Raw genomic sequence first — 56929 nt, forward strand, 5'->3', positions numbered from 1 at the left:
ACCTCAGCCTGGGCATGAAAACGCCCCAAGAGGTACATGAAAAAGCCAGCCCCCATAAGGCGCTGGCTTCAACAAAAACCGTCAACGTATTTTAGGACGGGTCATCTGACAAAAGTGTAACCGCTGGGCAGGAGTCTGGCTAATTCCGGCCTCATTCACCGTGTCATGCGTAAAGATCCAGCTCACCTTTCCAGGAAAGGTTGAGCTCACCGGATTCCGGCATACCTGCGTCACTGTCGGCTTCGTTTCCTGCCAGGGACTGCCCGGACCGGTCACTGGCGGATTCGTCACCTTCTCCCTGCTGGTCGGACGCTTCCCGACCGGGCGAGTCGGACACGTCAAACCCTTCCAGAGTCAGGCCCTGCTCACTCAGCATATCCCGCAGCCGATGACCGTGCAGTTCCAGTTGCTCCCGCACCGCTGGTGTCGTCGCATGCACGGTTACCGCCGCCTGGTCATTCTGCACCTGTACCCGTACATCCAGTGGGCCCATATCCGGAGGCGTTATATGGATCTCCGCCACCGACATCTGGCTGGCGGTCAGCCATGCCAGCTTGCCCATGACTTTCTCGCCCCATTCATCGGCTCCAACGGGTACGTCGACACTGGTGCTATAGTTCCGCATCAACGCCTGGGCGTCGGCGCCACGAAGGCTTGCGGCCTGGTTCAGCGACTGGGAAAACTCCGGTGCGGAAAGACGGGAGGCCACCTGAGCCGTCAGGGTATCGGCGGCCTTGCCGGTCGTGGTGTCTGTCAGGGTCTGGAGGTTGCTGCCCTGCAGCCCGGCCGTCAGCTCGCGGCCCTGCTTGCCGTTTTCCTGCCCGGCCTCCAGCATGGCGGCAAACAGCGCGCCGGTGGTCGGCAGGCCACCGGGTTTCTGGCCGGTCCCGGTCAGGGACGCCATCGCCTGGGCTGCAGAACGGGCGGCGCCCTGAGGGGCCAACAGTTTCTGATCCGGGGATTGTCCCTGCAACGCCATACCCGGGATGCCAGCTTCGTCTCCGGTATCCACAGCGTCCACCAGCTCGAAAACAGCCGTCTGATCTGCGTTGTCATCAGGCTTTTTTGCCGGTTCGGTCTGCCTGGCGGCATGGGTCCCGGTAGCTTCTTCAGCCCGTCCGGACGCCTCCCGGGGTTGGGCAGCCTGATCGGTATCAGTGCGGCGTTCGTTTGCCGCCGGGGTGGTCCCTTCCGCCCGGCGGTCATCGAGGCCAGCCTTTGCCGGCTTGTCGTCCTGGCGAGCCGTTTTCTGCTGATGCGCTTCCTGCTGGCGAGCTTCCTGGCGCTTCTGCTGGACGTCACGCTCCTGGGCTCGTCGTTGCTCCAGGCGCTTCTCCTGCTGGCGGACCACCTCGTCATACCGACTGGGGCCATTATCGGGCCGGCCCTGACCAGCGCCCTCCAGGGCCTTGTCGGCACTGGGGCGGTCGATACCCGATTCGGGATTGAGTAGTTGGGTTAGCACCATTCCGGACATGGCAACCTCTTGCCGCTGATTCACTGTAGGCGCCCCTCGGGGCGTGTTCATCAGCTTTACTGCAAAACCGGTGCCAGCCGCTTGTCGCGTTTGGTTAATTCATTATCAGCGAATTAACCAAGCGGAAAACTAGACGTGAAGGGATTCTTCCATCAGTCGACGAACCGTGGCGAACTCGGCCTCCAGTTGCGGCAACAATTCCCTGGCATCATCCAGGCGTCCTTCGCGCCCTGCCTGTTCGGCAGACAGGCACAGATCGCCAAGGCGGGAAGCACCGATATTGATACTACTACCCTTGAAACTGTGTGCCGTCTTGGCGAAGGAATCCTGATCATTGCCAGAAAGGGCCTGATGAAGTGCCTCAATACGTTCGCTGGAATCGGTGATGTAGGTCTGTATGAGGATATCGAACTCATCCTCCATCACATCCCGCAGTTCTGCCAGAGCTTCTTCATCAAGGTGTGGCTTGTCGTTCATAACCAACCTCTTGGGAGCCAACGATACATCAGGCTCTTGATGTATTTGCGTACCTATAATCTGGGCGTATCGATAAAATACAACCCGCTGTCCGGAGATCACTTCGAAAAGCCGGCGACCTTTTCACTCCCGACGTCAACAGACTCCCAATCATATACTACTTCGGCACAATTTCCCTGCTTGTTGTATGTCAGATCACTGGACAGCTGCCTTATCAGCGGTATTCCCCGGCCGGCGAGCTGGCTTCGCGAACCCGATGCCAGAGGTGGTCCAACCGACTGGCCGGCGTCGAACCCCTTACCGGAATCCTGGCAGCGTAAAAGCAGCCGTCCACCGGATGAAAGCACGCAGTGCTCAAGCTCAAAACGTATGTACTGGTCGTCGCCCACTTCCTCCAGGCGTTTCTGCCGTTCCGCGTAATAGCGGTTGAAGCCCTCCGGCCCGTCTTTCCATGACGACGGCAGCTCAAGCACCCCATGCTCCAGGGCGTTGGTATAGAGTTCTGACAGTATGGTATAGATTGGTCCGCTGTGCTGGCGCAGGCCGGCAACCGCCATGCAGATATGCAGAAGCAGCGGCAATGGACTGAACCCTGCCAGGGTGGCGCCGTCCACCTGGTAACTGCAACGCCAGGAGGTGGGCCCGGTCAACGCTGAATGACCGGCAGTGAGTGGGCGGCTTGCCACCGGGTCGTCTTCCGTTATTCCCAGAGCCAGTACCGTCAGATCGTCGGTGTCCTCGCTACGGCCACTGAATGACCGCACCCGCTCAACCAGAAAGTCGACCGGCGAACTGTCCCGGGGGCAACTCTCCAGAGCCCGGGCAAGTCCCTCCTCACCAAACCACTCACCCTCGGGGTTGCACGCTTCGAGAACGCCGTCGGTCAGCAACAGCAATTGATCGCCGGGCCAGACCGGGTATTCCGCCATGGGGGTGGCAAAACGTTCCGGCGCCAGCACACCCAGGGGCAGACTGGTTGACGCCAGGGCCTGCCGGGTGCCGTCATTACGCAGAATGAAACCGTCCGGCAGGCCACCGTTCCAGACACGGACATGACCCTCACGAAAATCCACCTCCACGAAACAGGCACAGCAGAACATCCCGGTGGGCAGAATTCGGACCAGTTTCTGGTTCAGCTCCCGCAGCACGTCCGGACCACTGAAACCCTTGCTGGTCATGCCATAGAAAATCTCGGCGACAGGCAGGGCGCCAATGGCCGCAGGCAGACCATGGCCGGTGAAATCCCCGACCAACAGGTGCATGCCCCCGGCCGGTCTTGGGCACGCAAACAGGATGTCACCATTGAACACCGACAGGGGCGAGGCGTGATAACGAATACTGGCTGCATCCAGGCAGCCGGTGTGGGCAATATTGTCGAACACCCGACGGGCCGTCACCTGCTCCGCCAGCAGCTGTTCGTTACGCTCGCGTATCAGGTCTCGCTGCCGGGTCAGCGTCTCGTGCATGCGCCGCATGCGATCGAAGGCGCCCAGCTTGGCCTGGATAATAACCGGGTTATAGGGTTTGGGCAGGAAGTCGTCGCCACCGGACTCCAGGCACTGCGCCAGAGCATCGGAGTCGGACAGGGAGGTCAGGAATATCACCGGCACCAGTCGCTCACCGGCCAGCGCCTTGATACGCCGGGCTGCCTCAACCCCATCAAGCCGGGGCATCATGACATCCAGCAATGCCATGTCGGGCTGCCATGACTCATAGAGTTCCAGTGCCTCCTGACCATCCCCGGCTGCCTGAACGTCGTGCCCCTGCCTGGTCAGGATTGCCTGGAGTATCAGCCGGTCGGTGTTGCTGTCATCGGCAATCAGCAATCGCAGGGGCCTGGGTTTTGCGGAATCCGTCACGGGCAATCCTCTCACGGTTGTGGCAGAACCTGTAAGCACTAGGCGGCCAGCTCAACGTATGGAGAACAGCTGCTCGAAATTGGAAATGGTCAGGATACGGCGGACGTCGCTGTTGCAGTTTTCGATGCGGATGCTGGCGTTATCGCCACCGGCAAAATCCCGCAGCAGCAGCAACATGCCCAGGGCGGAACTGTCCAGATAGGTGGTATCGGACATGTCTACCACCCAGTGCCGCACGCCCTCGGAATTTGTCTCATAGGCGTCACGGAATGCCTGATGCGTACTGAAGTCGAAACGGCCTTCGATAGCGATGATCCGCGTTTGCCCATCGTCACTGCGTCGGGTATTCACCGGCATAGATTTCCTCCACACAATAAGGGCCGGGAGAGTTTCGCCCCTTCAGGATAGTCAATGGATGCGGATTTGTATTGCAGCAGAATGACGACGGAGAACAACCGCTAGCATCGGCGCCTGGAGCACACTCCCGCAGTCACGGACGACGGCGGGAAAACTGGCGCATGGCGGCTTCATCGGCCTGTTTCTGTTCCGCCTGATCCCGGTCCCTCTGTTCCTGGGCGCGGCAGGTCTCGATGTACTTCTCCATACCCCGACGGCGCTCCCAGGCTTGTTGCCATTGCTGCCTGGCCTGCTCCAGACGCTCGGCAGCCCGGGCAACCCGCGTTTGCTGATCGCCGATCAGCGTGTTGAGACGGGCGATGAAATTCTGCCACCCCTGCAGCCGGGTAACGGGCACAGTCCCCTGCTGCTGGCTGCGCATCTGCTGATGATATTCCTGCTGATAACGCTGTAACTCCTCCAGCCGGTCCTGCTCCGTCTGCCACTGGGTGCGAACCTCGTTCATGACATCCAGGGCCTGCTGCTCCTTGCGTTCCTCGAGGGAGAGTACCACCTGCAGCCGTTGTGAACGCACTGTCATTGACTACTCCCGGTGCGGGACTTGTCTGCCCCTTGCCTGGGTACCTGCTCCGGCATCAGCGCAAGCAACTGGTCCACCGAATCACGGAAGGGCGAGGCCTCGTTCAGCCCCTGCTGCAGAAAGTCCCGCATACGATCGATGTGACGGATGGCAAAATCGGTTTCCGGATCCGAGCCCTTCACATAGGCACCCACGCTGATCAGGTCCCGCGCCTGCTGGTAACGGGAATAGACCTGCTTGAAACGCTGGGCCCGGGCAAAGTGATCCTTCTCGGTGACATGGGGCATGACCCGGCTGACCGATGCTTCCACATCAATGGCCGGGTAGTGCCCCTCTTCCGCCAGCCGGCGGGACAGCACAATATGCCCGTCGAGGATGGCACGGGCGGAGTCCGCCACCGGATCCTGCTGGTCATCCCCCTCCGTCAGCACCGTGTAGAACGCGGTAATGGACCCACCGCCGGGCTTGCCGTTACCCGTGCGCTCCACCAGTTGTGGCAGCTTGGCGAAGACAGAAGGCGGGTAGCCCTTGGTGGCGGGGGGCTCCCCTACCGCCAGGGCAATTTCCCGTTGCGCCTGGGCATAGCGGGTCAAGGAATCCATCAACAACAGCACGCGTTTGCCCTGGTCGCGGTAGTATTCCGCAATCCGGGTGGTGAGCATGGCCGCCCGCAGCCGCATCAGCGGCGAGTCGTCAGCCGGCGACGCCACCACAACAGAACGAGCCAGGCCCTCGTCGCCGAGGATGTCCTCGATGAATTCCTTCACCTCGCGGCCCCGTTCGCCAATCAGGCCGACCACGGTAATGTCGGCGTCGGTGAAGCGGGTCATCATGCCCAGCAACACACTCTTGCCCACCCCGCTGCCGGCAAACAGCCCCAGGCGCTGGCCCTGGCCGACTGTCAGCAAGGCATTGATGGAACGAATGCCCACATCCATGGACGTACGGACCGGCGCCCGGTTGAGAGGGTTGATGATATCGCCCGTCAGGGGGACCCGGGCTTCCACATCCAGGGAGCCCTTCTCGTCGAGAGGTTCACCATTGCCGTTGACTACCCGGCCAAGCAGCCCGTTGCCTACCGGCACCCGGCTGGCGGCAGAGAGGGGCAGCACACGCGCACCAGGGCGCAACCCGTCGATGGCGGACAGGGGCATGAGATAAACCCGATCATCCTCGAAACCCACCACCTCGGCTTCCACGGTGGCGCTGTCCTGGCCCTGGATCAGGCAGCGGTCGCCCACTACCATCGGGCAGCCAACGCACTCCAGGGTCAGGCCAACCATTCGGGTAAGGCGCCCGGACAGTTCCGGCTGCGGTTGCCGCGGTACATTGGTGGTGAGTTGCTGAAGTCGTTCAGCCAGGCTGCGGGTCATCGTCCGATTCTCCCGGTTCGTCCAGCACATCACGGTGGAAATCGGAGAGGTCGCCCATCACCGATTCAAGCTCCTCACTCTCGCCGGGCGAGGCCGCCCCGAACTGCTGTTCCAGCATTGACTGCACGGCCTTCTGGAATCGCTTCTCCACGGTGTAGTCCACCAGTGAATGCCGGGTTTCCACCTTGCAGCCGCCCGCCAGGATGCTGTCGTCCTCGGTAACAGTCGCCTCCGCTTCCAGCCGGGCAGCCGCTTCCCGGACCCACTCGGCGTCGGAGGGATGAATACGGATACGCACGTTTTCGCGGGTGGGTGGCAGACTGTTCACCGCATCGGTCACCACACGGGCGATCTGTGAGGAATCCACGGTCAGTTCGCGATAGATAACGGCACGGGCGAGCACCGTGGCCAGGTTGACCAACGCCGACTCCAGCTCATCCTGGTGCCGCTCGATGGGGGCCAGCAACTCGCCCATGACCGATTCCAGCTGTGTCAGTTTTTCGTCGACCTGTGAACGGGTCTCAGATTCCGCCTGCTCGCGGCCTTCCCGCTCACCGGTTTGCCGGCCTTCCTCGTAACCACGTTCGCGGCCTTCCTCAAGACCCTGTTTCAGACCTTCTTCGTGGCCCGCCTGCCGCCCTTCCTGGAGGCCTTCTTCCCAGGCGGACTGGCGAATGGCCTCAATATCGGCAGCCGTCAGCGGCTTGACGTCGCGTTCCTCCTCCCGGGGCACCTCGTTGCCCCCCTCGTCCAGCAGGGGCAATTCCCAGCGCTCCCAGGCGCTGAGCTCTTCCGGGGGGATACGGTCACGTCGACGAGAATCGCTCATCACATCATTTCTTCGCCGGCACCGCCGAGGGTAATTTCACCCGCCTCGGCCATGCGGCGGGCAATGGTGATGATATCCTTCTGGGCGGCTTCCACTTCGCTGACCCGCACCGGGCCCTTGGCCTCGAGGTCATCCTGCAGCAACTCGGCGGCACGCTTGGACATATTCTTGAAAATCTTGTCCTTGACGCCGTCATCGGCACCTTTCAGTGCCACCACCAGCACCTCCGAGGACACCTCACGCAACAGCGCCTGAATGCCCCGGTCATCAATTTCAGTGAGGTTGTCGAACACGAACATCAGGTCTTCAATGGTGGACGCCAGGTCCGGATCCATATCCTTGATGGAGTCCATCAGGCCACCCTCGATGGATCGATCCATGAAGTTCATGATGTCCGCCGCCCGTTTGACCCCCCCGATACGGCTGGTCTGTGCGGCTGAGCCGCCGGAGAACTGTTTCTCGAGGATGTCGTTGAGCTCCTGCAGGGCCTGGGGCTGAATGCTTTCCAGGGTCGACACCCTCATCATCACGTCCAGGCGTACCTTGTCGTCCAGGGTGGCGAGAATCTCGGCGGCCTGGTCCGGGTCGAGGTACGAGATAACGATGGCCTGTATCTGTGGGTGTTCGTAACGAATGATATCGCCCACGGCCCGGGGCTCCATCCACTTGAGGGTGTCCAGGCCGGTGGTGTTGCCACCAATCAGGATACGGTCGATCAGGCTTGCCGCCTTGTCGTCCCCCAGGGCCTGGGTCAGCATGGTGCGGATGTAATCGTCGTTGCCCACGCCCAGGCCGGTCTGGGTGCCCACGGCGTCCACGAATTCGTTCATTACGAAGGAGACTTCCTCCTTGCTGACATCCTTCATCTGGGCCATGGCAACGCCCACCCGCTGAACTTCCTTGGGCCCCATATGCTTGAGGATCTCCGCCGCATCAGACTCCCCCAGGGACATCAGCAGGATAGCCGCCTGCTCGACCCGGGGAATCTTGCGGCGAAGCTGCTTGCCATCACCGTCTTGCCGGTTTTCTTCACTCATCGATATTCACCCACTGGCGCATTACCTGAGCAACCCGGGCGGGGTCTTCGGCAATCAGCCCTTTCAATGCGTTCAGATGCCTATCATAGCTGTCTGTGGCGCCGGGCAACAGCAACTCGTCCTGCCCGCCCATGGCATCGGCCAGGGCCTTGTCGCCGCCCATGCCGCCCAGGTCGTCGTAGGAACCGCGCACGCCATCCTCATCCATGCCGGAATCCCGACGGCCACCACCGGAGATGCTCTTCAGTACCGGCCGCAACAGCCCCAGCACCAACGCCAGGATGACAATACCGGCAAGCACCTGCTTCATCAGGTTCCAGAACCAGGGTTGTTCCCAGAAGCCCGGCGCCTCGAACTGAACTTCCTCTTCCGGTGCAAAGGCTGTATTCATCACGGTAACACTATCACCCCTGGCTGCCGAATAACCGACAGCGTCACGCACCAGCATATTGAGGCGTTGCAGTTCCTGCTCCGGCCAGGGCTCGAAGGAAACCTCACCGGTCTCCGGGTTCACCACCCGCTTGTCGTCCACCGCCACAGCAACGGTCAGTCTCTTCACATCGCCCTGGGCCTGACGGATATAGCTGACAGTGCGGTCAATCTCGTAGTTGCGGGTACTTTCGCGGCGGATATCCACCGGCTGGGCGGGAGCTTCACCGTCTTCACCCTCGCCGGCGCCTGCCTGTTCCGGCACCACGGCCTCGCCCGGAGGCTGGTTGGACAGGGCGCCGGGGATGCCACCCTGGGCACCGAAGGCGCGCTGCTCGGACATCTCCCGCTCGCTGCGAACCGACTGCTGCTCGGGGTTGAAGAGTTCTTCCGCCTGCTCCACCGACGAGAAATCCAGGTCGGCACTCACTTCCGCGCGGAACCGGCTGTCACCGACAATCGGACTGATCATGGACGCGACACGCTTGGTGAGCCGTTCTTCCACCTGTGAGGTGTACTGATACTGTTCCTGCATATCCTGACGTTCGCTGTCATCGTCCCGGCCGGTCAGCAGGTTGCCATTCTGATCGACCACGGTGACCTTTTCACGATTCATCTCCGGCACACTGCCAGCCACCAGATTGACGATGGCGTTGATCTGCTCCTGCTCGATACGACGCCCGGCAAACAGGTTCAGGAACACAGAAGCACTGGGCTCCCGCGCGTCCCGAACAAACACGGACCGTTCCGGGATCGCCAGATGCACGCGGGCTGATTTCACACTGCGCATGCTGCTGATGGTCCGCGCCAGCTCGCCTTCCAGGCCACGACGGAAGCTGATGGTTTCCATGAACTGCGACGTTCCCAAACCCTGGTCCTGGTCCAGCAGCTCATAGCCCATGGTTTCCTTGTCGGTGACACCCTCGGCGGCCAGCTTCAGGCGCGCGTTATAGACGTCATCGGAAGCCACCAGCAACGCGCCGGATCGGGGATCCATGCGATACTGGATGCCACTCTGGTCAAGAATGCTGGAAACATCCTGCGGGTTGTAGCTCGACAAGTCGCCAAGAACCGGCTGGTAGTTGGGCTCCTGGGCCCACAACACCACGGCAACGCCCAGGGCCACGCTGGCCGCCAGACCGACCATCAGCCCGATCTGGCGCAGCAGATTCAGGCGGTTGAAGCCGAACATCAGCGGGCTGCTGCTTTCGTTTTCCTCCTCTCCACCGGTAGTGGTCAATTCGTTGGAGGTGGCGTCTGCGGATACACTGGCCATGTCGTTGCTCCGTGGCTAACTCGAGGCGTTAAATAGGCATGTTCATAATGTCTTCGTAGGCCCGCACAACCCGGTTACGCACCTGGCTCAGACCTTCGAAAGCAACCGATGATTTCTGCGACGCTATCATCACCTGGGTGATATCCACGTTCGGGTCGCCCTGCTCGTAGGCGGTGCGCATCTCGCCTGTGGTCGACTGCAGGTCGTTCACCTTGTCCACCGCCTGGCTCAGCATGTCACCAAACCCCGGCGTCTCACGGACCTTTTCCGGGCCTGACGGCTTGTCCACCTGACCCTTGATCGCAAGGTCATTGTCCATGCGCTGGTTCATCTGGGCGCGCATGTTACGCATCTCTGAGAGAACGCTATTAATGTCGGCTCGCTGGACCATGGCTTGTCTCCCGATTCCCGAAAACGTTTCCGGTGCCCGCTACCGGACGTGGCAGTCAGGCGAAAAGATTGTCTGGTGTCGGTGAATGCAAAGTCCTGACCACTTTTATTTTTATCTTTAATTACAACAGATTAAAAGTTATTTAAAGGGGAGTGTTACGGCGCCTGTCGGCTTTTTGACGGGAATGGGCGGGAGCCTTCAACTCCCGCATCGCCCCCTTGGCCAAAAATAAAAACGGCGCCCGAAGGCGCCGATGTGAGAAGACCATTTGGCGGGGACGTTAACTGGCCATGGCCAGCTCCGCATCCAGGTCGATACCCGAGTCCCGCATCTGTGCGAGCTTGTAGCGCAGGGTTCGCGGGCTGATGCCGAGTTGCTCCGCGGCGCGGTTACGACGGCCCCGCTCCCGCTTCAGGGTGTCAATGATGATGCGGAACTCACGGCGCCGGATTTCATCACCCAGGGATCCGCCATCGTCATCAGCATCAGCCACGCCCGATACCGTCTCGTCCCTGGTTGCGGTTGCCTCAGTACCAGTTCCGGCAAAGGCCGGCTCGGCCTGGCCTGGCTGCGGCTGAGGGGCCGACACCGCAGGCGACGATGACGTATCGAGACCGGTAATCCCCATATCAAGACAGAGGTCTTCCGCCTGGATTTCGGCGCCCTGGTGCAGCACCAGCGCCCGTTGGATCGCATTATCCAGCTCCCGCACATTGCCGGGCCAGCGGTGATTACGCAGCGCCTGACGGGCGCCCGGGCCCAGGCTGACGCCGCTGAGTTTCATCTTGCGGCTATGTTGACGCAGCAGGTGATCCGCCAGCGGCAGGATATCTTTCGGCCGGTCGCGCAGGGGGTGCCAGTGCATGGGTAACACACTCAGGCGATAGTAGAGGTCTTCCCGGAATTTACCTTCCCTGACATAGTCCGCGAGATCACGGTTGGTCGTCGCCAGCACCCGAACATCCAGGGAAATGGTGCGGCGACCGCCGACCCGCTCCACTTCGCGCTCCTGCAGTACCCGCAGCAGCTTGGACTGCAGGCCGAGGTCCATCTCGGAAATCTCGTCCAACAGTATGGTGCCACCATTGGCCTGCTCGAACTTGCCAGGCGATGAAGCGTGCGCGCCGGTGAACGCCCCTTTTTCATGGCCAAACAGGATGGCCTCCAGCATGTTCTCGGGAATGGCCGCGCAATTGATAGCCACAAAGGGCTGGTCACTGCGACTGGAATTCTGGTGGATAAACCGTGCCAGCACTTCCTTGCCGGTGCCGCTCTCGCCGGAGATCATGACCGTGGAGTCGCTGGCTGCCACCTTCTTCGCCAGCTGGAACAGGCGAGTGCTGATCGGGTCTTCGGCGACTGGCTCGTCGCCACGGCGCCCGCGCTTCGCACCCGCGCCGACAACCTTCTCCACGGCCTCTACCAACACCTGGGGCTCGAACGGCTTGACCAGGTAATCAATGGCGCCGGTCTGCATGGCGTTCACTGCATCGCTGATCTGGCCGTAGGCGGTAATCAGCATCATCGGCAGGCCGGGGTAGGCTTTCAGCACTTCCGCCAGCAGGTCATGGCCAGACATGCCCGGCATGTTCACATCGCTGACCACCATGTCCACGGGCCCCTTCGCCAGTTCTTCCAGGGCCTTTTCACCGGAAGCGGCTTCACGCACCCGGAATTTGGCCAACTCAAGGGTCGTGACCAGTGCTTCGCGCAGGTCGTGGTCATCTTCAACAATCAGAATCTGGGGTCGCGCCATGACGTCCTCCGCCTATCCTGCAGTCAGGATTGTGTGTTCGAATGGTTTACGGTGTTACGGGCCGCGGGCAACCGGATCGACGCGCAAGCGCCGCCCCGGGGCATGGCAGCCAGGCTGAATTGTCCGTTGTGAGCCTTGACCACCGCCTGCACCACAGCCAGCCCCAGGCCGGTACCGTGGGATTTGGTGGTATAGAAGGCTTCCATCAGCTCGTTCACCTTGTCCTGGGGAAAGCCGGGGCCATCATCCACCACGGCAATCTCGAGTTCGTCGCGGGTGCCCACCAGTGTCAGGGCAACCCGGCTGGCACCCGCTTCAAGACTGTTGTTGACCAGGTTGATGCAGGCCCCCACCAGCGCCTCGCGGTTGCACATGACCGGCACAACAGGCCCTTCCGCCGTCACAGTCACCTGCTGCTCATCAGCCAGGCTGAGACCATCGACGGCTGCCTGAAGGCCTTCCTCAACCTGCTCCGAGGACAGCTTCTCCGCCAGCCGGGTTTCGCCCCGGGCAAAGGTCAGCATGTCCCGCACCTGGGATTCCAGATGGGTCAGTCGCGACATCAGGCGACTGGCGCAACGCTGGCGCAGCTCCTCGTCCAGATCCGGCTGTGACAGGTGACCACCGTAGAGGATCGCGGCCGACAGCGGCGTACGAATCTGATGCGCCAGCGAGGCCACCATCCGCCCCATGGCAGACAGCCGTTGGGCATGAGCCAGCTGGGACTGCAGCTGACGGGTTTCGGTGAGATCGGTGAGCAGGATCAACTGACCCGGTTCGTTCTCCATGGTGCGTATTTCGATACTCACGCGGCGGCCATCTTTCAGGGACACCTCATGACCATCGTCGCGACGGGGGGCAAAACACCGCTGGATCACGCTGACCCAGCGCTCGCCTTCAAGTGGCTCGCCCAACAGGGCGACAGCAGCCGGATTGCACTGGGCCACCGCACCCTGGCTGTCCAGGACGATGACACCGGCGGGCAACGCCGACAGCAGGGTGGAAAGCCGGTCCGCCAGACGCTCCTTCTCTTCCAGCTCATGCTGACGCTGACGGGTTTCCGCCGTCAGTTCGCCGGACAACTGGTTCACGCGGGATTCGAGGGTGCGGTAGGAATCGGTAATCTGCCGCGACATCTGGTTGAACAGATCCAGCGCGGTATCGACAGCGGCATCGTCATCCTGCGGCGGAAACAGTGCGGTTACCTTGTCGTTGGCTTCAGCCGCCGCATTCGCATCCGCTACGGAACCGGAATCCCGGGACCGGGAGGCAGGTATTGCCGTCTGGAACTGTCTCATGCTTCCCCCTGACCATGATGTAATGATTCAGGGAGGGTAAAGCAGAAGCCATGCCAGGTTAATTTTCTTCTTTAATTACAACAGGTAGGAATGAAGAACTGACGATCATGCTGATGGACCGGAAGAAGCCGACAGAAAACCGTCAGCCTTCTTCCTCTTCCCGCAGACCATACTTGCGAACCTTTTCCACCAGGGTGGTGCGACGAATCCTTAGCTTCTCCGCGGCCCGGGCCACCACGCCGTTGGTTTCATCCAGGGCCTGCTGTATCAGCTGTTTTTCCAGGTTCGAGAGGTAGTCCTTCAGATCAATGCCGTTGACCGGCAGCAATGCCGGGGCATCCATACCCACCAGCCCGGGAACGCCGGACGGCATGCCACTCTCTTCCATCACGGGGCTCTCATCGTAGTCGTCCACGTAGCGGAACTTCTTCGGCAGTTCCTGCACACCAATCACCCCGAATGGATGCATGATCGCCAGTCGCTCCACCAGATTCGCCAGCTCCCGGACGTTACCAGGCCAGCTATGGCGGCACAGGCTGAGGATAGCGGCGGAATTCAGACGCAACGAGCCCCGTTTCTCCTTCTCCATCCGTGCAACCAGTTCATTGATCAGCAGCGGAATGTCCTCCGACCGCTCCCGCAGCGCCGGCATCTCGATGGGAAAGACGTTCAGCCGGTAGTAGAGGTCCTCGCGGAAGTCGCCGTTCTCGATCATGTCTTCAAGGTTCTTGTGGGTAGCGGCGACCACCCGCACATCCGCAGTCTGGGTCCGGTTGCTGCCCACCTTTTCGAACGTGCGTTCCTGCAACACACGAAGGATCTTCACCTGCATGTTGAGCGGCATATCACCGATCTCATCCAGGAACAGGGTCCCCCCCTCCGCGAGCTCAAACCGCCCTACCCTGGCCGTAATCGCCCCGGTAAAGGCCCCCTTCTCGTGGCCAAACAGCTCACTTTCCAGCAACTCGGCCGGTATTGCCCCGCAGTTGACGGGCACGAAGGGCCGGTCCCTGCGGGGCGAATGGTAGTGGAGATTACGGGCCACCACTTCCTTGCCGGTGCCGGACTCGCCGGTAATCAGAACGCTCACGTCCTTGTCCGCCACCTGGGCCATCAATTCCCGCACGCCCTTGATACTGCGGGAGGTCCCCACCAGGGAACGGAATAGCATGATACCCCGCTGCTGGCTGTGGCCCTGGCCCCGGCTTCGCTGGTACTGGTCACGGTAGATCTGGGCACGGTAAAGGGAATCCACGAACTTGGTGTAGTTGGGGGGCCATTCCAGCCGTGCAATCACCCGCGCCTGGCAGCCCTCCTCCAGCGACTCCAGGTCAGGGTTTCCCACCACCAGTATGGGTAAGCCCGGATCGGCGTTGCAGACCATTTCAATATCCGTGCGGGCCTGGCCATCATCAACAGGGGCGACAATTGCCATACCCAGGCTGGCGAAGTCCTGATCGTCACCACCGGCCAACACTTCACGGGAAGGTCCATCGTCCAGTACGGACGCCTCTCCGACAAATTCAAGAATGGTTTTCAGATCTTTAGCCCGTGACGCGTCCTTGCTCAACACCAGCACAGTATCGGTCATCGACATGCAGAAGGAATCTCTTGGTCAGCCCAGCGTTTGCGCCCGATGAACTGCTCTGTGAACAGTCCTTAATGGCATTGGTTGTTTGTGCGGTATTTAAGACCTTAAACAGGAGAGAGTCAATTTTATGACGCAACCGGTTGGGCCCGATTCGGATGCATCCCATCTGTCGGGATCGGGCCACCCTGCCGGCGAAAACCCGGGAAAAGGTCTATTTTTTGGGGTGTGACACCCTGGCGTAGGCATTCGCGGCCTTGCGATTCTGGCCAACCTGCTCCAGCGCCTCCCTGGCTTCCTGCCTTGCCTCACGGGCAGCGCCGTCGGCCTCTTTTACAAAGGTGTCAAGCTTCCCCAGCCGCTCCTGGACAGCCGTCGCTGACAACTGCCGCTGTTCCAGAGCCGCCATTACCGGATCAATCAGGGCGCGCACGTCACCGTTCAGCTCTCCCAGTCGCTGCCAGTCACTGTCCTGCAGGGCCTGTTGCAGTTCGGCGATACGATCATCAAGGCGTGCCAGCGCCTCATTGGCTTCATCGGACATCAGATTCTCCACGGTCACATTGCAGAGGCTTTCCAGAAGTATACAGGGGAGTATCCGCAAAAGTCCTGATCGGTCACGCCCTCCCCGGACCGGCATTTTGCCCGTTTGGCGGAAGAATCCGGACGCCAGTTCTGGTATAGTAGGAGGTTAACCGAATAATCACGCCGGATGAGGATTGGCACGCCATGTCTGCACAATGGCAATCCCTGGTATCACAGAAAATCTATCTGGCCGGCCAGCTGGCTGCCTTGTCCCGGGACCAGGCCTCTGCCACCGAGCGGGAAGCCTGCCTGCAGGGTGCAATGGAACTTTCCCTGCGTGCGCGGCAACTGTTGCTGGTTCTGATTGCCCGCTATCACCAGGAAAAACAGGCCATGCCGACATCGCCGGAAGACCTGATTGCCCTGATCCCAGGCACACCGGACGCCGAGATGCTGGCCGAGGTATCCCGAGAACCGGGTAGCTGGTGGCAACATCTGGAGCAGCTGGCGCTGTCCCAGAGCCAGCCGCCAAAGCAGCAGAAGACGGTATCGGAAGAAAACATTATTGCGGTATCGGCTGCCTCAGGCCCCGACCGTTCCGCGGAGGGCCTGCTTGAGACACTGGCAGCCATGAAATCATTTGTTACTGACCTGGGTGAACGACACGCCGAGTGGTAACTCGTCACCCACGCCTGAAGTAAGGATTCTATGTCACCTTCATTCTTTGAAATCGTACAACTGAGCGACGGCGACTACGCCCTCAAGCGCGTGGACGACGATTCCGCACCGCTGGTCCGGATCTCTTTTTCCCAGGAAGCCCGGGAGATGATGGAAAACCGGGATATGACCGTGGCCAGATCCATGATCGATGCTGGCATTCAGGCGGTGGGACAGATCAACGACGCCGTCGAGTGGGAAGAAGCCGACCTGGAAGACTTCGAGCCCCAGGCTCACCACACACTTCACTGACCGGATGCGGGATTGTTTCCGGGCCCCTTCAACAGCTGGTGTCCGGGACTATGACGCAACCACCCGGTAGGCACACAGAGTCAGTCGTCAGGCAACGCGATCAGCGCGTCCTGAGAATGACCCCGTGGCTTTGCCCCCTGGCCGACGCCTGCTCCAGCGCACCAAAAGCCCTGCTGGACAGGCGACTGGTCCACATCACGACGGCATGGCAGGTACCCGCACCCAGGGCTCTCTCAGCCAGTTCATAGGCCGAATAATCCCGGGTCGAGCGCAACACCAGCAGCTCACTGGCCACGATGCCATGCATGGTCTGCCACTTGCTGACCAGCTCCTGCGGCGGATCAATCCACGCCAGCCAGCGACGCTCCCGATTCAACTGCGTCAGCATAGGCAGCAGCAACTGGAAATTCTCCACCTGGCCCGGCGGCATGATCACTTCCGTGACATTGCCCCGACGGTCTTCCGCTTCGGTGTGGTTGTCGTCGCCCTTGCGTGCCACGTCATAACCGGGCCGGCAAGCCGGTAACGCTTCCGCTGGCTGCCGCCGGACCGATGCTGCCGGCTCTGGGGCCAGTGCCGTGGCGGCGGCTGTTGCTGCCCCGGCATTCATGCTCAAACCCAACTGTTCCATGACTTCCTCCCAAATTTACTGCTGGCGACACCTTGTTGTCCGCCTGGCTGCCCTGTGTTTCGTCTGGTCAATTCGTCAGCCAGGTGGGACACTAGTGCACCTTTTGAAGATCGGAACGGCGAATCACGCCAACCCCGAGCCCCTCGATCACCAGTTCCTGCTCTTGCAGGTCTACCACAATGGGGTCAAACTCCTCGTTCTCGGCCATCAGGCGAACCTCGGCGCCTTCACGGCGGAACCGCTTCACCGTCACTTCCTCGCCCACCCGGGCCACCACCACCTGGCCGTTGTGAACGTCCTGGGTGCGATGGACCGCCAGCAGGTCGCCGTCCAGAATGCCGATGTCCTTCATGCTCATACCGCGCACCCGCAGGAGGTAATCCGCTGACGGGGTGAAGAATTCCGGTTTGAGGGTGCAGTAATCCTCAATATTTTCCTGGGCCAGAATGGGATTACCCGCTGCTACCTGACCGATAACCGGCAGGCCGGGATCTTCCTCGACCTCTGGCAGCCGGATACCCCGGCTGGTGCCGGGCACCATCTCGATGGCCCCCTTGCGGGCCAGTGCGCGAAGATGCTCCTCAGCCGCATTGGCGGACCGGAAGCCCAGCTCCAGGGCGATTTCCGCCCGGGTGGGCGGATAACCGGTTTCATCCACGTAACGACGGATGATGTCCAGTACCTGGCTCTGTCTTGCTGTCAGTTTCATCGCTTTCTCTCTCCTGTGGCCCTGTGGCCGTTCCCTGCCCCGGCCTTTTTCCGGCACAATGGCTGAACAAGGTCGTCTGCCGATGCTGGGGTTATATACAGTAACTCAAACTTTATACAGTATTTTATCCAGTGTAAACCCCGGCATGCTCAAAATGACACGGCGGTGCCGAAAAACGCTCTCGTCAATCAACCTGTTACATTGGCGCCATACCTGGCGCCAACTCATTTGCCTTAACCGATACCAGGGGGAATCACACCCATGCCCAAACGCTGCCGGATGCCCGACGTCATGACCACCCGGGAGGGAGATACTCGCAGGGTGGGTGTCGAGATCGAGATATCGGGCCTGGGGTATGAAGAGCTGGTATCGCTCACTGCACGCATCCTGGAGGGCGCCGCCAGCAGTACCGGTCGTTACGTCAGCAGGGTGGAAACCGCCCTTGGCGAGTTTACCGTTGAACTGGACTCCGCCCCCATCAAGGATCTGGACCTTCAGGACGAGCGGGTGCCGGAGTCCCTGCGGGAACTCGGCGGCCATGCCATGGACATGATCGACTATGCCGCTGAGCGACTGGTGCCCCTCGAGATCATCTCGCCGCCGGTGCCCTTTGACCAGCTGGAGGCCATCGAAACGCTTTCTGACCAGCTGCGGGAAGCCGGCGCCGTGGGCAGCCGGGAAGCCATGGTCTATGCGTTCGGCCTGCAGCTCAACCCCGAGCTGCCCGATCTCGAAGCCGATACCCTGCGGCGCTACCTGCAGACCTTTGCCGCGCTGTATGACTGGCTGAAAAGCCGGCATCAACTGGACTTCAGCCGTAAGCTGACCACCTATATCGAACCCTGGGCCGGCCGGTATGTTGATCGTCTGGTGGCAGCGGACTACTCACCGGACCTTGAAGGCCTGATGCGCGATTACCTGGAAGACAACCCCACCCGCAACCGGGCGCTGGACCTGCTTCCATTATTTGCGCACCTGGATCCGGCCTTACTGGCCGAGTACGTCGATGACCCGCGGATCAAGTCCAGGCCAACCCTGCACTACCGCCTGCCCGACTGCGATATAGACAACCCCCGCTGGCATTTCTCCACGGTCTGGAACGACTGGGTGATCCTGGAGCAGATCGTGGCCCACCCCGCCCACCATCGGGAACTGAACGACCTGTTCCGGGAAAGCCGCACGCTGTTGTCCTTCCGCAACCTGACCAGTACGTGGCGCACCCGTTGCCACCAGTGGCTGGAGAACCGGGGCTATGTCTGAACGGATGATCGATGAGGAAGCCAAGGTTCCCGGCATCACCATTGGCATCAGCAGCCCGTCCCGCTGGCGCACCTCCGACCGGCTGATCAGCCTTGGTCTGAGACTGTATGGCGCACGCCCCTATTTCATTCGCCCGGGCAGCGAGGTGGATGTGTCACTGCTTGATGGCATCCTGCTGTCCGGCGGAACCCACATTCATCCCGATCTGTATGACCAGGGCGAACAGGTCAAGGCGCGTTACAACCACCACCGTGATCAGACCGACCAGAGACTCCTGCAGGAGGCGGAGCGGCTGCACCTGCCGGTGTTCGGCATCTGCCGGGGCGCCCAGCTGATCAATGTGTTCCGGGGCGGCACCCTGTGCCAGGACGTCACGCCACTACGCGTACATACCCGTCACCGGCCCTTGCTGCTGCCGCTGCAAAGTGTGCGCATCGTGGCACCGACCCGTCTCGGCCGGATCCTGCGATCACCACGGATCGGTGCCAACCGTATCCACAGCCAGGCCATCAAACGGCTGGGCCGTGGGCTGCGGGTCAGCGCCCTGGACAACGACCTGTTTGTCCAGGCCATCGAGAACACCCATGGCCAGTGGCTGATGGGCGTGCAGTGGCATCCTGAATACCTGCTTTACCATAGTGCCCATCGACGAATCTTCGCTGACTTTGTGCGTACCGCGGAACAACTGAAACTGGCCCGACTGACCCGGGAGGATGTACCCGAGAAACCGGACCAGCCATGACACCAGAAGGAGAGAAAGGATGACCAATTCCCTGACACGCCTGCTTTGCGGACCTGCCCTGATCGCCCTGATCGCCATGCCGACAGGGCATGCCCTGGCCGCCCCGGCGGAAGTCAGCCTGTCTGGCGAGGGGCAGGTCCGCTATGTACCGGACAGCGCCCGGCTCAACTTCACCGTGAGTGCCGAGAATACAGACTCCGACCAGGCCCTCAGTAAAGTGCGGGCGGTGATGGAACAATGGCGGGAGAGCATTGCAGAGATCCGTAGTGAGCTGGTGGACTACAGCGATGCCTCTGCCCACCTGTACCAGCGCCAGCGTTACCCACAGCGGGACAATGGCGACTCAGGCGAGCCCAGGACCATCGCTGTCGCCAGCCAAGCCGTCAGTTTCGAGATCCATGACCTGAATCTGCTGAACCGGGTGCTGACCAAAGCCCAGAATCTGGGCATGAACTACAACCTCAGCCAGCACCAGTTTTTCCATTCCAACGAAGAGACACTCCAACGCGAAGCCCTTGCCAAGGCCATCGCAAATGCCCGGGAGCGCTGCCAGTTTGCGGCGGAACAGCTGGATATGGACTGTGGTGAGATCAAATCACTCAATCTGCAATCATCCGGGGGCGGGCCCGTCCTGATGCGCATGCAGGAAAGTTCCGCCGTCGCGGATACGGTCAGCCAGGTCGGCCCCCGGGAGATCAGCGCCACGGTCCAGGCAACGTTTACCATGCGGTAACCCGAAGTACACAGGTGAGGCGGCTGGCTAGTGTCCCGTGCGGTTCATTAGCTGACCTACTGCGGGACACTAAAAATCCCGGTTGTAGAAGATATCCAGCGACGAGGCCAGCCCGCTTGCCGCCTCAATGTAGAAATACCGCCCCAGGTCGTAGCGGAGGGCCACGGTTGTGACAGGTTCGAACAGCCCCACACCGTAGCGGATACTCAGGTCTTCGGTCAGGTAACCGCTGGCCACGACGGCCGAATCCTCACCCGAGCCTTCCGCCTCCAGGGTCAGATCCTGTATGCCGAAAGCCTCGCCGATGCCTCTGGTCAGCCCGCTGGCCTGTTTCAGCCCCAGTGACAGTGCCATACGGCTGACCTGAGTCTGGTCGCCCTGGCTCTGCAGCGGGCGCCCAAGCACCAGGTACGAGAGGGCCTCATTCTGGGACATGGGCGGCTCTGAGAAGATGGTCGTCTCCGGCTCCTGGGCCGGGCCGGAAAGACGAATTCCGGCCAGCACGTCATCCACCCGACGGATGGCCTCAATGTCCACGTAGGGCTCACCGATGGGTCCCACAAACACCAGTCGCGCACGCCGCAGTTCCAGCTCCTGACCAAAGGCTGCATAGCGGCCATCGACCATCCGCAGTGCCCCCCGGGTATCCATCTGGTTACCGATCTGCAGCTCGCCTTTCAGTTCTCCGGTTACGCCAAACCCCTTGAAGGTCACTTCCTCTTCGCCCACGATCACCGTCACGTCCATGGCCAGTGCCAGTGGCGGCTCCTGTTCGGCCTCCGCGCCGACAATGACCTCGTCTTCCGAGACGCTCACCGCCTGCTCAGGCAGCTCGCGCACTTCAATGCTGCCACTGGGTATCGCCACCTGGCCGACGATGCTCAGTTCCCCGGCAATAAACCGGATCTCCAGATCCGGAGACACCGCCAGATCGGCATAGGGTTCGTAGTGCAGCGGCAACCGGTTCCCCTTCAGGGTTATGGTGACCCGCGGATCACCCGTCCAGTCCACGTTGCCGCCAATTTCTCCGGTGCCGGTGCCATTGCTCTGCCAGTTGCCTTCGAGATCCGCCTGGCTGCCATTGAAGTTCACCTGCAGGGTGAGGTCCTGAATGGGTACGGGCACTCTCTCATCCACCAGCAGCCCGTTGGCAAGCCTGAGTTGACCATACACCTGCGGCGCCAGCAAAGGGCCTTCCAGCCGCCCGGAACCGGCAACCTGTCCCTCCAGTTGCTCCAGGTCGAGCAGGGCACCCACCACGGCCAGGTCAAACCCCTCCAGACTGTAGGACCCGGTGGTTGGCCGGTCCGGTGCATTGGGGTCGACAGACAGGTCCACCGCCAGCGCCCCCACGTCCTGGCCATCCAGGCGCAGCTGTACATTTGCCGCTTTCGGTTCCATGTTCAGCGTGGCCGTCAGCGTTTCATAGTCCAGGGTCTGTTCTGTGTCGTCCATCGCCACCACCACGTCACCGGGGCCGGCACTGAGCCGGACCGTGCCCCGGGGGCCCTCTTCCGCCAACTCGACGTCCAGGGTGCCATTGATCATGGCAGTCCAGGTGACGTTTTCCGGCATCAGGGGCGCCAGGGTTGAGGCGGGAAGCTGGCTGATCTCCAGGTTCAGGGCCGTGTCCGGCAGCAGGGTCTGCTCCCCCGCGCACAGGGTACTATCCTGCCAGCGCCAGCAATGGGCGCCCACGGTGAGGGTCTGATCGACGTAGTTGATCGGTGCCGGGTTTTCCAGTTGCCAGGTCTGCTCCGGGCCAGTCAACGCCACCTCGCCACTGGCTAGTTGCCCCTGCCACTGGCCACCGTTAACGGATTGCCAGGCCCCAGCCAGAACCGCATCCACCACGGCCTCGGGATGTCGCACCGACAGCGTCAGGCGGTGATCGTCCAGGGTTCCCCCCAGGTCAGCCTGCAGCTGCTCCACCATCTGCCCTCCGGCCTTCAGGGACGAAGCCTCCAGCCGGGCATCCAGTGATTGCGACTTATCCAGCTGCGCATCCAGCGTCAGCGACCCGATACGGATCTGGTCCTGCCAGGCAACGCCGGTTGCAGACAGGTCAAGATTGCCACCGGGCAACCGGATGGGGCCATTCAGGTCAATGGTAGCGTCAATCTCCCCTGCCAGACCCGGGACAATGACACCGGGGTCAGGCAGCTCCAAGGTTCCCTGCACTGACAGCTGCCCGGACCCGGTCAGCGGGTCCTGCAGCTCACCCGAAGCGGTCAGCCGGTTGTTGCCGACGCTGGCAAGTACTTCAGGTATCTGCCACTGACCGGACTTTGCCTCAATTTCGCCCCGGCTCAGCAGAGGTGCATCCCGCCACTGCCCTTCCAGGTCCCAACGGGCGGTAAAATCCGGATTACCATCCGGTTGCAGTTGTCCCCGTGACGTAACCGAGCCGTTGATGCTGGCGGTGGCCTGCGGCACCCAGAAACCGGGGTTGAACGAATCCAGCATCAGGTCCGCCTGCCAGCTCAACGGGCCGGCAAAACCAACCTCGGCATCACCCTGCAACTGCCCGGCGCCGGTTGTCATGGTCAGCTCGGTCAGACGCACCGACTCCAGGTCACCATCCAACCGGGTGGCCAGGGTCGCTTCTCCCATGGGACCGGAGGCATCCACATCCAGACTGGCCTGGTACTGGTTGCCGGCGAAGCGGCCGCTGGCGTCGAGCGAACGGATGGTGACCGGTGGCGGTTCAACCTGGGGCAACAGCGAATACCAGGGGAAGGCCCCCATGGTCACGTCCGCCTCCGCCTCCAGTCCGTCCTGCCAGGCCACGTCGCCATCCACCGTCAGTTCGGCCTGGCCCTCACCTGCCGCTGACGGCCCGCTCAGTACCAGTTGCAGATCTCTTGCCGCCTCTGGCGTCACCCGCCCGGACAGATCCATAGCCACCGGACCCTGCTGCCCCGGCAACCGGGCCCGGGAGCTTATCCGGTAGCCATTGGCCAGGTTGCCCCGCCCGGTCAACGTCCAGTCGTTGAGTGTCAGGGTTTCCGGCAGGGTATCCAGCGCCAGGAAAGCATCGGAGCGCAGGTCAACAGTGGCGGGCAGCGATGCCTCCAGAGGTGCAAGCTCGGCCTCCAGCTGAGCATCCAGGTAACCGGATGACACCAGGCTGGCCCGCAGGTCCCGGACACTGCCCCGCAAATCTCCCCTTATTCGCCAGCGGTCACCGGATGGTGGCGGCAGGGTCAGATCCACGTTGATAGCCAGGGGCCAGTCACCGCGGGTTTCGACCCGGCCATCCAGCGTGACTGCCACGTCTTCACGGCTCAGGTCGAACTGACGGATCTCGAAATCAGAGCCACTACCTCCGGCCGCCAGGGACAGCTGATCCCACACCAGCGTGCCGTTGTAATGGAACGGCCCCAGCTCAACGGAGCGGATATCAATATTCAGCGGCAGGGCGATATCCGGCAGATTCACGGGACCGCCGTCCGACTCCGACTCGGCGGCGGTGCGCGCCATGGTCACATCCAGCGAGGCTGCTTCCAGCCGCTCCAGACAAAGATGCTTGCGAAAGAGGCAGGTAGGCGACCAGTCAATCACCGGTGAGGCAACCTCCAGCGTTATCCCGTACCCCTGCCAGGCAAAGTGTTCTGCCTGCCATTCGCCCAGCAGAGAACCGCTGGCCGCAGTGGTTTCCAGGCCGGGAATCTGATCCAGCACCCAGGCCGTGCCGACATCGGAGCGTAATGCCACCAACACCGCGGAAATAACCAGAACCACCAGCAGCAGAACGATGGCCAGCGCGATAATCAACCATTTAAGCCCGGTTTTCAGGGCTGAGGTCAGCCTGCTCATAACTCCGGCCCCATGGAAAAGTGTATTCGCCAGCCACCGCCAAACTCCTCATCCAGGCCCCTGGCAATGTCCAGGCGCAGTGGGCCCACCGGGCTGATCCAGCGAACCCCCACACCCACCCCTGTGGCCAGGGGCTCATCCAGGTGGTCAAGGGCATTACCCTCGTCCATGAACGCGGCCACCCGCCAGTTGTCGACCACTTCATACTGGTACTCGATACTGCCCACCAGTTTGTAACGCCCCCCTAACCCGGTGCCGGAGCTGTCCTTTGGTGTCAGGGTTTCGTAGCCATAGCCGCGAACACTCTGGTCGCCACCCGTGAAAAAGCGCAGGGAAGGCGGTACGTCGGAAAAATCATTGGTGGCAACGGCACCCGCTTCAACCCGGGCAAGGAATCGGTGGTCATCCGCAATGGTGATCAGCCCCTTGGCCTGGGTAGTGACCTGCGCCACATCCACCGTTGAAAAGAGTTCCCGGGAGCCGCCGGTCACATCCATCTGCAGACGATAGCCGTGGGTAGGGTCGATGGGCGAGTCCGACTGCAGCTTCGACAGGGAGATCCCCGGCATCAGCAACCGGGTAGTACCAGACTCCGCGTTACCGATATCGAAACGTTCCCGCTCCCAACGCAGGGACAGCACCCGGGTCCAGTCGTTGTCCATCAGGTGGCGCCATTGAGAGCCAAGTGTCAGGCGGTCTGACTGCACATCCTCGATGTCCTCGCGTTGATACCCGACGCCAAAACGCATTGAGTCCGTCATCGGCGGATCCAGCGGTATTTCATACCAGCCGGTGATGTTCTGGCGGGGCACGGACAACTCTGTATCGGCGCCACGCTGATGCCCCTGAGGGTTAATCCAGTGCTCTTTCCAGTTGCCCCGGAAGCGGGGCCCCACATCGGTGGAATAGCCGATACCCGCCCCCAGGGAACGGGGTTCCCGCTCACTGACCCGGGCGGATACCGGAATCACCCCGTCCTCGGCATCGGACGGAGGCGCGGTCACCAGCGCCTGGGAAAAGTAGCCGCTGTTGGTCAGGTCGGCGCTCAGGTCAGCGATCTCATCGGCATGGTACGGGGTACCCGGTTCAAACTGGACGAAACGTTCAAGAAACGACTGTTTGAACACCTGATCCTCGTTGAAGGTGACGTCACCAAGACGGTAACGCTCACCACTGGCAAAGTGCAGGAAAATCCGCGCCTCACGGGCTTCCGGGTCCACCTCCAGACGGCGCTGTTCGAACGTGCCATCAAAATAGCCAAGGCGGGATGCACGGTTGCTGAGGGTTTGCCGTAAGGAATCATAGGCGCCATGGTTCAGTACGTCGCCCACAGCCGGCTGCTTGGGCAAGGTTGCCATGAACAGGGAATCATCCTGCGCCGGCCCGGTAATGGTAACGTCCCGGGACACCACCCGCACCGGCTCACCCGGGCTCACCTCCATGACCAGCACAGGGGGATCCTCGTCCCGAATATTGCGGGCAATGGTGGGGTCGTAGTAACCAAGGGCCCGCAGCGCCTGACGGATGCGTTCATCCACGGTATCCCCATAGCGGCGCAGGGAAGACAGGCTGTGATCTTCCACGTCCCCCACGAAAGCCCTGGCGTTGTCGAGTAACCCGGGGTAGTCACCCTCCATGCGAATCTCGACCTGGTCCGCAAGGCTCGCAACCGGCGTCAACGACAACGCGGCCCATGCCAGTAACCCGAAGACTCTGTTGCAGGTACGGTAGCGTCCTGATGCTTGATTGATTTGCAAATTCCACTCCGGTCCACGAAGCCCTGACGGGTTTTTTTGTGCCCGGGGAGCTCAACGCCCCCTCTACGACAAGGTTCGTCGTGAACGTCCAAATACGCTAATCTGTTACGGAATCTCCGCCAACAGGATGATTCACAAAGGGTCCAGGGTTGTCAGCAGCGACCAGGGACGAACTCATGGTGCCTTTGACCTGATCCAGAATACGCTCCGGGTATTACGGGCAGCGTTGAATGCTCCGAAAACCCAGTGGTTAAACAACCAGGCCGTTACGGGAGTTGCAACCTGCGGATGTTCACCATAAATCGGGAGAACCTCAAGAAAAGCCACCAGACCATCTGGTTTGCCATCGACTTTCTGATGCTTGGCTTGCTGATCCTCAACCTGACCCTGATTATTTTTGATTCCGTCTATCAGTTTGAAGGCATTCAGAATTTTTTCCAGCAGCAGTTGCCGGCATTCTACAACGTCTACCAACCGATTCACCGAAATTTCATATTCTACGATCTGATATTTGTCAGCATCTTCCTGACGGAGTTTTTCTTGCGCTGGGCCGAGGCCGTGTGGCACAGAACCTATCAGCGCTGGTACTTCTACCCCTTCATTCACTGGTATGACCTTCTCGGCTGTATACCCACCAGCGGCATGCGTTTCCTGAGGGTGCTGCGTGTTATCAGCATCGTGTATCGCCTGCATCGCTATGGCGTCATCGATTTTACTCGCACCCGGGTGTTTCAGTTTCTTGCGTTCTATTACGAGGCATTCATGGAGGAATTGTCTGACCGCATCGTACTCAAGGTTCTGTCGGGCATGCAGGAAGAAGTGCGTGAAGGCTCACCGCTGCTGGAAAAGGTTCATCAGAACATTATCTATCCCCGCAAGGATATCCTTATCGGCTGGATTTCCGACCGGGTCGCCGATATGGCGTCCCAGGGGTACGTGCCCAACCGTGGCGCCCTGCGACAGTATATGGAGCAGTGCATTTCCGATGCGATCCGCCAGAATCCTGAAATTTCACGCCTGAAACTGCTGCCCATCTTCGGCAAGCAGGTACGCGGAACCATGGAAGAGGCCATTGGCGACATCACCGCCCACGTTCTCAACCAGGTTCTGGAAGACCTGGCCAGCAGCCGCAACCATGACTTCATCAACGACCTGGTGGACGTTTTTCTGCCGGATCACCAGGAAAAACTGATGCATAAGGGCACCAATGATACCGAATTGCCTCAGCGCCAGGACAATGAGGTATTGATCAACCTGACGATCGAGATCATTGACGCTATAAAGGAGCAGGTACACCACAAACGCTGGCGTGATCAGTTAGATTGACACCCCGGCAGCCCGACACCAGACCGCAGAGAGACGTTCATGAGTCAACCACTGCACTACTGTACCGCTGATGAACTGGTGCGGGTGATGGACGCTGGCGACCTGACCAGCGAAGCACTGACCCGGGCACTGCTCGACCGTATAAAAACCTTCAACCCACCGCTGAATGCCGTGGTCGCGGTCAATGAGGAACAGGCCCTCACCCAGGCCAGGGAAGCCGATCGCCAGCGACAGGCCGGCACTGCGGGTGGGCCCCTGCTGGGGGTGCCACTGACCCTCAAGGACAGCTGGCAGGTGCCCGGCCTGGCCTGCGCTTCCGGCGCCATCGTGATCGGCAAAACCAACGTGCCCTACTTCACCTCTGATATTCAGACCTACAACGAGGTATACGGCACCACCAATAATCCCTGGAACCGGCAACGCACCCCGGGGGGATCCTCCGGCGGTGCCGCGGCCGCATTGGCCGCCGGCCTGACACCCATTGAAGTGGGCAGCGACCTGGCCGGGTCCATTCGCATCCCCACCCACTTCTGCGGCGTGTTTGGCCATAAACCAAGCCGGAGCCTGGTGTCCTTCCGGGGGCACGTCCCGGGGCCTCCCGGCACAGTCACCCAGCCCGACCTGGCAGAAGGCGGGCCCATGGCCCGCTCGGCCCGGGACCTGGAAACACTGCTGAAAGTGATCGCCGGCCCACGCCCCCAAATGGCCCGAAGCTGGCAACTGGCCATGGAGCCAGCCACCCTGGCTGCCCTGGATCAGGCACGTGTTGGGCTCTGGCTGGAAGACCCCCATTGCCCGGTGGATCACGAACAGAGCAACGGTTTTCGCCGGCTATCCGATGCCATGGCCGAGCGCGGCGCTCTGGTCACGTCGTTACACCACCCCATGCTCTCCCTCGAGCACATCATGCCGGTCTACTTCAACCTGCTGGGCAGCCTGCTGAGCGTCGACATGAGCAGCCAGCAGAAACGCCGCCTGAAGCTGTTTGTCCTGGCCGAGAAATCATTGCGGAAGATGACCCCCATGACCTACGGCATGGCCGAGTTTGCCCGGGGCACCAGCCAGACCCATGGGCGCTGGATGAAATGGAACGAAACCCGCGAGAAAATGCGCGAACAGGTGGAAGAAATCTTCGGGGAAGTGGACGTGATACTGGCCCCGGTCAACCCGGTCACCGCCATTCCCCATGATCAGCGAGCCCCCCAGTACCGCCGCCAGATCCAGGTGAACGGCGAAACACGCGCCTACCACGACCAGTTCTGCTGGATTGCCCTGGCCACCCTGCTGGGCCTGCCAGCCACCTCGGTACCCATCGGCATCACCCGCAACGGCATGCCTTACAACGTACAGATCATCGGCGCCCCGGGTCGGGACCTGACAACGCTGGCGTTTGCGCGCTTGCTGGAAGACGAAGGGCTGGCGGAATTTCAGGCGCCGCCGGGGTACTGAAAAACGATCACAGTGCACCTGGAAGCCGGCCGCCTGGAATAGCATGAAGGTGGCCAGAGAGGCCTCAACATCGCCGGCCCGGCCTACAACAGAACAATCCCGAATCGCCTCATGACCAGCGCAAGCACGCCAAAAGACACCAGTGTGACGATGGCGCTCATGGCCAGCGACGCCCAGAAACCGAACCGGGGCAGAAGAAAAGGAAAGGCCAGGAACATTGGCAACGTTGGCAGCACATACCAGAAGGTAAACCAGGCGTGGTTGCTGATCTTCTCCGAGGGCTGGTGCTCCAGGTAGAGCCAGATCATTGCCAGCACCGACACCATCGGCAGCGCAGCGATCAGCGCCCCCACCTTGTCACTACGCTTTGCCACTTCCGACACCATCACCACCAGCGCGGCAGTAATGGCGTATTTGGTGATCAACCACGCCATGGAAAATCCTCCGGGCGCCAGGCCGGATGGCTCGGCCGGGCTCGATAACAGACTTTTCTCAAACCGCCTTCACTGCCTCAGACAACCTGTCTCTGACGTTTCCGGCAATCTTTATGAGCTCGTCATTGTCGATGGCGGTCATGGACTCAACAGGGTCGATGGCACTGATCTCAACCCCGCCAGCGACCTCCCGGAGGATAACGTTGCATGGCAACATGGCACCCACACGAGGTTCCACACCGATGGCCTCCCAGGCCATACCAGGATTACAGGCACCGAGAATCCGGTACGCGGCCATATCCTTATCCAGCTTCTTCTTCATCGTTGCCTTGACGTCAATTTCCGTCAGCACGCCGAAACCATGGTCCGCCAGCACCTGACGTACCCGCTTGTCGACGTCTTCGAAATCCACATCCGGGATGACCCGGTCAATGGTATACGACATGGAAACCTCCAATCGTTCGGTGAATCAGCTGTGCGGCCCCGGTCATACAATGGGGTCAGTACCCGGCACCGCACTGCCCGAAGTCTTATCATGGCCCTGTGTGCAAGAACAATAAAGACCCACCGAAACAGGAGCCGGGTCGCCCCAGCATGCAAGGAACAGAAGCAGCCCGCCTGTTGCACACGGCATGAATTCAGTAAGGGTAGTCAACTCGGCATTCGTGCCGACCAGACACCGGACCGGATGGCCGCACAATCCGAAACATCCGGATTATAGATATACACCCAGGCTTCCCCGTACGGCGTATCCAACAGTACACGATCATACAGCCCCGCCTTCGGCGCCCGCGCTTTATGCCCTTCAAGCTGGTCAAGCCGGGCAAACGTGTGGGCCCCCACCTCATACACCTCAACCAACACGCCGTTGCTGGCTTCCAGCTTTGCGCCCGGAAACGGGCCCAGGTCGTAAAGCGCAATTGAGGAAATCGAGCACGCTCCCAGGCGAACCGCAGTGGACAGGAACGGGTGGTTTGGCTCCCCACGTTTGAGGGTGCCGTAGACGGCTACTCGGTGGTTTCGATCGGTCATCATCGCGCCCTCCCGAATTTCGCTCAGCCAGAGTTTGCCAAATGGGTGTACCTGTCCGCCAGCGGGTTCAGTACTCACACATCCAACACCACCGGTGCATTCACCGGCCGATAGCGCTCATCACAGGTGCTGGCATTGATAAACCGCGTGGTCCCCGGAACCAACTCGCCGTAGCCCTCGTGGATGTGCCCGAATATATGGGCTTTCAGGTGCAATTGTCGGACACGCGCCAGCAGCGCTTCGCAGCCTACGCTCTCGAACTGAAAGCCCGTGTCCACCGCATCGCCGATGCCATGGGGAGGACCGTGAGTAATCAGTACATCGGTATCGTCGGGAATGCGTTGCCAATGCCGGTTGATCGGTTCGCCCCGGTCCTCCATAAACGCCCAGTCCATAAAGGTGGGCGTCCAGGGTGAGCCCCAGAAGCGGACACCGTCGATCTCGATACCAGTGTCCTGCAGGTAGATAGCGTTGGTGAGCCGTTCCCGGGCCTGCTCCGGGGTTTCCTGGAAGGCCCAGTCGTGGTTGCCGGCGATGACAATCTTGTGGCGGTGGGGCAACTCGCCCAGCCAGTCGTTCAGATCGGACAGGTCACTGAGGGTGCCCGCACCCAGACAATCGCCGGCATGGATCAGCACGTCACCTCCGGGTATGTGAGGGATGCGCCGGTGCATACTGTGAGTGTCGGAGATGCAGACGAGTTTCATGGGGATCCTGCCTGTCGGCCACGGAGGATTTTCTCAAGGTAGTCGCTCAACAGCACCCCACAATCACTCTGAACAGCGCCTTTGAACGTATGTCCGGCGATTAGTGTAACGCTATCAATCTTCTACTGTATCAGGCACTTTTGATTCAAAATGATACCCTGAGTCTTTGCAAAGCGATTGAAGGTAAACCAATGAACGAGACGCGTAGCACCAGCCACGGCAACCCTGCCCTGGTTACGTTCAATAGCCAGGGCAAGCCGTTGCAGTGGAACTCCCTCGGTGACCAGGTGATGGGCGGACAATCGGACGGCAAGCTGGTCAGCTCTGCGGAAGGCGTCGGCCTCTTCCAGGGCACCGTGCGACTGGATAACGGCGGCGGCTTTGCCTCTGTCAAAGCAGACCTGCCAGCACCCGTTGATGCCAGCAAATGGACGGGTATCGAATTGCTCGCACAGGGCGACGGCAAAACCTACAAGATCGGCCTTCGCAACAGCACTGACCGGCGCAACATTGTGTACCAGCATGCGTTCACACCGGATACTCAAGACTGGAGCCGCATCCGGCTTCCGTTCAGTGATTTCATACCCACCTGGCGTGGCAAGACAGTGACCGATGTGGACCCACTGGACCTTAAACACCTGGCTTCAGTGAGCCTGTTCGTATCCGGACGGCAGGTTGGTGAATTTCAGCTGAAAATGCAGGATTGGGTTCTTTTCTGATTATGAAACAGAGCGGGACTTCTTCACCCGCCAGGCCCGGCTAAAACATCAAGCCAATCATGAGCACAAATACCCACGTCGGCCTTGCTTGCCCCCAGTCATCACCTTGCCGTAGTCTTGACCCTGTTGACGGTACAGCTTGAAACACATCCCGCAATCAAAGAGATTGTCTTTATGTCACTGGAAAAACACGATCTGATTCATGAATTCCCCGAATCAAAAGAAGCCATTCACCACCTGAAAACCAATAACAATCATTTCGCGAAACTGTTTGAAGAGTACCATGAGGTAGATCATTCAGTTCATCATTTCGAGGGTGGCGCTGAGAACACCTCTGATGAGCATCTGGAGGATCTCAAAAAACAGCGCCTCAATCTGAAAGACCAGCTTTCTGGCATGATTCGCGAGTATGAATCCTCGCTTGCGAAATAGCCGTAACCCGACAACTATTCCCCGGGCTCGGTAGAATGGTAATGTGATGGCGCGGCGTGACACAGCGGTGTCCGGCGCGGCGTTTCGGGAATGCCTGAGACCGCTGGCTGGGCCTTTTACCCCCACCCCCTTCACTGAATTCGCCGCCAAGCCAACAGCCGATAAGTGGCTGGTCTATCAAACGCCTCCTGAAGCACCAGAACGTCAAACTGTTTATCCATTAAAACGGATCCTGTTCAGGGCACAGTAATCGCATGCCTTTCACGCCAATCCATATGGGCCCCGGAATCGCCGTAAAAGCGATCCTTCAAGGAAGCTTCAGCCTGATGGTTTTCGGCTGGGCCCAGATCGTCATGGATCTTCAGCCGCTCTTCGTGATGATCACCGGTGAGGGGCACCTTCATGGCTTTTCCCACACCTACCTGGGCGCGGTACTGCTCGCCATACTGTCTGCTTTATCCGGCAAGTACCTTTCTGAGATCGGGCTTTATGTTCTGGGCCTGAATCGCGACTGGACCATAGTGACTGGCTGGCGGGTGGCGTTCATCTCCGCATTCATCGGAACCTTCAGCCATGTGCTGCTGGATAGCATCATGCATTGGGATGTTGAGCCGTTTTTCCCGGTTACAACTGACAATGCGATCCAAGGGGTGATTTCAATCGAGGCACTGCACCAGCTTTGTCTGTATAGCGGGGTTGTTGGTGGTGTGGTGTATTTTGCGGTTCAATTTTGGCGGCGATCCAGGCATTAACCTTCGAGTCTGTTGATGATGCCTTGCAAAACTGACTTGATTTAAACGACCAACCATTCTGAAACAGGTACTGCAAAGACGACGTGCAGCGGCGCGATGACTACCGCGCCGCTTAGAAGAACTCAAAGGAACGCCGGGGCATCTCCTAGCCTTGCCTAACCCTACCAACTAACGTAAAACAACCCTGTATCGGGTGGTTAGCAAGCAATACACCCCGGCTTTGCCCCACCACACTCCGGAACAATCAAAGGCACGAACCGACACACCTTGTCGCTCCGTGCCTTTACGTTTTATCAGAGAACGAAAGCAGTAACTTCTCATAGGGAACAACCGAGCAATGAACAACACGGAACAGCAATTCCTCAAAGCCCTGGATGACAAACTCTGGAAAGCCGCCGACAAGCTGCGCGCCAACCTGGATGCCGCCAACTACAAGCATGTGGTGCTGGGGCTTATCTTCCTGAAGTACGTCTCCGATGCCTTCGAGGAGCGCCAGGAAGAATTGCTGGAACGGTTCAAGGATGAGAACGACGACATCTACTACCTGCCGCCGGAAGACTACGACGGCGACGAGGACTACCACCAAGCCCTGTTGGAAGAGCTGGAAGTATTGGATTACTACCGCGAAGCCAACGTGTTCTGGGTACCCAAGGCGGCCCGCTGGAGCACCCTCAAAGAAAAGGCCGTACTGCCAGTTGGCAGCGTACTCTGGCAGGACGAGGCTGGTAACGACGTAAAACTGCGATCCGTTTCATGGCTGATCGATAATGCCCTGGAAGAAATCGAGAAGAGCAATACCAAACTCAAGGGCATCCTCAACCGAATCAGCCAGTACCAGCTGGAAAACGATAAGCTGCTGGGCCTGATCAACACTTTCTCCGACACCTCCTTCACCAAGCCCGTATTCGACGGCGAGAAGCTGAGCCTGCACAGCAAGGACATCCTCGGCCACGTGTACGAATACTTCCTGGGCCAGTTCGCCCTGGCCGAAGGCAAGCAGGGCGGCCAGTATTACACCCCCAAGAGCATCGTGACCCTGATTGTGGAAATGCTCGAACCCTACTCCGGCCGCGTGTATGACCCGGCCATGGGTTCCGGTGGCTTCTTTGTCTCCAGCGACAAGTTCATTGAGGAACACGCCAAAGAGCAGCACTACGACGCCAGCGAACAGAAGAAGCACATCTCCGTGTACGGCCAGGAGTCCAACCCCACCACCTGGCGACTGGCCGCAATGAACATGGCCATCCGGGGCATCGACTTCAACTTCGGCAAGAAGAACGCCGACACCTTCCTGGACGACCAGCACCCGGACTTGCGCGCAGACTTCGTGATGGCCAACCCGCCCTTCAACATGAAGGACTGGTGGAGCGAATCCCTGGCCGAAGACGCCCGCTGGAAATACGGTACCCCGCCCAAAGGCAACGCCAACTTCGCGTGGATGCAGCACATGATCCACCACCTGGCACCCACCGGCAGCATGGCCCTGCTACTGGCCAACGGCTCCATGAGCTCCAACACCAACAACGAAGGCGAGATCCGCAAGCGCCTGGTGGAAGAAGACCTGGTGGAATGCATGGTGGCCCTGCCCGGCCAGCTGTTCACCAACACACAGATCCCGGCCTGTATCTGGTTACTGACCCGGGACAAAGCCAACGGCATGGCACGAAACGAGAAGAAGCGCGACCGCCGAGAAGAGTTCCTGTTCATCGATGCCCGAAACCTAGGCTTTATGCGGGACCGGGTACTGCGGGACTTCACCAACGACGACATCGCCAAAATCGCCGACACGTTCCATGCTTGGCGCCGGGCAGGAGCCCAAGGGTCGCGGAGTCCAGGGATGGACGAGAGCGACCAGCGTGTTTATGACGACATCCCCGGCTTCTGCAAATCCGCCAGCCTGGACGAGATCAAGAAGCATGACTTTGTGCTCACGCCCGGGCGTTATGTGGGTGCTCAGGAGCAGGAAAAGGATGGCGAGCCATTTGCCGAGAAGATGGCGCGGTTGACCGGCCAGCTGCGGGAACAGTTTGCCGAGAGCGACCGATTGGAAGCCGAGATCAAACAGAATCTTGGGGGGCTGGGGTATGAAGTCTGAATGGGTAACTATCCCGCTCGGTGATGTATTAACTTTACAACGTGGCCATGACCTGCCAACCCAGAATAGGCTCTCGGGAGATATCCCAATACTGGGCTCGTCAGGCATTACCGGCTTTCACAATGAAGCAAAGGCTACCGGCCCAGGCGTAACAGTCGGGCGCAGTGGTAACTCCATGGGGGAAATAAGCTACTCAGATAAAGACTTCTGGCCGCTAAACACGGCCTTGTACGTCACCGACTTCAAAGGCAACGACCCAAAGTTTATTTATTACCTGTTAAAAACCATAGACTTTGATCAATTCAACTCTGGCAGTGCTCAAAAATCGCTGAATCGAAATGCGGTTTACCCCTTTGAGGTTGAGATCCCCAAAAGCCGAGCCGAGCAACAGCGCATCAGTTCAGTGCTCTCATCTCTTGAGGAGAAAGTGGGGATTAACCAAAAAATCAACCAAACCCTCGAACAAATGAGCCAGGCCATCTTCAAAAGCTGGTTTGTCAATTTCGAGCCGGTCAAAGCCAAGATCGCCTCACTGGAAGCCGGTGAAAGCGAGGAAGACGCACTGCTCGCCGCCATGCAGGCCATTTCCGGCACCTCTTTATGCAATGCTGGCGCATCCGCAGCAGGCGCTCATGCAGCGCTAACCCGCCTCCAGGCCGAACAGCCCGAGCGATACGCCGAACTCCGTGCCACCGCCGAGCTATTTCCGTCGGCTATGCAGGATAGTGAGTTGGGAGAGATTCCGGAGGGGTGGGCCTATGGCACACTCAGCGACATTGCCAGCTTCAGCCGCCAACGGATTTCAAAAGATGAGCTGACTCTAGAAACATACATCTCAACAGAAAATATGCTCGAAAATAGGAAAGGAGTCTGCCCGGCCTCATCCTTTCCTTCGTCTGCCTCAGTGCCGGGCTTTGAGCCCGGCGAAATTCTGATATCGAACATCCGGCCTTACTTTAAAAAAATATGGCTAGCCAATATCCATGGCGGGCGCTCACCAGATGTACTCGGGTTCACTCCCAGACACAATGGCACGGAGGAGCATCTCTTTAACCTTCTGTACCAAGATAGTTTTTTTGAGTACATGATGCTCACGTCAAAGGGAGCAAAAATGCCTCGTGGTGACAAAAAGGCAATCATGCAGTTCGCGACTGCTGTACCCCCCATTGATCTAATGAGACATTTCTCTGAGCATGTGAGGCCGTTTTATTTGCTCGCCACTTCGCACAATCGAGAGTCGGTGTCACTTGTCTCGATACGAGACACTATCCTGCCCAAGCTCCTCTCCGGCGAACTTTCTGTTTCAAGTGCCGAAGATCAGCCAGCGGAAGCGATGGAAACAGCCAATGTTTAAAATCGATCCCACCGCCAACCGCATCAACCCGCTGGAAGTAAAACGCTTCACCGACCTCGGCTTCACCGAGCGCAAGCACCTGCAGGAATGGCTGGAGAACTACCCCCAAGCGCTGACCCAAGGCGACGGCGACGAGCTGCTGATCATCCAGAAAGAATTCGACGGCTTCGACGACACTCGCGAGCGGCTCGACCTGCTGGCCATCGACAAGGACGGCAATCTGGTCATCATTGAAAACAAGCTCGATGACAGCGGCCGGGATGTGGTGTGGCAGGCCCTCAAGTACGCAAGCTACTGCGCCAACCTGAAAAAGCAGCAGGTGGTGGAGATTTTCCAGCGCTACCTGAACCAGAAAGCCCAGAACGAAGGCAGCGCGCCGGCGGATGCAGAAAGCGTATTGCTGGAGTTCCTGCAGGCCGACGATCTGCCATCCGTGCAGCTCAACACCCTGAAAAGCCAACGCCTGATTCTCGTGGCCGCCCACTACCGAAAGGAAGTCACCAACACAGTGCTCTGGCTGAGCCAATTCGGGGTCAACTGCCAGTGCTTCAAGGTGACACCCTTCCAGGCCGGTGCCGAGCTATTCCTGAACGTGGAGCAGATCATCCCTACGCCGGAAGCCTCGGACTTCATGATTGGCATGATGGCCAAGGAGGCCGAGGAAAAAAGCGCCAGTAATGAGCAGAGACAGAGTCATCGGCTGCGACTGGCGTTCTGGGAGCAAGCGCTGGAGGCGTTCAGTCAAAGCAGTTGTAGCCTATACAACAACATCAGCCCGGGTAAGGATCATTGGTTAGCGGCTGGGTCTGGCCTGTCGGGCATGACGTTTAACGTGATTTTTGGCAAGAGCGAAGTCCGCGTGGAGTTTTCCATGGCCAGAGCTCAGCCAGAGGCCAACCGGTTCGTGTTTGACCACCTGGCCGCGCAGAAAGAACAGATCGAGGCAGATTTTGATGGTGCGCTGGTCTGGTTGCCGCTGCCTGATCGTAAGGCATGTCGCATCCAATTTGGCAAACCAGTGGACGGCTACGACAAAACCAACTGGCCAGAAATGATTTACTGGCTTATTGAGCACATGACGCGGCTGGAAAAGGCGCTAAGCGGGCCGTTAGAAAAGATTAAGCAAGAGCTGAAAAACAAGAATCTAAATCTCGAATCCGCTAATTCGAGCAAGGAACTGCTAAAGAATCCTTAGCAGTTCAGTTGTTGCAAATTTTGCACATACTGCCGAAATGTAAGGAGCGGGAACTCTCCGGTATTTCCGGAACGTTCGACCAGCGGCCAAACGCTTAAATTCGAAACCGGTAACCACCGAGGATCTCTCGGTAGTTGCGCCACTCGCGACTTGCCCCTCATCAGATTTCCAACCCTGGATAAACCACTTTTGTCATCGAATATCCGAAATAACACAGGTTCCATTCCGGAATCCATGACTAGAGAAACTAGAGAAAATCCGCAAATTCCCGAAGCTTCGAAACCGTTTGGGGCAACTGCTGTTTTTGAAGGGTTGCCAGAAAGGTTTCGACACTGAGCGGGGGATTCTTGAGCGCTGACCGCTGTGCCTGAAAAGCCCGGCAACACACCGTCGGTGCCATGTCGATCTGATAAACGATAAAGTCGTCCGGGTGAATCACCTCGATATCGTACTGGCGAAGCGATGCCTCGGGAAAATCCTTCAGATTGAAGGTAACAATGGCGTTGGCGTTACAACGGATGGCGGCAGCCAGCACATGGCGATCATCAGGGTCCGGGAGGTCCAGCCCCTCAATCAGCGGTTCGTAGCCGTACACTTTTGCATCGCGCACGTGCCGATCCATCAGTTCCCTCGCCCGCATCAAGCTCTCGGGGGAATGCTTCTTTGCCCTCAACAGCGCGTTTATCCACTCGTCGTGAATGTGGTCCGTCCAGTGCGCCTTGAACAGGTCCGTCAGTGCCAGCCGCATCAGTGCATCCCGCAAGGGTGCGGGATACAGTACGCAGGCATCGTAGACGACGGTGAACTTGCTCATTGCCTGTCAGTACCCCAATCCCTCGTCTTGTGACAGTTGCGCCAATTCGTCCAGTGTTGCCTGCCGCTGGTGATCTACCTGTTCCTTATAGGTCAATACATCCTGCAGTTTGACCCGCCGGTGCGCCCCTACCTTCCGGAAGGGGATAGATCCCTCCTCCAGCAGCCGCACGAGGAAGGGGCGGCTGACGTTCAAGAGGTTGGCCGCATCTTGTGTACTGATTTCCTGATGATACGGGATCAGGCTAATGGCGTTGCCCTGAGACACTTCCGCCAGTACGTCCAGCAGAATCTGCAGCACGTGGCCAGGCAGAACCAGTTCATCAGATTCGCCGTTACTGCCACGCAGCGAGAGCTGCACTCGATCCACGTCGGCGTACTTGGACAAGGTGCGACTGGAGAGTTTGGCCTGTTCTACTTCTGATGCCGTCGGCAAATGTACAATTTTCTGAGCAGACATCGCATCTCCCCTTGATACTCATATGATAACCGTCTGAAGGCCTATTATGCCGAGCAAACGAAATAAACGAAACAAACGAAATAGACGATTTGGTTATAAGCGTTTACAGATTGTGGCTGTTTAGCTGGCTATCGACCATACTCTGGCCAAGTCTGTTGAAATTGCGCGTGTTTTCCTGGGCGGCAAGCCCTGAATTAATCCGCTTAAGTAAGGAAGTACGGAGTGACTGAAGATCAGCTGGAGCAGCAGTGCCTGGAATGGTTTGCAGAAGGCGGCTGGGAGATCGCCCACGGTCCAGACCTGGCACCGGATGGCACAGCCCCGGAACGGACCGACTACCGGCAAGTATTGTTTCTGGCCGATCTGGAAGCAGCCATTCGCCGCATCAACCCTCACCTGCCCCAAAGCGCTATTGAGCAAGCCTTGGCCGTTGTCCGCAAACCGGAAAGCCTGGATGTGGTGATCAGTAACCGGGCCTTCCACCGCCTGTTGCTGGACGGTGTTCCCGTTGAGTACAAGCACGACGACAAGGTGGTTCACGATCAGGCCTTTCTGGCGGACTTCAGTGACGTGGCCGCTAACCGCTTCCGGGCCATTAACCAGTTCACGCTCGAAGGCTCCAAACAACTGCGACGGCCGGATGTGGTCTGTTTTATCAACGGTCTGCCCCTTGCGGTGCTGGAGCTGAAAAGTCCGAGCGCAGATAACGTAACTATCTGGGATGCCTATAACCAGATTCAGACCTACAAAGACGAATGCTCCGATCTGTTCGTTTACAACGAAGCGGCCATCATCAGCGAGGGCTTTCACGCCAGAGTAGGCTCGCTCACCGCCAGCCAGGAACGCTACATGCCCTGGCGCACCATCAAGCACGAAGACGACAAGCCGCTGCTGGAGTGGCAACTGGAAACCATGGTGCGGGGTTTCTTCGACCGAGAGCTGTTTCTGGATTACATCCGCTACTTCGTGATCTTCGAGACCGATTCCGACAAGCTGGTCAAGAAGATCGCCGGCTACCACCAGTTCCATGCTGTGCGTGAAGCCGTAAAGGCCACAGTGATTGCTGCAAAGCAACTGGATCGCAAAGATTCACAAGAAAAGCGTGCCACCTACGGTGACCAGGTTCTGCCAGGCAGCAAGAAAGCCGGTGTGGTGTGGCACACCCAGGGCTCGGGCAAGAGCATTTCCATGTGCTGTTACGCCGGCAAGCTGCTGCAACAGCCAGAGATGAACAACCCCACACTGATCGTGGTCACTGATCGCAACGATCTGGACGGCCAGCTGTTCGCCACCTTCAGCGCCGCCCGGGAATTGTTGAAGCAGGAACCGGTGCAGGCCGATGACCGGGATACCCTGCGCCGGTTGCTGTCAGAGCGGGAATCCGGCGGCATTATCTTCACCACGGTTCAGAAGTTCGCACTGCTGAACGACGAATCCGGCCACCCGATTCTGAACGACCGCCACAACATCGTGGTGATCTCGGATGAAGCCCACCGCAGCCAGTACGGTCTGAAAGCCACCCTCAAGAAAGACGGTACCTACAAGTTCGGCTACGCCCGCCACATGCGCGATGCCCTGCCCAATGCTTCGTTCATCGGCTTTACCGGCACCCCCATTGAAAGCGAAGACAAGGACACCCGAGCCGTGTTCGGCGACTACGTGTCCATCTACGATATCCAGGATGCCGTAGACGATGGCGCGACAGTGCCCATCTTCTACGAATCCCGCCTGGCCAAGCTGGACATCAACCGCGAACAGATCGAGGAGCTGTCCGATCAGGTGGAGGAAGTGGTTGAGGACGACGAAGACGTTGGCAGCCGCGAGAAAACCAAGGGCGAGTGGAGCCGGCTGGAGAAGCTGGTCGGCGCCGGCCCACGCCTGAAGCAGGTAGCGGAAGATCTGGTGAATCACTATGAAGTCCGCTCCAGCACCATCGATGGAAAGGCCATGATAGTAGCCATGAGCCGGGAGATAGCGGTTCACTTGTATAACGAGATTGTCGCCCTGCGCCCGGAGTGGCATGACGATGATCCGGAAAAAGGCGCCATCAAGGTTGTGATGACTGGCTCTGCCTCTGATCGGGCTCTGCTGCAACCGCATATCCACAACAAGCAGACCAAGAAACGGTTTGAGAAGCGTTTCAAAGACATCAACGACCCGCTCAAGCTGGTGATCGTGCGGGATATGTGGCTCACCGGCTTCGATGCGCCCTGCTGTCACACCATGTATGTGGACAAGCCCATGAAGGGCCACAACCTGATGCAGGCCATTGCCCGGGTAAACCGCGTGTTCAAAGACAAGCCCGGCGGCTTGGTAGTGGATTACATCGGCATCGCCAATGAGCTCAAGCAGGCCCTGAAAACCTATACCGACGCCAAAGGCAAGGGCTCCCCTACCCACAGCGCCGAGGAAGCCTACGCCATCCTGCTGGAGAAATTGGACATCATCCACGGCATGTTTGCTCCCGGGCCCAAAGGCAAGGGCTTTGACTACAGCGGATTCGAGAAGGAGCCCCACAAATTCCTGGTGCCCGCGGCCAACTACATTCTCAGCCTTGAAGACGGCAAGAAGCGCTTCCTGGATACCGTACTGGCCATGAGCAAGGCCTTCTCGCTGTGTGCCACCCTGGACGAAGCCCAGGCACTGCAGAAAGAAGTGGCGTTCCTGTCACAAGTGAAAACGGCCATCACCAAGTTCACCAGCGTAGACAAGAAGCTGACCGAGGAAGAGAAGAACACTGCGCTGAAGCAAATTCTGGACAATGCCCTGATCGGTGGCGGTGTCACTGATGTTTTTGCCCTGTGCGGCTTGGACAAGCCCAACATCGGCCTACTCTCAGACGAGTTCCTTGAAGACGTCCGGCAGATGCCCTACAAGAACTTCGCCGTGGAACTGCTGGAGAAACTGCTCAAGGATGACATCAAGGCCAAGACTCGCAACAACGTGGTGCAGGAGAAAAAATACGCCGACCGCCTCCAGGAGACGCTGCGCAAGTACAACAACCGGGGCATCGAGACGGCACAGGTGATTGAAGAGCTGATCGCCATGGCCAAGCAGTTCCAAGCTGAAATGGAACGAGACGCCGCCCTCGGCCTGAACCCGGACGAAGTAGCCTTCTACGATGCCCTGGCCAGCAATGAGAGCGCCGTGCGTGAACTGGGAGACGAGATCCTGAAGAAAATCGCCGTGGAGATCACAGACAAGCTGCGTAGATCCACCACTGTGGACTGGCAGGTGCGGGAAAGCGTTCGGGCCAAGCTCCGGATTCTGGTGCGGCGCACGCTGCAGCGGTACAAGTATCCGCCGGACAAGGCGCCGGCGGCTATTGAGTTGATTATGGAACAGGCAGAGGCGCTGTCCAATGACTGGACGACGACATGAATGACTACACTGAGGCATTCCAGGACCAGTTGGACAAGATCGAGACCTGCCAGCGCTACTCGCTGCTGGCCCCCCTTTGTTGACACCGGAGCTGGCGAGACGGCCTTAAAGTTATTGTAGCGGTATCCAGCACCAAAAAATTGGACTTCTACTCCAGAATGTCCTGCTCCTTCGATGCCTGAATATCCACAGGCGGCACTCCCAGGTCCTGCCACTTCTCCGGATGGCAAGTGAATAGCAGGATCTGATGCCGGCTGGCCGCATCGAACAGGATGCGTTTCATGTCTTCCAGGCGGTCGCTGTCACTGTGCACCAGGGTGTCGTCCAGTATTACCAGGGTCGGCCTTCCTGCTTCCCGCAGCAGATCGGCGTAGGCCAGGCGGCTGATCAATCCCATCTGTTCCCGGGCACCAAAGCTGAGTTCGGACATCTGCCCCAGTTCGTTGCCCCGGCTGAAGGTGCCGGGCCGGAGCTGTTCGTCGACTTCCAGGGACGCTTCCGGGAAAAGCACTGACAGGTAGTGGTTGAGGTGCTTTTGCAGCGGTGCCTGCAGGCGCCGAGTCAGGGCCTGGCGTTTTTCCGTGAGCAGGTTCAGCAGCAGGTCCAGTGCCTGGGCACGGCGGTGCAGTTCCTGATAGCGGCGGTTGCACTGGTCGAGCTCTGCTTCTTTCTCGTTAAGCTGTTCTTCCAGCCCTTCCGCACCCCAGGCCTCCAGCCTGATTTTTATGTCCCTGAGCTCACGCCCCCGGTTTTCCTGGGTCTGGCGCAGGTTATTGACCGCGTTCTGGTAGCGCTCGATATCCTGTTTGAGAAAGTCCGGACGGGCCTCCCGGATTTCCCGTTCGCGGCGTTCGAGGCTGGCTTGCAGTTCGGTCTGCTGTTGCTCGATGTTGGCCAGGTCGGTGGTTATCTGTTGCAGTTGCTGCTGCCGTTCCGGGCTCTTTTCTTCATCCGCGAGCCGCTGCCATTCGGTTTTGGCGTTGTTCCGGGCCTGTTTCCGTGCCGACAGTGTCGCCTGGTGTTCACGGTCATCGGCTTCCGCCTTATCCAGCGCGGTGCCCGCCTGAACGAAAGCAGCTTCTGCTTCTTCCAGGGCGGGTACGTTCTCTTTCTGATCCGGTTCTGGCGTGGCCTGCAACTGGCTTCTGGCTTTCTCCAGTTCGCTTTCTGCCTCGCTCTGTTCGGCGTCGCGTTGCTCAATGCCGGCCGGTGCCACGGATTTGAACAACTCTTCGGCGTGCTTCAGGGTTCTTCCGGCACTTTCGAAGGCTGCAAGGCGGTCCTCCGCCTGCTCCACCGATGTCACACCCAGGGCCTTCAGCTGTTCTGCAAAGCTATCCTGGAGGGTTTTGAGCTTTCTGCGGGTGCTGGCCAGCTCTTCGCCACCGGGCGTTATGCCCAGGGTACCCACGCCCGGGATCACCAGGGACGATTCTTCCAGGAGCTGCTGCTCACCTTGCCCGGTCAGCGGCTCGTTGTTTAGCGTTAATGACGCGTTGGCGTCCAGCTGCCAGCTCAACCGGGTGGCGATGGTTCGTGAGCGGATGGTTTCTTCGTTCAACTGGTTCGCGGTCGCTTGCAGGTTTTTGACCGCGGCGGAATCAATCCGGTTGTCTCTGGCCTGCTGCCTGGCCTGCTCCAGCTGCTGGTGGTAGTCCTTCGCTTTGGCGAGGTTCTGGGTCAGCACCTGTTTGTGCTGCTCAAGCCGCCGGACATCCTGCTCCAGCCGTTCGCGGGTTTGCAGCAAACCCGCCAGCTTGCGTTGCTTTTCCGCTTGCTCATAAGCGGTTCTCGCTTCGGCCAATCGGCCGGTAACCGCCGGGGTCTGGGCTTCCGCCAGGCTGTAATCGCGCTCGGCGCGTTCCAGCTCGGCTTTGCGGCCCTGCAACTGGCGACTCAGCCCTTCCAGGTGCTCCTTGTTCTGTTGCAACAACCGGTGGTTTTGCTGCAGTTGGGTGAGCGTGGCTTCTTCCTGGTACTGTTGTTGTTCCAGCCGCTCGACCTGCTGATAGCGGGTGCGAGCTTCCTCCAGCTGGCGCTGGGCCTCTTCCCAGGGTCGCTCGGCCTCTGCCTGGTTGTAGTCCTGGGTGAGTTTGCCGAGCCGGTCGACCTGTTCCTGGTAGTGTTGCACCCGTTCCTTCAGCTCTTCGATGTCACGCTCATACAGGGCACGGTCTTTTTCCAGTTGCAGGTAATCGCCCCGGGGTTTGCCGGTTCCGGTCAGCAGGGTGTCCCGTTGGCTGCGGACCGACTCAATCAGGTCATCGCCCCCGGAACTGGCCACCTCGCCGACCATGGAATTCAGGGCGGACTTCAGGTGATCCCCGGCATGCTCTATGGCCTGCTCGATGTCCTGCCCGGTGCCCTGCTCCACCCATAGCAGCCCCGGTATGCCCCAGTGCCTGGCTTTGCTGATGCCTTTCTGCGGGTACTGGTAGCCCAGCAACTCGGCCAGTTTTTCTTCCGCGTCGTCTTCGCTGTAGGTCTCGGTGTCGATCGTCAGGTCACAGCGTTTGCGCTGCAGAAAGCTTTTGGTGAGGTGCCAGTTGCGGTTGTCGTGCTCAAAATCCAGCTCAATGGTGGGAGCAGCGGCGGAGTCGCCCCAAGGACGCAGGTCGTCAACGGCGGTTGAGCGGTAGCGCTCGAAAAAGGCCGCCCGGATCGACCGCACCAGGGTGCTTTTGCCGGACTCATTGGGGCCGTGAATCAGGTTGAGGCCGGGTTGCAGGTTATCCAGCACAAAGGGTTTGCGGAACTGGCGTAGCTGCTCAATGCGCAGGCGCTGCAGTTTCATTGGCTGGCCTCCTGTTCCCGCTCTCTGAGCAACCCGGCCAGAATCGCCAGTGCATCCCGGGCGGCATTGTCCTGTGCGTCTTCCTGCCGTTGCCGCAGGCTCTCAATCACTTCGCCCACATACCCATCCGCTTTCAGGGCGGCAATGTCCTCATCGGTGGGAGCAAGCTGTAAACCACTGCGTTCACACCGCAGGCTGCGAAAACGGGCTTCCGCGACCGACAGAGCCTTGAACAGTGTTTCTTCGCCGGCCAGCGTGACCGAGCCTTCAAGTCGCAGGTCGACGACGGCGGATTCGGGCAAGGCGTCCAGACGCTCCAGCAGTTGCTCAAGGTCCGACTGGACCGCCAGGGTTTCACGCCACTGGTGCCATTGGTAACGCCCCGTTGGTAGTCGGGTTACCGTCGGTGTTGCGCCAGGTTCGGCCACCTCAACGATCAGTGCATTGCCCGCTTCGTTGTTCCGGAACCGTTCCGGCTCGGGGGTGCCGCTGTACCAGGTGCGATCATTGATCTGTTTGGTGCCGTGCCAGTCACCCAGCGCCAGGTAATCGAGCCGGCTGGCTTCGGTACGGTCTGGCGCGATGGGGTTGGTGGAATCAATCTCGTCCGGCAGCAGGCCCTGAACGCTGCCGTGGGCCAGGCCGATTCTCACGAAACCTTCCGGGGACTCATAGCCGCTGAAAGGCTCGGTCAGGTCGCCGTAGGTATTGCGCTGGGTCAGGGGTGCGCAGAGTATGCTCAGGTTCTGCGTTTCCAGATTGATGACGCCGGGCTGAAGCGCCAGGTGCACGTTCTCAGGCACCGCACCCAGGCGCTGGGCCCGGGTCCATACACTCTCTGCCAGGGCGGCATCGTGATTGCCGGGAAGCATGACCCAGGGACCGGTAAAACCCTTGGTGGCGTTGAACACCCTGCGAATGGTTCGGTCGGAGACCGTTTGTGCGTCAAAGACGTCACCGGCCACCAGTACCGCATCGCACTGATGCTGATTGGCCAGTTGAGCAAGCTTTTCAATGGCCTCAAACCGGGCCTCGACCAGGGCCGCGCCGTCTTCTGTCTCGAAGCGGCTGTACGACCGCCCCATCTGCCAGTCTGCGGTGTGCAGGAACCTTGGCATATACATTGTCCTCGGATAAAACGGAATCTGTCGGCTACTTTACCGATCCGGGGCATCGGACCAAACCTTTATTGTCCGAATCCATCCGTCGGCCTCAGCCCACCGGGATGTGTGGAACCTGGCGATGCAGGCGATGGGGGTCAGAGATACAGACGAGTTTCATGTGGCCCCGGTCCGGGGTACGCAGGATGTATTGATGGGTGCCACTACTTAACTTATCAGCGCGCAGGCATCACGGAAGCTTTTCTCCCAGTCTGCGCCGTTGATTTCTGCGCAGTCCAGGCGCAGAGATGCCAGCTGGTTCTTCAGGGCCGCAGGAAGCTATGAACACAAGCACCCTATCGGGATGGGGGCTCGTTGCTGTTTCCATGCAGCAATCCAAAGATCGGCACGCTTGGAACGATGACAAGAAGGAAGCCGAGTGCACCAGCCCAGGGTGTTCCAAAATGCGCCCAAGCCGCACCGCCCGCTAGAAAAGCGATCAGGGTAGCAATGTGAATAAAAAAGGTTGCTGCGAGGTAGCGAACAATGGCTACCAGGTTCTGGAAAACTTTCATCATCCGCAAATGCTCTCCCAGTGAAGGTTTTCCGGCTTTGAGCAGAATTCACTGATTGGTATTCATCACCCCTGCCTGCATTTGCAGGGAGAACAGACCGATCCACCAGGTCTTGGGATTGTCGACAGCGCCTTTGATAAAGCTCTGGATGGCATTTCGGTTGCCATTTAGGATGTAGCGCAGGAAATCGTCTACATCATCCTTAGGGGCACCTTGAAGGGCTTCGAGGGTTTCCTGGACCGCATCGCGATCGGGAGAGGTAAGTTCGAACTTCAGTTCCATAACGACTCCTTGTTTTGTGTGGGCTTCCAATGCCTTCAGAAAGGCTACCGCAAACTTCAGCAATCGCCAATCCATTCGTATGCGCGCGGATCGCCAGATTGGCACATTCAGCAAAAATCCGCGTGAACCCTCGCCCATTCGGGCGGGTAAACTCCAATACGGAATGCCATTGCTTAACTGATCAGCACACAGGCATCACGGAAGCGTTGCTCCCAGTCTGCGCCGTTGATTTCCGCGTAGTCTAGGCGCAGAGATTCCAGCCGGTTTTTCAGGGCCCCCTGGAACCACTCCCGGGGCTTGGGGTACTGTCATATCAGGTGCCATCGTCCGTCCAGGGTACATCAGGGTCCAGCAGCAGGTAGCGGCTGGCCGGCCTCCAGTCTTTCAGACTCGCCTCCAGGCCAGGCGGGCGATAGCCCAGCAGGTACTCGGCCCAACCAGGGTCTACAGCAGGTCGGTGTCTTTAAAGTGCAGTTGGTTGCTGGAGGCGCTATTGCTCTCGAAGCGCCCAAAGAATACAACTAATGTATATACAAATGAGCACAAGCCATGCAGACCATAACTGTTCGCGAGACCAAAGAAAGGCTGGAGCAGCTGCTGGATGCGGTCGCAGCGGGAGAAGATATTGTGATTGTTCGCCGGGGGAAACCCGCAGCGAGGTTGACCGCCGTTGCGCCTGGCGCCGTTCAGTTTCCGGACAGTGCAGCACTAAGAGGCATGCTACCCCCCGTTCGTGAAAATTCTACTCGAGCTGTAAGAAGTCTTCGTGAGGAGCAACGCTTCTGATCTGGTGGCCCGGTGGCTGTTTGAATGGGGCTGACTGGTGCTCGACGATCCGTAAATGGTCGCCGCGCCGCAATGGGCCACCCTGAAGGATATAGCGTATAGTCGATAAGTGGCTTTACTGGAGACTGTATTATGAGATATCGCAGGCTACCTCTGACGTTGGCAGCGCTCGCAGCTGTATTGATGACCGCTTCTTCGGCGGTTGCAGAGAGCTGCCCGGCTTTTCTTGACCATGAACAACGTAAACTGCACTCCAGTGACACCGTCAATCTCTGTGACCTTGCCGAAGGAAAGCCCCTGCTGGTCGTCAACACCGCCAGCCGCTGTGGCTACACGGGCCAGTTTGAAGGCCTGGAAGCGCTGCACAAGCGTTACTCTGGCGAGGGGCTTGTGGTCGTCGGATTTGCCAGTGATGACTTCAAGCAGGAAGCGGATTCGGAGGAAGAAGCGGCCAACGTCTGTTTCAAAAACTTCGGCGTGACCTTCACCATGATTGCGCCAGGGGCGGTGACCGGCGCTGAGGCCAATCCGGTTTTCCAGGAAATTAACAGGCAGAGTGCACCTCCACGGTGGAACTTCACCAAATATGTGATTGATGCCGAGGGCACTGTGGTTGAGTCCTTCCCGAGCCGGGTGACTCCGGACGATCCTGAGCTGATCGAGACAGTGGAGAAAGCGCTTGAGTCAGGAGCTGCGGGCGTTCGCGCTGAGTAAAAATCCCTGTAGTGAGTGCTGTCTGGTACACTCGTTCACACCATGAGACAGAAGACCACCATGAAACCGACACCACAAGGAAATCCCCCGATTCCCAAGCTTCAGGCAGTATTAGCGGACTTCCCGCAGATAAGGTTTGCGGCACTTTTTGGATCCGTCGCTCGTGGCACGGCGAGGCCTGACAGCGATATCGACGTCGCTGTCCAGGCCGACAAAGCACTCAGTGCAGATGAGCGCATAGCCATAACGGAAGCCATTGCCCTGGCGTTCAACCGCCCGGTAGATCTGGTGGATCTGCGCACCACAGGACAGCCGTTACTGGATCAGATCATGAGCACCGGTGTGCAGGTAACTGGCTCACGCCACATCTGGGGTGATCTGATTTACCGAAACATCATGGAGAACGAAGACTTTGTTCCCTATCAAAAACGCATCCTCGAAGGACGGCGCAATGCATGGATGAACAACTCGTAGCCCAGAAGCTGGAATCCCTGAGGCGCTGCATTCAGCGAGTGGAATCTCGCCTGCCCGAAGATCTGAACACTCTTTTAACCGATCTTGATGCGCAGGATATTGTCTCACTGAACCTTACCCGCGCCGTGCAGATGTGTGTGGATATCGCCTCCCACTGGTTGGCCGAAAACGCCGAAGCCACTGCCCCCAAGACCATGGGCCAGGCCTTTGATGCCCTGGCACAATCAGGTGTTATTGATACCGAGCTGGCTATCCGGCTGAGAAAATCAGTCGGCTTCAGGAACGTGATGGTCCACAACTACGACGACGTAAACTGGGAGATCGTGTTTGCCATCTGCCAGTACCATCTTGGAGACTTTCGGGAATTTGCCAGAGTATTTTCGGATTTGATGGCGTAAACGGCTGCGGCAGCAGCCTTGCCGCACGCAGTGCGGATGGAAGGTGCTGACTCAAAATGCCCCCTCCCGAAACAAGAAAAGCCAGCTACAAGCTGGCTTTTCTTAATATGGTAGCGGGGAGCGGAAGCGGCTGAGCTTCCGCGGCGCCAGCTTTACGGCACGTAGTGCCCATAGAAAGTGGCGACTCACAATGCCCCCTCCCAAAACGAAAAAAGCCGGTCAGTGACCGGCTTATTTCAATATGGTAGCGGGGGCAGGATTCGAACCTACGACCTTCGGGTTATGAGCCCGACGAGCTACCAGACTGCTCCACCCCGCATCAAACTGTTTGTTGCAACAAAAAGTTCTGGTTAACTTTTTGTTTTGGAAGCGTTTTTGCTTTCTTGCTCCCTTCAACGTGGTGCGTATATTAAGGATTCGATGCCAAGCTGTCAACGGGTATTTTCAAAAAGATCCTCCGGCCAGTGCAAATCATCATAGGTGCTTTCACCCACCCCGGCTCCCGGAGCCTGCCACTCTCCGGCCAGGGCCAGGGCCTCCTGCACCGGGCGGAAGGAACGACGATGGATCGGCGTCACGCCCTGCTGGTTCAGGGCCGCCACATGGACCGGCGTGGGGTAGCCTTTATGGCCGCCCAGACCATAGCCAGGGTAGGTTTCCTCAAAGGCGACCATCTCCCGGTCGCGGGTCACCTTCGCCAGGATCGAAGCCGCGCTGATGGCAGCTACCCGCCCGTCGCCCTTGATAACGGGCTCGGAGGGCCAGTGCCAGCGCGGGCAGCGGTTGCCATCCACCAGCACGTATTCCGGTGCAATGGCCAGCCCCGCCACGGCCCGCTCCATGGCCAGGAGTGTGGCCTGATAGATATTGAGCCGGTCGATTTCGTCTGCCTCGCAGCGGCCCAGGCTCCAGGCGGCGGCCTTTTCGATGATTTCGTCGTATAGCCGTTCGCGGCGCTTTTCCGTTAACCGTTTGGAATCGGCCAGCCCTTCGATGGGGCGCTGCGGGTCCAGAATGACGGCGGCAGTCACTACCGGGCCGGCCAGAGGCCCACGACCCACTTCGTCCACCCCCGCCAGCTTCCAGCCCTGATAGTGACACTCGAACGGTGGAAGGGTGATTTTACCGGCCATAGGTTGTGCCTCTCTGGATCAGCTCGCTGACGGCTTCGGCGGCCCGCTCATCGGCATTACGGCGTAACTGCTCATGCAACTCGGTAAACGCCAGCTTCAGTCGTTCCCGTTCTTCCGGGTTGTCCAGTCGTTCCAGCACCGCCTCCGCAAGGCGTTCCGGCGTGGCATTATCCTGCAGCAGTTCCGGCACCAGCTCTCTGCCGGCCAGCAGGTTGGGCAGGGACGCCCAGGATACCTTTACCAGCCTGGACACCAGGGCATAGGTCAGGTTGTTGAGGCGGTAGCCCACCACCATAGGCTTCTTCAGCAGCATGGCTTCCAGGGTAGCGGTGCCCGACGCCAGCAGGACCACGTCCGATGCGGCCATCACTTCGCGGGAGCGACCGCGTACTACCGTAAGCGGCAGCCTGACCTCCAGCGCATCGGCCAGAGCCCTGACCTGGACCTCCCGCTCACGATTGACACAGGGCACCACCAATTGAAGATCCGGATGAACCGCCTGCAGCAGGCGGGCAGTCTCCAGGAAAAGGCCACCGAGGCGTTCCACCTCCCCTCCCCGACTGCCGGGCAGTATGGCCAGCACAGGCCGGTCCTGCACCAGGCCCAGCTTGTCACGGGCACCGGCGGTATCGGTCACCATGGGCACCAGGTCGGCCAGTGGATGCCCCACAAACGACACGGGTACCCCGTGATCTTCATAAAACTTTGCCTCAAAGGGCAACAACGTCAACATCAGGTCGACAGATCGGGCAATCCGGATAATGCGCTTCTGGCGCCAGGCCCAGACCGATGGGCTGACATAGTGAACGCTGGGGATACCGGCCTTGCGACACCGCTCTTCGACACCCAGGGTGAAATCCGGGGCGTCGATGCCGATGACCACGTCCGGTGGTGTGGTCAGCAGATAATCCATCAGGCGGGCACGAATGGCGAACAGCTCCCGCAACCGCCCCAGCACTTCCACCAGGCCCATGACCGACAGGCGCTCCATGGGGATCAGTGAATGAAAGCCTTCAGCGATCATTTCCTCACCCCCGATACCCACAAAACGGGCGTTGGGATAACGTTTACGGAGGGAGCGGATCAGGCCGGCGCCGAGAATATCACCGGAGGCTTCGCCGGCCACCATGGCGAAGGTGACCGGCTTGCGGCTGACGATACCAGTGCACTCGACGACGGCACTGTCGGGTTGACCCGGGATCACTACCGCACGATGCCTCGTTCCGCGATGCGCAGGGACTCGATCAGCGGCTGCATTTCCGCCAGCTCCGGCCAGGTTTTCTGCAGCTCGGCCAGTGCCTGGCTGGTCGTCAGGCCCTGCCGGTAGATCACCTTGTAGGCCCGGCGCAGCTCGGTAAGTACATCCTTCGCGAAGCCGCGCCGGCGCAGGCCTTCCACATTGATGCCATGGGGGCTGGCGGACTGACCACTGGCCATGACATAGGCCGGGATGTCCTTGAGCACGATGCTGCCACCGCCACTCATGCTGTGGGCGCCAATGTTGCAGAACTGGTGCACCATGGTGCCGCCACCCAGTATGGCGTAGTCGCCGATATGGACATGGCCCGCCAGGGTTGCGCAGTTGGCGAGGATGGTGTCGTTGCCGATCACACAGTCGTGGGCCACATGCACATAAGCCATCAGCAGGTTGTCGTTACCGATACGGGTTTCACCCCGATCCTGTATCGTACCCCGGTGAATGGTGCAGTTCTCGCGGATAACGTTGTTATCGCCGATGACCAGTGTGGTCGGTTCACCGGCGTACTTCTTGTCCTGGCAGGCTTCGCCGACACTGGCAAACTGGAAGATACGGTTATTGCGACCAATAACCGTGGGGCCCTTGACCACAACATGGGAGAGCACCTCAGTGCCCTCACCGATCTCGACCTCCGGTCCGATGTAACTCCATGGCCCCACGGTAACGCCGTCCGCCAGCCTGGCGGACGGGTCGACAATAGCCTGGGGATGGACACCGGTCCAGTTCTTATCGGTCATCAAGCATCTCTCTCGGCGGACATGATTTCAGCCACGCAGACGACCTCACCGTCGACCAGCGCACGGCAGTCGAACTTCCATATACCATGTTTATTCGAAAGCAGCCGGGATTCAAGTCGAAGCTGGTCTCCGGGTACGACTGGCCGCTTGAAACGGGCCTTGTTGGAACCCGCCAGCAGGTGGATGGATCCGTCAGCAGCGGAGCGCCCTGCTGTCACATAGCCCAGTATGCCAGAGACCTGGGCCATGGCTTCGATTATCAGCACACCGGGCATGATCGGCTTGCCAGGAAAGTGGCCGGTGAAGAAGGGTTCGTTAATGGTCACATTCTTGTAACCGGTGATCGATACGCCCTTTTCAACCTCAACAATCCGATCCACCAGAAGGAAGGGGTATCGGTGTGGCAGGAAATCCATTATTTCGTTAATTTGCATCATCGGGTTCTGGCCTCAGCCCTCAATTTTCTTTTCCAGTTCTTTCAACCGGCGCGCCATGGCATCCAGCTGCCTGAAGCGGGCGGCACTTTTGCGCCACTCGCGATTGTTCATATGTCCGGTGCCCGAAGAATACACGCCCGGCTCCCGGATATCACCGGTGATCAGGGTCATTCCCGTGACCTGCACCCCATCTGCGATAGTCAGATGACCACTGACACCCGACGCACCGCCAAACATGCAATGGCGGCCGATGCGGGTACTGCCGGCAATACCCACCTTGCCGGCCATGGCGCTGTGGTCGCCGATCTGTACGTTGTGGGCTATCTGCACCAGGTTGTCGATCTTGACGCCATTTCCCAGCCGGGTGTCTTCCAGCGCGCCACGGTCTATGGCGCTGTTGGCGCCAACTTCAACATCATCTCCCAGGGTAACGCCGCCAATCTGGGCGATACGATTCCACTCGCCCTTGTGCACCGCAAACCCGAAACCATCCGAGCCAATGACGGCCCCACTGAGGATATGGCAGCGCTTGCCCATGACAACCCCGTGGGCAAGGGTGACCCTGGGCCGCAGCAGGCAGTCATCCCCCAACACGCTATTGGCTCCGATAAAGCCATGAGCGCCGATAACGACCCGTTCGCCCAGGCTGACGCCAGCTTCAATGACCACGTAAGGGCCGATGCTGGCGCTCTCGGGAACCTGCACGGAAGGATCGATCACGGCGGTGGCATGCACACCCGCCCCGGGGTCCGGGGAGGTATCAAAACGGTGGCTGATGCGGGCATAGCCAAGGTAGGGGTCGTCCAGCAACAGGGCATTGCCCTGAACCTTATCCGCCATGGCCGGGGACACCAGCACCGCGCCGGCACGGGTGGTTTCCAGATAGCGGCTATAGGCGGGGTTGGCAAGAAAGCTGAGCTGGCCGGGGCCCGCCGCTTCCAGCGTGGCCAGCCCGGTCACTTCAAGGTCGGGATTGCCCCTGAGCCGTGCGCCAAGCACGCCAGCGATCTCTGCCAGTGTCAAGCAGTTGGTGGCCATGTTACTGGTTCAGCTTTTCCAGCAGTTCTTCGGTCAGGTTCAGTTCCGGCTTGACATAGACCACGGTCTCCGAGGGAAGAATGATATCAAGGTTGTGCTCTTCCATCAGTTCCTTCACGGCCGCATCCACTTCCGGACGCGCCTCCTCCAGGAAGGTCTGCTTGCGGCTGTTGAGCGTCTGGTCCAGCTGCTGCTTCTTCTGGGCAAATTCCTGGGCTTTGGCCTGGAACTCCGCCTTCAGCTGCTGCCGCTCACTCTCATTCATCATGGCGCCGTCCTTCTGCAGACGTTCCTGCAGGGTACGCGCTTCCTGCTGAACCTTGCGGACCTCTTCCTCGGTGCCGGCGAAATCCTGCTGCAGCTGATCGCTGAAGGCCTTGGCATCGTTGGATGAAAACAGTGCCTGGCGCAGGTCAACCACGCCAATGCGGGTTTCTGCCGTTGCCGGCACAGCAAACAGCAAGACAGATACCATGGCCAGCACACGCGCACTGAACAAGCCCTTTACGGTTTTCGTCAAACCCACCATTGTATTGTCTCCTTGTTAACACCGGACACCGGCTCTGTTGTATCAGAATGCCCGTGCCCCGGCTGTGATGGCGTTGGCCACCCGGTTACTATGTTGGTTGTTGAGTTCGTTACTATGCTTTCACCATGTCAGAAGCTTTGCCCCAGGGAGAACTGGAAGACCTGGGTCTCATCACCGCTCTGGTCGGTAAGAGGCTGAGCCAGGCTGAACGCCAGCGGCCCGACCACGGTTATCCACTGGAAGCCAATACCCACGGAGGTGCGGATTTCCCCGAGATCGGGGTCGAAGCCCCGGGTGGTGTCGAAAACCTGGCCTGCGTCCAGGAAGACTGACGTCCGCATACTGCGGGTATCACCTGCAAACGGTGTGGGCACAATCAACTCCAGGGTGCCCTCTGTAAGCACGTTGCCGCCGAACGGATCGTCGTCATCGCTATCATTCGGGTTGTTGGTAAGCTCCCGGTTACCCAGGGAGTTTGCCCGGTAACCCCTTACAGAACCATAGCCACCAGCATAGAAATGCTCGTAGAACGGCATCTGGGACCGATCACCGTATCCATCACCGTAACCCAGCTCGCCCCGGGTGCGGACAATCCAGGTTTCATCCTCGTTCAGGGGCCAGAAGCTGTCGCCCTTGTAGCGCAGCTTGTAGAACGTCAGGTCGCTACCCGGCACCGCGACATCCGCAGACAGACTGTGACTGTAACCGTCGGTGGGCAGTACACCACGGTTCAGGGTACTGCGGCGCCAGGACCCTGTCAGGAAATAGTTACCGAAACTGTCGCCTTCATCATCGATGAACTCCAGCACCTCGTCTGCGGTGTAGGAGCCTGCCTTGATCTTGGACAGCGTATAGCCAACCCCGAAGTTGAGGCGGGTGAAGCGGTCAATGGGATAACCGAAGGTCAGGCGACCGCCGTATTCGTCCAGCAGGTAGGAGGAGATGTCCTGCTCCTCGAAGTCGGTTTCCCGTGCAAACAGGCTGAAGCCGCGGCTGACCCCGTCAACGGTGTAATAGGGATCTTCGTAGGAAAAGTTGGCGCTCTTGATGGATTCGCTGAAGTTTGCGCCGATGGATACGCGCTTGCCCGTACCAAAGAAGTTCTTCTCGGAAATATTCGCACCCAGGATCACCCCGGACACCTGGGAAAACCCGATAGAGGCCGACAGGCTACCGGTGGGTTGCTCCTGCACCGTGTAAGTCACGTCCACCAGGTCGTCAGACCCTGGCACCGGCGTGGTGTCCACCGATACCGACTGGAAGAACCCGAGACGCTCCAGCTGGGTCTTGGAGAACTCGATGCGGTCCGTGGACGCTACGCCACCTTCCATCTGGGTCATTTCCTGGCGCAACACTTCGTCCTTGGTGGTGACGTTACCCTCGAAGTTGATGCGGCGGACATAGGTGCGATTACCCGGCTCCACATAGAAAGTCACCGCAGCAGTGTTCTCGGAGGTTGACTCGGGAATGGCGTTTACATTGGCAAAGGTGTAGCCCTCCCGGCCGAGACGGCGGGAGAGGCGTTCGGAAGTGGCGGTCAGGGCCGACTGGGACAGGGTGTCACCCGGCTCGATATCGATCAGCTCCGTCAGCTCCTCCTCCGGGACAATCAGGTCCCCCCGCAGGCTGATGTCGGAGATGGTGTACTGGTTGCCCTCAGTGACCGAAACCGCCACAAACACGTCACGCTTGTCCGGCGATATAGACACCTGGCTGGATTCGATGTTGAAATCCAGATAGCCCTCGTCCAGGTAATGGGAACGCAGGGTTTCCAGATCACCGCTGAGTCGTTCGCGGGCGTACTTGTCCTTGCTGGTCAGAGAGCTCCACCAGTCACTGGTTTGCAGCTCGAACAGGTCCAGCAGTTCCTCATCGGAAAACGCTTCATTGCCGACAATATTGATATGGCGGATCGCTGCCACATCGCCTTCGTTAATATCCAGGCGCACAGCTACCCGGTTGCGGGGCCGCTCCTCCGCCGTCGCCTTGACCCGGGCGTTGTAACGGCCCTGGCCCACGTAGGAGCGGAGAATTTCCAGCTCCAGCCGTTCCAGCGTGGCCCGACGGAAAACCTGGCCTTCTTCCATGCCGGCAGCTGACAGGGCATCCATCAGCGCATCGGTTTCAATGTTCTTGTTGCCCTCGATATCAATGGACGCAATGGCCGGTCGCTCACGGACCGCCAGAATCAGGGTGCCCTCGTCCCGGTAGGCTTCAATGTCGGTAAACAGGCCGGTCTTGAACAGGTTACGGATGGCGTCGGCCAGTTCCTGTTCATCCAGGGATTCGCCGATGCCCACCGGAAAGGCAGAGAATACATTGCCGGCCGATACCCGTTGCAGGCCCTCGACCTCGATATCCGATACCGTAAATTCATCTGCCGAAGCCGGTTGACTGGCAATACCTGCCAGTACGAGGCCAATAGCTGCACCCAGTAAAGAACGTCTCATTGAGTTAAATCGCCTGTTTAATGCGCGTAAGGAGCTCGCAATTCTCACAACCGCATCAGGTCGTTGTAAAGAGCAAACACCATTAATGTCAGAATCATGGCCATACCGATACGTAATCCAAGCGCCTGAACCTGTTCAGACAGCGGGCGCCGGCGCACGGCCTCGATGGCGTAATAAACGATGTGCCCGCCGTCCAGGACGGG

General features: G+C 59.3%; 54 protein-coding genes and 1 tRNA gene (1 of these 55 cut by a window edge). 18 read left to right on the forward strand and 37 right to left on the reverse strand.

All coding sequences use genetic code 11. The annotated features are described in order from the left end of the window. Window positions 1-163 precede the first annotated feature (163 nt). The 14 genes from ACFOZ5_RS15895 to ACFOZ5_RS15960 form a co-directional block, all read right to left on the reverse strand. Complete coding sequence (locus ACFOZ5_RS15895) at window positions 164-1477, reverse strand: flagellar hook-length control protein FliK (RefSeq protein WP_379889079.1); 1314 nt, start codon at window positions 1475-1477, stop codon at window positions 164-166. A 129-nt stretch (window positions 1478-1606) separates the two neighbouring features. Next, window positions 1607-1954, reverse strand: coding sequence for an Hpt domain-containing protein (locus tag ACFOZ5_RS15900; RefSeq protein WP_379889081.1), 348 nt, complete (start codon window positions 1952-1954; stop codon window positions 1607-1609). A 98-nt stretch (window positions 1955-2052) separates the two neighbouring features. After that, window positions 2053-3813 (reverse strand): ATP-binding SpoIIE family protein phosphatase, encoded by a 1761-nt coding sequence (locus ACFOZ5_RS15905; protein WP_379889083.1) that lies wholly within the window; start codon window positions 3811-3813, stop codon window positions 2053-2055. 51 nt (window positions 3814-3864) lie between these two features. Beyond that, the gene (locus ACFOZ5_RS15910; RefSeq protein WP_379889085.1) at window positions 3865-4170 is read right to left on the reverse strand and encodes an STAS domain-containing protein; all 306 of its coding nucleotides are present in this window, start codon (window positions 4168-4170) and stop codon (window positions 3865-3867) included. A 133-nt stretch (window positions 4171-4303) separates the two neighbouring features. Further along, window positions 4304-4750 (reverse strand): flagellar export protein FliJ, encoded by a 447-nt coding sequence (fliJ, locus tag ACFOZ5_RS15915; protein ID WP_379889087.1) that lies wholly within the window; start codon window positions 4748-4750, stop codon window positions 4304-4306. After that, window positions 4747-6123 (reverse strand): flagellar protein export ATPase FliI, encoded by a 1377-nt coding sequence (fliI, locus tag ACFOZ5_RS15920; protein ID WP_379889089.1) that lies wholly within the window; start codon window positions 6121-6123, stop codon window positions 4747-4749. The genes fliJ and fliI overlap by 4 nt, the downstream gene beginning before the upstream one ends. Then, on the reverse strand, window positions 6104-6952 hold the full coding sequence (locus ACFOZ5_RS15925; protein WP_379889091.1) for a flagellar assembly protein FliH: 849 nt from the start codon (window positions 6950-6952) through the stop codon (window positions 6104-6106). Before ACFOZ5_RS15925 ends, fliI begins: the two co-directional genes overlap by 20 nt. Continuing rightward, a complete protein-coding gene (fliG, locus tag ACFOZ5_RS15930; RefSeq protein WP_379889093.1) occupies window positions 6952-7989 on the reverse strand; it encodes a flagellar motor switch protein FliG in 1038 nt (345 codons plus the stop codon). Before fliG ends, ACFOZ5_RS15925 begins: the two co-directional genes overlap by 1 nt. After that, entirely contained in the window at window positions 7982-9694 is a 1713-nt protein-coding gene (gene fliF / locus ACFOZ5_RS15935; protein WP_379889095.1) for a flagellar basal-body MS-ring/collar protein FliF, read from the reverse strand. The genes fliG and fliF overlap by 8 nt, the downstream gene beginning before the upstream one ends. Window positions 9695-9722: 28 nt before the next feature. Continuing rightward, the gene (gene fliE / locus ACFOZ5_RS15940) at window positions 9723-10085 is read right to left on the reverse strand and encodes a flagellar hook-basal body complex protein FliE (RefSeq protein ID WP_379889097.1); all 363 of its coding nucleotides are present in this window, start codon (window positions 10083-10085) and stop codon (window positions 9723-9725) included. Window positions 10086-10365: 280 nt separating this feature from the next. Continuing rightward, a complete protein-coding gene (locus ACFOZ5_RS15945) occupies window positions 10366-11841 on the reverse strand; it encodes a sigma-54-dependent transcriptional regulator (protein WP_379889099.1) in 1476 nt (491 codons plus the stop codon). 23 nt (window positions 11842-11864) lie between these two features. After that, window positions 11865-13139, reverse strand: a complete 1275-nt coding sequence (locus ACFOZ5_RS15950; RefSeq protein WP_379889101.1) for a sensor histidine kinase — start codon at window positions 13137-13139, stop codon at window positions 11865-11867. Between the two features lie 142 nt (window positions 13140-13281). Beyond that, complete coding sequence (locus ACFOZ5_RS15955) at window positions 13282-14736, reverse strand: sigma-54 dependent transcriptional regulator (protein ID WP_379889103.1); 1455 nt, start codon at window positions 14734-14736, stop codon at window positions 13282-13284. Window positions 14737-14941: 205 nt separating this feature from the next. Further along, on the reverse strand, window positions 14942-15271 hold the full coding sequence (locus tag ACFOZ5_RS15960) for an SOS cell division inhibitor (protein ID WP_379889105.1): 330 nt from the start codon (window positions 15269-15271) through the stop codon (window positions 14942-14944). A 185-nt stretch (window positions 15272-15456) separates the two neighbouring features. Here ACFOZ5_RS15960 and ACFOZ5_RS15965 point away from each other — a divergent pair, with 185 nt between their 5' ends. Both ACFOZ5_RS15965 and ACFOZ5_RS15970 read left to right on the forward strand, forming a co-directional pair. Beyond that, window positions 15457-15930: a hypothetical protein gene (locus tag ACFOZ5_RS15965; RefSeq protein ID WP_379889107.1), complete on the forward strand. Its 474-nt coding sequence runs from the start codon at window positions 15457-15459 to the stop codon at window positions 15928-15930. Between the two features lie 30 nt (window positions 15931-15960). Then, window positions 15961-16221, forward strand: coding sequence for a hypothetical protein (locus ACFOZ5_RS15970; RefSeq protein ID WP_379889109.1), 261 nt, complete (start codon window positions 15961-15963; stop codon window positions 16219-16221). 100 nt (window positions 16222-16321) lie between these two features. Here the strand turns inward: ACFOZ5_RS15970 and ACFOZ5_RS15975 are convergent, their stop codons facing one another. Next, on the reverse strand, window positions 16322-16852 hold the full coding sequence (locus ACFOZ5_RS15975; protein ID WP_379889111.1) for a cell division inhibitor SulA: 531 nt from the start codon (window positions 16850-16852) through the stop codon (window positions 16322-16324). A 91-nt stretch (window positions 16853-16943) separates the two neighbouring features. Next, window positions 16944-17561, reverse strand: a complete 618-nt coding sequence (gene lexA, locus ACFOZ5_RS15980; protein ID WP_379889113.1) for a transcriptional repressor LexA — start codon at window positions 17559-17561, stop codon at window positions 16944-16946. A gap of 261 nt (window positions 17562-17822) precedes the next feature. Here lexA and ACFOZ5_RS15985 point away from each other — a divergent pair, with 261 nt between their 5' ends. The 3 genes from ACFOZ5_RS15985 to ACFOZ5_RS15995 are packed head-to-tail and all read left to right on the forward strand — an operon-like array spanning window position 17823 to window position 20296. After that, complete coding sequence (locus ACFOZ5_RS15985) at window positions 17823-18821, forward strand: amidoligase family protein (protein ID WP_379889115.1); 999 nt, start codon at window positions 17823-17825, stop codon at window positions 18819-18821. Continuing rightward, complete coding sequence (locus tag ACFOZ5_RS15990) at window positions 18814-19563, forward strand: gamma-glutamyl-gamma-aminobutyrate hydrolase family protein (RefSeq protein ID WP_379889116.1); 750 nt, start codon at window positions 18814-18816, stop codon at window positions 19561-19563. The genes ACFOZ5_RS15985 and ACFOZ5_RS15990 overlap by 8 nt, the downstream gene beginning before the upstream one ends. 19 nt (window positions 19564-19582) lie before the next feature. Next, the gene (locus ACFOZ5_RS15995) at window positions 19583-20296 is read left to right on the forward strand and encodes an SIMPL domain-containing protein (protein WP_379889118.1); all 714 of its coding nucleotides are present in this window, start codon (window positions 19583-19585) and stop codon (window positions 20294-20296) included. 69 nt (window positions 20297-20365) lie between these two features. Here ACFOZ5_RS15995 and ACFOZ5_RS16000 read toward each other — a convergent pair whose 3' ends face one another. Both ACFOZ5_RS16000 and ACFOZ5_RS16005 read right to left on the reverse strand, forming a co-directional pair. Beyond that, window positions 20366-24115, reverse strand: coding sequence for a translocation/assembly module TamB domain-containing protein (locus tag ACFOZ5_RS16000; RefSeq protein WP_379889120.1), 3750 nt, complete (start codon window positions 24113-24115; stop codon window positions 20366-20368). Then, complete coding sequence (locus ACFOZ5_RS16005; protein WP_379889122.1) at window positions 24112-25872, reverse strand: autotransporter assembly complex protein TamA; 1761 nt, start codon at window positions 25870-25872, stop codon at window positions 24112-24114. Before ACFOZ5_RS16005 ends, ACFOZ5_RS16000 begins: the two co-directional genes overlap by 4 nt. 288 nt (window positions 25873-26160) lie before the next feature. Here ACFOZ5_RS16005 and ACFOZ5_RS16010 point away from each other — a divergent pair, with 288 nt between their 5' ends. Together ACFOZ5_RS16010 and ACFOZ5_RS16015 are read left to right on the forward strand one after the other, a co-directional pair. Continuing rightward, window positions 26161-27198 carry a hypothetical protein gene (locus ACFOZ5_RS16010; protein WP_379889124.1) on the forward strand — a complete coding sequence of 346 codons (1038 nt, stop codon included), beginning with the start codon at window positions 26161-26163 and terminating at the stop codon, window positions 27196-27198. A gap of 39 nt (window positions 27199-27237) precedes the next feature. Beyond that, window positions 27238-28647 carry an amidase family protein gene (locus tag ACFOZ5_RS16015; protein ID WP_379889126.1) on the forward strand — a complete coding sequence of 470 codons (1410 nt, stop codon included), beginning with the start codon at window positions 27238-27240 and terminating at the stop codon, window positions 28645-28647. An 83-nt stretch (window positions 28648-28730) separates the two neighbouring features. Here the strand turns inward: ACFOZ5_RS16015 and ACFOZ5_RS16020 are convergent, their stop codons facing one another. The 4 genes from ACFOZ5_RS16020 to ACFOZ5_RS16035 form a co-directional block, all read right to left on the reverse strand. After that, the gene (locus ACFOZ5_RS16020) at window positions 28731-29081 is read right to left on the reverse strand and encodes a DUF3147 family protein (RefSeq protein ID WP_379889128.1); all 351 of its coding nucleotides are present in this window, start codon (window positions 29079-29081) and stop codon (window positions 28731-28733) included. Window positions 29082-29139: 58 nt separating this feature from the next. Beyond that, window positions 29140-29526, reverse strand: coding sequence for a DUF302 domain-containing protein (locus tag ACFOZ5_RS16025; RefSeq protein WP_379889130.1), 387 nt, complete (start codon window positions 29524-29526; stop codon window positions 29140-29142). 206 nt (window positions 29527-29732) lie between these two features. Beyond that, window positions 29733-30116 carry a gamma-glutamylcyclotransferase family protein gene (locus ACFOZ5_RS16030; RefSeq protein WP_379889132.1) on the reverse strand — a complete coding sequence of 128 codons (384 nt, stop codon included), beginning with the start codon at window positions 30114-30116 and terminating at the stop codon, window positions 29733-29735. Between the two features lie 71 nt (window positions 30117-30187). Then, window positions 30188-30820, reverse strand: coding sequence for a metallophosphatase domain-containing protein (locus tag ACFOZ5_RS16035; RefSeq protein WP_379889134.1), 633 nt, complete (start codon window positions 30818-30820; stop codon window positions 30188-30190). A 191-nt stretch (window positions 30821-31011) separates the two neighbouring features. Between ACFOZ5_RS16035 and ACFOZ5_RS16040 the strand changes: the two genes are divergently transcribed. From ACFOZ5_RS16040 to ACFOZ5_RS16065, 6 genes are all read left to right on the forward strand, one after another. Further along, complete coding sequence (locus tag ACFOZ5_RS16040; protein ID WP_379889136.1) at window positions 31012-31539, forward strand: CIA30 family protein; 528 nt, start codon at window positions 31012-31014, stop codon at window positions 31537-31539. A 174-nt stretch (window positions 31540-31713) separates the two neighbouring features. Then, window positions 31714-31971: a YdcH family protein gene (locus ACFOZ5_RS16045; RefSeq protein ID WP_379889138.1), complete on the forward strand. Its 258-nt coding sequence runs from the start codon at window positions 31714-31716 to the stop codon at window positions 31969-31971. 254 nt (window positions 31972-32225) lie between these two features. Then, entirely contained in the window at window positions 32226-32723 is a 498-nt protein-coding gene (locus ACFOZ5_RS16050) for a metal-dependent hydrolase (RefSeq protein ID WP_379889140.1), read from the forward strand. Between the two features lie 337 nt (window positions 32724-33060). After that, entirely contained in the window at window positions 33061-34818 is a 1758-nt protein-coding gene (locus ACFOZ5_RS16055) for a class I SAM-dependent DNA methyltransferase (protein ID WP_379889142.1), read from the forward strand. Further along, a complete protein-coding gene (locus tag ACFOZ5_RS16060) occupies window positions 34808-36172 on the forward strand; it encodes a restriction endonuclease subunit S (RefSeq protein WP_379889144.1) in 1365 nt (454 codons plus the stop codon). Before ACFOZ5_RS16055 ends, ACFOZ5_RS16060 begins: the two co-directional genes overlap by 11 nt. Beyond that, on the forward strand, window positions 36126-37367 hold the full coding sequence (locus tag ACFOZ5_RS16065) for a DUF4268 domain-containing protein (protein WP_449288626.1): 1242 nt from the start codon (window positions 36126-36128) through the stop codon (window positions 37365-37367). The genes ACFOZ5_RS16060 and ACFOZ5_RS16065 overlap by 47 nt, the downstream gene beginning before the upstream one ends. A gap of 247 nt (window positions 37368-37614) precedes the next feature. Here ACFOZ5_RS16065 and ACFOZ5_RS16070 read toward each other — a convergent pair whose 3' ends face one another. Both ACFOZ5_RS16070 and ACFOZ5_RS16075 read right to left on the reverse strand, forming a co-directional pair. Beyond that, window positions 37615-38181 (reverse strand): PIN domain-containing protein, encoded by a 567-nt coding sequence (locus ACFOZ5_RS16070; protein WP_379889146.1) that lies wholly within the window; start codon window positions 38179-38181, stop codon window positions 37615-37617. 6 nt (window positions 38182-38187) lie between these two features. Beyond that, window positions 38188-38640 carry a helix-turn-helix domain-containing protein gene (locus ACFOZ5_RS16075; protein ID WP_379889148.1) on the reverse strand — a complete coding sequence of 151 codons (453 nt, stop codon included), beginning with the start codon at window positions 38638-38640 and terminating at the stop codon, window positions 38188-38190. Between the two features lie 222 nt (window positions 38641-38862). On the opposite strand from ACFOZ5_RS16075, the gene ACFOZ5_RS16080 reads away from it, so the two are divergent. Further along, on the forward strand, window positions 38863-42021 hold the full coding sequence (locus ACFOZ5_RS16080; RefSeq protein ID WP_379889150.1) for a type I restriction endonuclease subunit R: 3159 nt from the start codon (window positions 38863-38865) through the stop codon (window positions 42019-42021). Window positions 42022-42169: 148 nt separating this feature from the next. Here ACFOZ5_RS16080 and ACFOZ5_RS16085 read toward each other — a convergent pair whose 3' ends face one another. The 4 genes from ACFOZ5_RS16085 to ACFOZ5_RS16100 form a co-directional block, all read right to left on the reverse strand. After that, entirely contained in the window at window positions 42170-44815 is a 2646-nt protein-coding gene (locus ACFOZ5_RS16085) for an AAA family ATPase (RefSeq protein WP_379889152.1), read from the reverse strand. Continuing rightward, window positions 44812-45933: a metallophosphoesterase family protein gene (locus ACFOZ5_RS16090; RefSeq protein WP_379889154.1), complete on the reverse strand. Its 1122-nt coding sequence runs from the start codon at window positions 45931-45933 to the stop codon at window positions 44812-44814. The genes ACFOZ5_RS16085 and ACFOZ5_RS16090 overlap by 4 nt, the downstream gene beginning before the upstream one ends. A gap of 338 nt (window positions 45934-46271) precedes the next feature. Next, window positions 46272-46493: a hypothetical protein gene (locus tag ACFOZ5_RS16095; protein WP_379889156.1), complete on the reverse strand. Its 222-nt coding sequence runs from the start codon at window positions 46491-46493 to the stop codon at window positions 46272-46274. A 45-nt stretch (window positions 46494-46538) separates the two neighbouring features. Continuing rightward, complete coding sequence (locus tag ACFOZ5_RS16100) at window positions 46539-46772, reverse strand: hypothetical protein (RefSeq protein ID WP_379889158.1); 234 nt, start codon at window positions 46770-46772, stop codon at window positions 46539-46541. Between the two features lie 549 nt (window positions 46773-47321). On the opposite strand from ACFOZ5_RS16100, the gene ACFOZ5_RS16105 reads away from it, so the two are divergent. The 4 genes from ACFOZ5_RS16105 to hepT all read left to right on the forward strand — a co-directional run bounded on the left by ACFOZ5_RS16105 (window position 47322) and on the right by hepT (window position 49144). Continuing rightward, entirely contained in the window at window positions 47322-47558 is a 237-nt protein-coding gene (locus ACFOZ5_RS16105; protein ID WP_379889160.1) for a type II toxin-antitoxin system Phd/YefM family antitoxin, read from the forward strand. A gap of 183 nt (window positions 47559-47741) precedes the next feature. Next, window positions 47742-48272: a glutathione peroxidase gene (locus tag ACFOZ5_RS16110; RefSeq protein ID WP_379889162.1), complete on the forward strand. Its 531-nt coding sequence runs from the start codon at window positions 47742-47744 to the stop codon at window positions 48270-48272. A gap of 60 nt (window positions 48273-48332) precedes the next feature. Further along, on the forward strand, window positions 48333-48746 hold the full coding sequence (gene mntA / locus ACFOZ5_RS16115; RefSeq protein WP_379889164.1) for a type VII toxin-antitoxin system MntA family adenylyltransferase antitoxin: 414 nt from the start codon (window positions 48333-48335) through the stop codon (window positions 48744-48746). Next, window positions 48728-49144, forward strand: coding sequence for a type VII toxin-antitoxin system HepT family RNase toxin (gene hepT, locus ACFOZ5_RS16120; RefSeq protein ID WP_379889166.1), 417 nt, complete (start codon window positions 48728-48730; stop codon window positions 49142-49144). Before mntA ends, hepT begins: the two co-directional genes overlap by 19 nt. A gap of 242 nt (window positions 49145-49386) precedes the next feature. Here hepT and ACFOZ5_RS16125 read toward each other — a convergent pair. From ACFOZ5_RS16125 to rseP, 9 genes are all read right to left on the reverse strand, one after another. Then, window positions 49387-49463 (reverse strand) — tRNA-Met (locus tag ACFOZ5_RS16125). 112 nt (window positions 49464-49575) lie between these two features. Beyond that, window positions 49576-50277 (reverse strand): ribonuclease HII, encoded by a 702-nt coding sequence (gene rnhB, locus ACFOZ5_RS16130; protein ID WP_379889167.1) that lies wholly within the window; start codon window positions 50275-50277, stop codon window positions 49576-49578. After that, entirely contained in the window at window positions 50267-51436 is a 1170-nt protein-coding gene (lpxB, locus tag ACFOZ5_RS16135) for a lipid-A-disaccharide synthase (protein WP_379889232.1), read from the reverse strand. Before lpxB ends, rnhB begins: the two co-directional genes overlap by 11 nt. A gap of 44 nt (window positions 51437-51480) precedes the next feature. Continuing rightward, window positions 51481-52272 carry an acyl-ACP--UDP-N-acetylglucosamine O-acyltransferase gene (lpxA, locus tag ACFOZ5_RS16140; protein ID WP_379889169.1) on the reverse strand — a complete coding sequence of 264 codons (792 nt, stop codon included), beginning with the start codon at window positions 52270-52272 and terminating at the stop codon, window positions 51481-51483. Beyond that, the gene (gene fabZ / locus ACFOZ5_RS16145) at window positions 52272-52709 is read right to left on the reverse strand and encodes a 3-hydroxyacyl-ACP dehydratase FabZ (RefSeq protein WP_379889171.1); all 438 of its coding nucleotides are present in this window, start codon (window positions 52707-52709) and stop codon (window positions 52272-52274) included. The genes lpxA and fabZ overlap by 1 nt, the downstream gene beginning before the upstream one ends. 12 nt (window positions 52710-52721) lie before the next feature. Then, window positions 52722-53747 carry a UDP-3-O-(3-hydroxymyristoyl)glucosamine N-acyltransferase gene (gene lpxD, locus ACFOZ5_RS16150; protein WP_379889173.1) on the reverse strand — a complete coding sequence of 342 codons (1026 nt, stop codon included), beginning with the start codon at window positions 53745-53747 and terminating at the stop codon, window positions 52722-52724. Between the two features lies 1 nt (window position 53748). After that, window positions 53749-54222, reverse strand: a complete 474-nt coding sequence (locus ACFOZ5_RS16155; RefSeq protein ID WP_379889234.1) for an OmpH family outer membrane protein — start codon at window positions 54220-54222, stop codon at window positions 53749-53751. 182 nt (window positions 54223-54404) lie between these two features. Next, window positions 54405-56726: an outer membrane protein assembly factor BamA gene (gene bamA / locus ACFOZ5_RS16160; protein ID WP_379889175.1), complete on the reverse strand. Its 2322-nt coding sequence runs from the start codon at window positions 56724-56726 to the stop codon at window positions 54405-54407. Between the two features lie 44 nt (window positions 56727-56770). Next, on the reverse strand, window positions 56771-56929 hold the end of the coding sequence (gene rseP / locus ACFOZ5_RS16165) for an RIP metalloprotease RseP (RefSeq protein WP_379889177.1). Its footprint extends 1191 nt past the window's final position; only the last 159 of its 1350 coding nucleotides appear in the window; its start codon lies beyond the right edge, outside the window; its stop codon occupies window positions 56771-56773.

The sequence above is a fragment of the Marinobacter lacisalsi genome, from assembly GCF_042651045.1.
Taxonomy (GTDB): Bacteria; Pseudomonadota; Gammaproteobacteria; order Pseudomonadales; family Oleiphilaceae; genus Marinobacter; species Marinobacter lacisalsi.

Bases quoted from the DNA above. Each gene is read 5' to 3' on its own strand.
- ACFOZ5_RS16045 (WP_379889138.1), top strand. From the start codon at position 31,714: ATGTCACTGGAAAAACACGATCTGATTCATGAATTCCCCGAATCAAAA.
- ACFOZ5_RS16040 (WP_379889136.1), top strand. From the start codon at position 31,012: ATGAACGAGACGCGTAGCACCAGCCACGGCAACCCTGCCCTGGTTACG.
- ACFOZ5_RS15990 (WP_379889116.1), top strand. From the start codon at position 18,814: ATGTCTGAACGGATGATCGATGAGGAAGCCAAGGTTCCCGGCATCACC.
- ACFOZ5_RS16050 (WP_379889140.1), top strand. From the start codon at position 32,226: ATGCCTTTCACGCCAATCCATATGGGCCCCGGAATCGCCGTAAAAGCG.
- ACFOZ5_RS16055 (WP_379889142.1), top strand. From the start codon at position 33,061: ATGAACAACACGGAACAGCAATTCCTCAAAGCCCTGGATGACAAACTC.
- lpxD (WP_379889173.1), bottom strand. From the start codon at position 53,747: ATGGCCACCAACTGCTTGACACTGGCAGAGATCGCTGGCGTGCTTGGC.
- ACFOZ5_RS16110 (WP_379889162.1), top strand. From the start codon at position 47,742: ATGACCGCTTCTTCGGCGGTTGCAGAGAGCTGCCCGGCTTTTCTTGAC.
- fliG (WP_379889093.1), bottom strand. From the start codon at position 7,989: ATGAGTGAAGAAAACCGGCAAGACGGTGATGGCAAGCAGCTTCGCCGC.
- ACFOZ5_RS15955 (WP_379889103.1), bottom strand. From the start codon at position 14,736: ATGTCGATGACCGATACTGTGCTGGTGTTGAGCAAGGACGCGTCACGG.
- ACFOZ5_RS15985 (WP_379889115.1), top strand. From the start codon at position 17,823: ATGCCCAAACGCTGCCGGATGCCCGACGTCATGACCACCCGGGAGGGA.
- ACFOZ5_RS15975 (WP_379889111.1), bottom strand. From the start codon at position 16,852: ATGGAACAGTTGGGTTTGAGCATGAATGCCGGGGCAGCAACAGCCGCC.
- ACFOZ5_RS16105 (WP_379889160.1), top strand. From the start codon at position 47,322: ATGCAGACCATAACTGTTCGCGAGACCAAAGAAAGGCTGGAGCAGCTG.
- ACFOZ5_RS16100 (WP_379889158.1), bottom strand. From the start codon at position 46,772: ATGGAACTGAAGTTCGAACTTACCTCTCCCGATCGCGATGCGGTCCAG.
- ACFOZ5_RS16090 (WP_379889154.1), bottom strand. From the start codon at position 45,933: ATGCCAAGGTTCCTGCACACCGCAGACTGGCAGATGGGGCGGTCGTAC.
- ACFOZ5_RS15945 (WP_379889099.1), bottom strand. From the start codon at position 11,841: ATGGCGCGACCCCAGATTCTGATTGTTGAAGATGACCACGACCTGCGC.
- fliJ (WP_379889087.1), bottom strand. From the start codon at position 4,750: ATGACAGTGCGTTCACAACGGCTGCAGGTGGTACTCTCCCTCGAGGAA.
- ACFOZ5_RS16060 (WP_379889144.1), top strand. From the start codon at position 34,808: ATGAAGTCTGAATGGGTAACTATCCCGCTCGGTGATGTATTAACTTTA.
- ACFOZ5_RS15910 (WP_379889085.1), bottom strand. From the start codon at position 4,170: ATGCCGGTGAATACCCGACGCAGTGACGATGGGCAAACGCGGATCATC.
- fliE (WP_379889097.1), bottom strand. From the start codon at position 10,085: ATGGTCCAGCGAGCCGACATTAATAGCGTTCTCTCAGAGATGCGTAAC.
- ACFOZ5_RS15895 (WP_379889079.1), bottom strand. From the start codon at position 1,477: ATGTCCGGAATGGTGCTAACCCAACTACTCAATCCCGAATCGGGTATC.
- ACFOZ5_RS16000 (WP_379889120.1), bottom strand. From the start codon at position 24,115: ATGAGCAGGCTGACCTCAGCCCTGAAAACCGGGCTTAAATGGTTGATT.
- ACFOZ5_RS15995 (WP_379889118.1), top strand. From the start codon at position 19,583: ATGACCAATTCCCTGACACGCCTGCTTTGCGGACCTGCCCTGATCGCC.
- ACFOZ5_RS16085 (WP_379889152.1), bottom strand. From the start codon at position 44,815: ATGAAACTGCAGCGCCTGCGCATTGAGCAGCTACGCCAGTTCCGCAAA.
- ACFOZ5_RS16010 (WP_379889124.1), top strand. From the start codon at position 26,161: ATGTTCACCATAAATCGGGAGAACCTCAAGAAAAGCCACCAGACCATC.
- ACFOZ5_RS16155 (WP_379889234.1), bottom strand. From the start codon at position 54,222: ATGGTATCTGTCTTGCTGTTTGCTGTGCCGGCAACGGCAGAAACCCGC.
- ACFOZ5_RS15950 (WP_379889101.1), bottom strand. From the start codon at position 13,139: ATGAGACAGTTCCAGACGGCAATACCTGCCTCCCGGTCCCGGGATTCC.
- ACFOZ5_RS15970 (WP_379889109.1), top strand. From the start codon at position 15,961: ATGTCACCTTCATTCTTTGAAATCGTACAACTGAGCGACGGCGACTAC.
- ACFOZ5_RS16015 (WP_379889126.1), top strand. From the start codon at position 27,238: ATGAGTCAACCACTGCACTACTGTACCGCTGATGAACTGGTGCGGGTG.
- ACFOZ5_RS16025 (WP_379889130.1), bottom strand. From the start codon at position 29,526: ATGTCGTATACCATTGACCGGGTCATCCCGGATGTGGATTTCGAAGAC.
- ACFOZ5_RS15965 (WP_379889107.1), top strand. From the start codon at position 15,457: ATGTCTGCACAATGGCAATCCCTGGTATCACAGAAAATCTATCTGGCC.
- bamA (WP_379889175.1), bottom strand. From the start codon at position 56,726: ATGAGACGTTCTTTACTGGGTGCAGCTATTGGCCTCGTACTGGCAGGT.
- ACFOZ5_RS15900 (WP_379889081.1), bottom strand. From the start codon at position 1,954: ATGAACGACAAGCCACACCTTGATGAAGAAGCTCTGGCAGAACTGCGG.
- ACFOZ5_RS16020 (WP_379889128.1), bottom strand. From the start codon at position 29,081: ATGGCGTGGTTGATCACCAAATACGCCATTACTGCCGCGCTGGTGGTG.
- ACFOZ5_RS16070 (WP_379889146.1), bottom strand. From the start codon at position 38,181: ATGAGCAAGTTCACCGTCGTCTACGATGCCTGCGTACTGTATCCCGCA.
- lexA (WP_379889113.1), bottom strand. From the start codon at position 17,561: ATGAAACTGACAGCAAGACAGAGCCAGGTACTGGACATCATCCGTCGT.
- ACFOZ5_RS16075 (WP_379889148.1), bottom strand. From the start codon at position 38,640: ATGTCTGCTCAGAAAATTGTACATTTGCCGACGGCATCAGAAGTAGAA.
- rnhB (WP_379889167.1), bottom strand. From the start codon at position 50,277: ATGGCCGGTAAAATCACCCTTCCACCGTTCGAGTGTCACTATCAGGGC.
- mntA (WP_379889164.1), top strand. From the start codon at position 48,333: ATGAAACCGACACCACAAGGAAATCCCCCGATTCCCAAGCTTCAGGCA.
- ACFOZ5_RS15925 (WP_379889091.1), bottom strand. From the start codon at position 6,952: ATGAGCGATTCTCGTCGACGTGACCGTATCCCCCCGGAAGAGCTCAGC.
- fliI (WP_379889089.1), bottom strand. From the start codon at position 6,123: ATGACCCGCAGCCTGGCTGAACGACTTCAGCAACTCACCACCAATGTA.
- ACFOZ5_RS16035 (WP_379889134.1), bottom strand. From the start codon at position 30,820: ATGAAACTCGTCTGCATCTCCGACACTCACAGTATGCACCGGCGCATC.
- ACFOZ5_RS16030 (WP_379889132.1), bottom strand. From the start codon at position 30,116: ATGATGACCGATCGAAACCACCGAGTAGCCGTCTACGGCACCCTCAAA.
- fabZ (WP_379889171.1), bottom strand. From the start codon at position 52,709: ATGATGCAAATTAACGAAATAATGGATTTCCTGCCACACCGATACCCC.
- ACFOZ5_RS16095 (WP_379889156.1), bottom strand. From the start codon at position 46,493: ATGATGAAAGTTTTCCAGAACCTGGTAGCCATTGTTCGCTACCTCGCA.
- fliF (WP_379889095.1), bottom strand. From the start codon at position 9,694: ATGGCCAGTGTATCCGCAGACGCCACCTCCAACGAATTGACCACTACC.
- hepT (WP_379889166.1), top strand. From the start codon at position 48,728: ATGGATGAACAACTCGTAGCCCAGAAGCTGGAATCCCTGAGGCGCTGC.
- lpxA (WP_379889169.1), bottom strand. From the start codon at position 52,272: ATGACCGATAAGAACTGGACCGGTGTCCATCCCCAGGCTATTGTCGAC.
- ACFOZ5_RS15960 (WP_379889105.1), bottom strand. From the start codon at position 15,271: ATGTCCGATGAAGCCAATGAGGCGCTGGCACGCCTTGATGATCGTATC.